The sequence below is a fragment of the Hymenobacter lutimineralis genome (assembly GCF_008271285.1).
Taxonomy (GTDB): domain Bacteria; phylum Bacteroidota; class Bacteroidia; order Cytophagales; family Hymenobacteraceae; genus Hymenobacter; species Hymenobacter lutimineralis.
This window is the reverse complement of the sequence record NZ_VTHL01000002.1, coordinates 343,979-400,132: the sequence shown is the minus strand read 5'-3', so window position 1 is coordinate 400,132 and position 56,154 is coordinate 343,979. Positions and strand designations below refer to the sequence as shown.

At 60.5% G+C, this 56,154-nt stretch carries 33 protein-coding genes, 1 rRNA gene and 1 riboswitch (1 of these 35 running past the window's edge); of the genes, 16 read left to right on the top strand and 18 right to left on the bottom strand.

What is annotated here, in order from left to right:
• Window positions 1-116: ribosomal RNA gene (locus FY528_RS03905) — 16S ribosomal RNA — on the bottom strand; the annotation flags it as partial.
• Between the two features lie 681 nt (window positions 117-797).
• Between FY528_RS03905 and FY528_RS03900 the strand changes: the two genes are divergently transcribed.
• Window positions 798-3,473, top strand: coding sequence for an alpha-L-rhamnosidase-related protein (locus FY528_RS03900; RefSeq protein ID WP_262383897.1), 2,676 nt, complete (start codon window positions 798-800; stop codon window positions 3,471-3,473).
• A 68-nt stretch (window positions 3,474-3,541) separates the two neighbouring features.
• On the opposite strand, the gene FY528_RS03895 is transcribed toward FY528_RS03900, so the two are convergent.
• The 3 genes from FY528_RS03895 to FY528_RS03885 form a co-directional block, all read right to left on the bottom strand.
• Window positions 3,542-4,510, bottom strand: coding sequence for an NAD(P)/FAD-dependent oxidoreductase (locus FY528_RS03895; RefSeq protein WP_149069678.1), 969 nt, complete (start codon window positions 4,508-4,510; stop codon window positions 3,542-3,544).
• Window positions 4,511-4,635: 125 nt separating this feature from the next.
• Window positions 4,636-12,552, bottom strand: a complete 7,917-nt coding sequence (locus FY528_RS03890) for a PA14 domain-containing protein (protein ID WP_149069677.1) — start codon at window positions 12,550-12,552, stop codon at window positions 4,636-4,638.
• A 778-nt stretch (window positions 12,553-13,330) separates the two neighbouring features.
• Window positions 13,331-16,069: a 4-alpha-glucanotransferase gene (locus FY528_RS03885; RefSeq protein WP_149069676.1), complete on the bottom strand. Its 2,739-nt coding sequence runs from the start codon at window positions 16,067-16,069 to the stop codon at window positions 13,331-13,333.
• Window positions 16,070-16,762: 693 nt separating this feature from the next.
• Between FY528_RS03885 and FY528_RS03880 the strand changes: the two genes are divergently transcribed.
• The 4 genes from FY528_RS03880 to tamL all read left to right on the top strand — a co-directional run bounded on the left by FY528_RS03880 (window position 16,763) and on the right by tamL (window position 26,034).
• Window positions 16,763-17,722, top strand: coding sequence for a helix-turn-helix transcriptional regulator (locus FY528_RS03880; RefSeq protein ID WP_149069675.1), 960 nt, complete (start codon window positions 16,763-16,765; stop codon window positions 17,720-17,722).
• Between the two features lie 100 nt (window positions 17,723-17,822).
• The gene (locus FY528_RS03875) at window positions 17,823-18,215 is read left to right on the top strand and encodes a RidA family protein (RefSeq protein WP_149069674.1); all 393 of its coding nucleotides are present in this window, start codon (window positions 17,823-17,825) and stop codon (window positions 18,213-18,215) included.
• A 262-nt stretch (window positions 18,216-18,477) separates the two neighbouring features.
• Entirely contained in the window at window positions 18,478-23,652 is a 5,175-nt protein-coding gene (locus FY528_RS03870) for a translocation/assembly module TamB domain-containing protein (RefSeq protein WP_149069673.1), read from the top strand.
• Between the two features lie 30 nt (window positions 23,653-23,682).
• Window positions 23,683-26,034 (top strand): translocation and assembly module lipoprotein TamL, encoded by a 2,352-nt coding sequence (gene tamL, locus FY528_RS03865; RefSeq protein WP_187631993.1) that lies wholly within the window; start codon window positions 23,683-23,685, stop codon window positions 26,032-26,034.
• A gap of 39 nt (window positions 26,035-26,073) precedes the next feature.
• Here the strand turns inward: tamL and FY528_RS03860 are convergent, their stop codons facing one another.
• Window positions 26,074-28,623, bottom strand: a complete 2,550-nt coding sequence (locus tag FY528_RS03860) for an FdhF/YdeP family oxidoreductase (protein WP_149069671.1) — start codon at window positions 28,621-28,623, stop codon at window positions 26,074-26,076.
• 32 nt (window positions 28,624-28,655) lie between these two features.
• The gene (locus FY528_RS03855) at window positions 28,656-28,982 is read right to left on the bottom strand and encodes a DUF7009 family protein (protein WP_149069670.1); all 327 of its coding nucleotides are present in this window, start codon (window positions 28,980-28,982) and stop codon (window positions 28,656-28,658) included.
• Between the two features lie 205 nt (window positions 28,983-29,187).
• Between FY528_RS03855 and FY528_RS03850 the strand changes: the two genes are divergently transcribed.
• Genes FY528_RS03850 through FY528_RS03835 form a run of 4 tightly spaced genes read left to right on the top strand, consistent with a single transcriptional unit; the run spans window position 29,188 to window position 36,297 of the window.
• Window positions 29,188-29,916 carry a hypothetical protein gene (locus tag FY528_RS03850; RefSeq protein ID WP_187631992.1) on the top strand — a complete coding sequence of 243 codons (729 nt, stop codon included), beginning with the start codon at window positions 29,188-29,190 and terminating at the stop codon, window positions 29,914-29,916.
• Window positions 29,917-29,924: 8 nt separating this feature from the next.
• Complete coding sequence (locus tag FY528_RS03845) at window positions 29,925-32,711, top strand: TonB-dependent receptor (protein ID WP_149069668.1); 2,787 nt, start codon at window positions 29,925-29,927, stop codon at window positions 32,709-32,711.
• Window positions 32,711-33,853 (top strand): DUF4249 domain-containing protein, encoded by a 1,143-nt coding sequence (locus FY528_RS03840; RefSeq protein ID WP_149069667.1) that lies wholly within the window; start codon window positions 32,711-32,713, stop codon window positions 33,851-33,853. Before FY528_RS03845 ends, FY528_RS03840 begins: the two co-directional genes overlap by 1 nt.
• Before the next feature lie 26 nt (window positions 33,854-33,879).
• Window positions 33,880-36,297, top strand: a complete 2,418-nt coding sequence (locus FY528_RS03835; protein ID WP_149069666.1) for a hypothetical protein — start codon at window positions 33,880-33,882, stop codon at window positions 36,295-36,297.
• A gap of 5 nt (window positions 36,298-36,302) precedes the next feature.
• Here the strand turns inward: FY528_RS03835 and fdhD are convergent, their stop codons facing one another.
• The gene (gene fdhD, locus FY528_RS03830) at window positions 36,303-37,169 is read right to left on the bottom strand and encodes a formate dehydrogenase accessory sulfurtransferase FdhD (RefSeq protein ID WP_149069665.1); all 867 of its coding nucleotides are present in this window, start codon (window positions 37,167-37,169) and stop codon (window positions 36,303-36,305) included.
• A gap of 209 nt (window positions 37,170-37,378) precedes the next feature.
• Between fdhD and moeB the strand changes: the two genes are divergently transcribed.
• The 3 genes from moeB (at window position 37,379) to FY528_RS03815 (ending at window position 40,300) form a co-directional block, all read left to right on the top strand.
• A complete protein-coding gene (gene moeB, locus FY528_RS03825) occupies window positions 37,379-38,470 on the top strand; it encodes a molybdopterin-synthase adenylyltransferase MoeB (protein ID WP_149069664.1) in 1,092 nt (363 codons plus the stop codon).
• 247 nt (window positions 38,471-38,717) lie between these two features.
• The gene (locus FY528_RS03820) at window positions 38,718-39,881 is read left to right on the top strand and encodes a putative sulfate/molybdate transporter (RefSeq protein WP_149069663.1); all 1,164 of its coding nucleotides are present in this window, start codon (window positions 38,718-38,720) and stop codon (window positions 39,879-39,881) included.
• Between the two features lie 35 nt (window positions 39,882-39,916).
• Window positions 39,917-40,300, top strand: coding sequence for a nuclear transport factor 2 family protein (locus FY528_RS03815; RefSeq protein WP_149069662.1), 384 nt, complete (start codon window positions 39,917-39,919; stop codon window positions 40,298-40,300).
• Between the two features lie 55 nt (window positions 40,301-40,355).
• Here FY528_RS03815 and FY528_RS03810 read toward each other — a convergent pair whose 3' ends face one another.
• Together FY528_RS03810 and moaA are read right to left on the bottom strand one after the other, a co-directional pair.
• Window positions 40,356-40,634 carry a DUF1294 domain-containing protein gene (locus FY528_RS03810; RefSeq protein ID WP_149069661.1) on the bottom strand — a complete coding sequence of 93 codons (279 nt, stop codon included), beginning with the start codon at window positions 40,632-40,634 and terminating at the stop codon, window positions 40,356-40,358.
• 172 nt (window positions 40,635-40,806) lie between these two features.
• Window positions 40,807-41,817, bottom strand: a complete 1,011-nt coding sequence (gene moaA / locus FY528_RS03805) for a GTP 3',8-cyclase MoaA (RefSeq protein ID WP_149069660.1) — start codon at window positions 41,815-41,817, stop codon at window positions 40,807-40,809.
• A 91-nt stretch (window positions 41,818-41,908) separates the two neighbouring features.
• Here moaA and moaD point away from each other — a divergent pair, with 91 nt between their 5' ends.
• Window positions 41,909-42,178 carry a molybdopterin converting factor subunit 1 gene (moaD, locus tag FY528_RS03800; RefSeq protein ID WP_232066457.1) on the top strand — a complete coding sequence of 90 codons (270 nt, stop codon included), beginning with the start codon at window positions 41,909-41,911 and terminating at the stop codon, window positions 42,176-42,178.
• Window positions 42,179-42,337: 159 nt separating this feature from the next.
• A complete protein-coding gene (locus FY528_RS03795; RefSeq protein ID WP_149069658.1) occupies window positions 42,338-42,757 on the top strand; it encodes a molybdenum cofactor biosynthesis protein MoaE in 420 nt (139 codons plus the stop codon).
• 14 nt (window positions 42,758-42,771) lie between these two features.
• Here the strand turns inward: FY528_RS03795 and FY528_RS03790 are convergent, their stop codons facing one another.
• The 3 genes from FY528_RS03790 to moaC all read right to left on the bottom strand — a co-directional run bounded on the left by FY528_RS03790 (window position 42,772) and on the right by moaC (window position 46,777).
• On the bottom strand, window positions 42,772-45,018 hold the full coding sequence (locus tag FY528_RS03790) for a S41 family peptidase (protein ID WP_187631991.1): 2,247 nt from the start codon (window positions 45,016-45,018) through the stop codon (window positions 42,772-42,774).
• 102 nt (window positions 45,019-45,120) lie between these two features.
• On the bottom strand, window positions 45,121-46,299 hold the full coding sequence (locus tag FY528_RS03785) for an NTP transferase domain-containing protein (protein ID WP_149069656.1): 1,179 nt from the start codon (window positions 46,297-46,299) through the stop codon (window positions 45,121-45,123).
• Window positions 46,289-46,777: a cyclic pyranopterin monophosphate synthase MoaC gene (gene moaC, locus FY528_RS03780; RefSeq protein WP_149069655.1), complete on the bottom strand. Its 489-nt coding sequence runs from the start codon at window positions 46,775-46,777 to the stop codon at window positions 46,289-46,291. The genes FY528_RS03785 and moaC overlap by 11 nt, the downstream gene beginning before the upstream one ends.
• Window positions 46,778-46,917: 140 nt before the next feature.
• Here moaC and FY528_RS03775 point away from each other — a divergent pair, with 140 nt between their 5' ends.
• Window positions 46,918-48,144 (top strand): molybdopterin molybdotransferase MoeA, encoded by a 1,227-nt coding sequence (locus tag FY528_RS03775; RefSeq protein ID WP_149069654.1) that lies wholly within the window; start codon window positions 46,918-46,920, stop codon window positions 48,142-48,144.
• Window positions 48,145-48,212: 68 nt separating this feature from the next.
• Here the strand turns inward: FY528_RS03775 and FY528_RS03770 are convergent, their stop codons facing one another.
• From FY528_RS03770 to FY528_RS21480, 6 genes are all read right to left on the bottom strand, one after another.
• Entirely contained in the window at window positions 48,213-48,743 is a 531-nt protein-coding gene (locus FY528_RS03770) for a hypothetical protein (protein ID WP_149069653.1), read from the bottom strand.
• A gap of 42 nt (window positions 48,744-48,785) precedes the next feature.
• Window positions 48,786-49,361 (bottom strand): energy transducer TonB, encoded by a 576-nt coding sequence (locus tag FY528_RS03765; protein ID WP_149069652.1) that lies wholly within the window; start codon window positions 49,359-49,361, stop codon window positions 48,786-48,788.
• Window positions 49,362-49,563: 202 nt separating this feature from the next.
• Window positions 49,564-50,043: a tetratricopeptide repeat protein gene (locus tag FY528_RS03760; RefSeq protein WP_222931784.1), complete on the bottom strand. Its 480-nt coding sequence runs from the start codon at window positions 50,041-50,043 to the stop codon at window positions 49,564-49,566.
• Window positions 50,044-50,150: 107 nt separating this feature from the next.
• Complete coding sequence (gene metF / locus FY528_RS03755) at window positions 50,151-51,107, bottom strand: methylenetetrahydrofolate reductase [NAD(P)H] (RefSeq protein WP_149069651.1); 957 nt, start codon at window positions 51,105-51,107, stop codon at window positions 50,151-50,153.
• A gap of 87 nt (window positions 51,108-51,194) precedes the next feature.
• Window positions 51,195-54,917 (bottom strand): methionine synthase, encoded by a 3,723-nt coding sequence (gene metH / locus FY528_RS03750; protein ID WP_149069650.1) that lies wholly within the window; start codon window positions 54,915-54,917, stop codon window positions 51,195-51,197.
• Between the two features lie 72 nt (window positions 54,918-54,989).
• A riboswitch (SAM riboswitch) is annotated at window positions 54,990-55,102 on the bottom strand.
• Window positions 55,103-55,199: 97 nt separating this feature from the next.
• Complete coding sequence (locus tag FY528_RS21480) at window positions 55,200-55,325, bottom strand: hypothetical protein (RefSeq protein WP_262383896.1); 126 nt, start codon at window positions 55,323-55,325, stop codon at window positions 55,200-55,202.
• Window positions 55,326-55,504: 179 nt separating this feature from the next.
• On the opposite strand from FY528_RS21480, the gene FY528_RS03745 reads away from it, so the two are divergent.
• Window positions 55,505-56,154: the 5' portion of a PA14 domain-containing protein gene (locus FY528_RS03745; protein WP_149069649.1), read on the top strand. Its footprint extends 466 nt past the window's final position; only the first 650 of its 1,116 coding nucleotides appear in the window; its start codon is at window positions 55,505-55,507; the stop codon falls past the right edge of the window.

Genomic DNA, 56,154 nt, shown 5'->3' with positions numbered 1-56,154 from the left:
TGGTTACGCGTTACGCACCCGTGCGCCACTAACGGTATTGCTACCGTCCGTTCGACTTGCATGTATTAGGCCTGCCGCTAGCGTTCATCCTGAGCCAGGATCAAACTCTCCATTGTATAAATTCCTACACTTACTCGAAAGTAAGCTGATGTCAAGTGCTGATCCGACTCGTGTATTTGACGTGTCTGTTCGTTTTGTTACGCTTGGTCTTGCTGCTCCCCCGGTTGCCCGAGAAAGCCTCACCCAAATTTGTCAATTCCAGTCATTCAAAGAACGTCCGTCCTTCCCTGTTGGAAGAACCTGGTGGGCTAGTTAGCCCGGGTACTGTGCCCCTTCCGGTCGAAGCGGGCTGCAAAGGTAACACCCTTTTCGCTTGCTGCAAGTACTTCGCAAAAAAAATATTTTTTCGAAGCGTCATCCAGTAAGCCAGTCAATAAGCCCCTTCCGGTTGAAGCGGGCTGCAAAGGTAACAACACTCACCCGCCTTTTGCAAGAGTAAGAAGAATATTTTTTCGCCTCTTCTCTGTTTTCGCGGTTGAAGTAGCCGTTTCTTGGTGCCACTGGTCATTAACCAAGGCATAGATAAATTGATTCCAGCACTTCTAAAGTTTTACTGATGATTGTGTTGCGAGCCATGACCGCGCAGCATGAGCAGAAGATAGAATGAGCATATCCAGTCCTCTGTTTTGAAAGTTAGTTTCTATAGTAGGTGTATTTGGAAGTTACTTGCGGCTATGAAGTCTTCCCCTCGTTTTGCTGGCGTTCTGGTTTCTATTGGGCTCTTAAGCTCCTGTCAGATGCAAAAACCTACTTCTTCGACGGTGCCTCAAGTGGTGATGCCTGCTGAGTCGATATGGCAATCGGAGGTTTACACGGTATACCGGGACTCTTTGAGGCAAGGGGTAGCGGTGGGAAAAGCGGTGTCGCGCACGGAACTAACATCAACCTACCAAAGCCCGGCGAACGAGTTTCAGAGTCCGGTGGTGAATTTTAAATTCAGCATCAACGGCAAAGACAATGAAATGCAGCCCGGGCAGGACCACGTGTTTGTGGCAGTGCCGCAAGAGCACGATGGCATGTTGCAGACACCGCCAATCTTATTTGGGCAGCAGTATGTGGATACGAAGCCCGTGCCGGCCAATACCTACTTAGCTCCGAATACGCCGCTGAAAATTCGGCTGGACATGCGGACAATGTTGGCAGCCTTTGAAAAACAGGGATACTATACGCTTTATAGTGGCCAGAAGCTATACAAGGCCGATTTCAAGCACGTGTTTGTGGCGGGAAATACGGCGCCGCTCAGCTGGGACTTTGACAATCTGGCCAATAAGCCCCAACTGGAACTAAAGGATGCAGATGGCGATGGTATCTACGAGGCCACTGTTGTGCTGAACGCGCATTCTGACGTGAAAACGACGGCGCGGAATTGGAAGCAATGCCTTGATGTAACTGGGCTGCCTCAGTATGCATCAGAGTATCCTTTGCTAGATGCCTTATATAACCTTGCCCTAGAAGAAGCTAAGCGGGCGGTGGAGCCGGATGGCACTTTTCGCACGGGTAAAGAGTGGGCCGGGGTTTGGACACGGGATATTAGCTACAGCATTATACTTGCTCAAGCGCTTCTACAGCCTGAAGTAGCCAAAACCAGCTTGCTGCGCAAGGTTTCGAAGGATGGCCGTATTATTCAGGATACCGGGACCGGGGGCGCTTATCCGTGCTCGACGGACCGCATGATCTGGGCCGTAGCCGCGTGGGAAATCTATAAAGTGACCGGGGAGGAAGACTGGCTGCGGCAAGTGTACCCCATTATTAAGCAGTCCATCGAAGACGATGAGCACAATGCCTACGACTCAGCAACGGGTCTTATACGTGGGGAGTCATCGTTTCTGGACTGGCGCGAGCAAACGTATCCGAAGTGGATGCAGCCGGTGGATATTTACCAGAGCGAGAACCTAGGCACAAATGCTGTGCACTACCAGGCTAACCAAGTGCTGGCGCAAATGGCCGAACGGCTGGGCGAGCCGACCGTAGCAACCAAGCACCGCGCGCTGGCGCAACGCATCGGACAAGGCATAAACCAGTACTTCTGGCAGGAACAACAAGGCTACTACGGGCAGTACCTGTACGGCCGCAAGTATAGGGTACTGTCTCCCAAGGCAGAGGCGCTGGGCGAGGCACTGAGCATTTTGTTTGGAGTAGCTGATGAGAGCCGAGCCAAAACAGTGGTTGCTCACACGCCGATTATGGAATACGGCATTCCGTGCATCTACCCCCAGATTGCCGGCATTCCACCCTACCACAACAACGCGGTGTGGCCCTTTGTACAGAGTTACTGGGGACTGGCGGCGGCGCAGGTAGGGAATGAAGCCGCGTTTATGGAAAGCCTGATGGCCGTTTCGCGACCCGCCGCTTTGTTTCTGACGAACAAGGAAAACTTTGTGGCCAGCAACGGGGACTTCGCCGGTACCCAAATCAACAGCAGCAACATGCTTTGGAGCCTTTCCGGAACGTTGGGCATGCTATATAAAGGCGTATTTGGTATGGAATTTCAGCCGGATCAGCTTGTTTTCCGGCCTTTTGTTCCACAGGCATTGCAGGGAAGCCGCAAACTTACCGGCTTCCGCTATCGGCAAGCCGTGTTGGATATCCAGCTGACGGGTTACGGTCGTACTATCCGCCGTATTACGCTGGATGGGCAACCTTTGGCGGGAGCAGCAGTGCCCGCAACGCTACAGGGAGCCCACACCATCCTGATCGAGTTGGCCAATGAAGCGCCCCCCGCTATGGACCAGCATAAGGTTGCGCACCATGTGGCACCTATGACGCCAACTGTGCGCCATGCCAGTGGCCAGCTCAGCTGGGCACTGGTAGAAGGCGCCGTAGCCTACCAGATACTGCGTAATGGCCAACTGGGCGGGCGTACTGTTACAACCAGCTTTGAAGTGCCGACATCAACCACATACACCGAATATCAGGTAGTAGCGGTTGATAAGGATGGGTTTGAGAGCTTTGCCAGTGAGCCGCTGGCAATAGGACCTGAAAAGTACCAGCAGACAATAGAGCTCGAAAAGGCAGGGACGCGGGCGAAGCGGGCTGCTAAAGGCTATACCGGAACGGGCTTTGTGGAAATCAGCAAGACGCAAAACCAAACGCTAACCGTGCGCGTGCCGGTGCCAGCAGCCGGTTTATACGCCATTGACTTTCGCTATGCTAATGGGAATGGGCCCATCAACACCAGCAATAAATGCGCTATTCGCACCCTGCGCCGGGGCGGCCAACAGCTGGGGACGGTGGTACTGCCCCAGCGTGGCGTAGATGAGTGGTCGGACTGGGGCTACACCAATCCAGTTATTGTAGCGCTGGAGAAAGGCACTGCGGTGCTGCAACTGACCCTAGAGCCCGCCAACGAGAATATGAACGGGGAAGTAAACCAAGCCATGTTGGACCACCTGCGCCTCACCCGCCTGCCGTAACCGCTGCTTTGCCATTGGCCAGGTGTACTACCAGGTGCTATGGGGCCTGTTTATGGTCCTCAGACCAGCTAACCCCGGCAGTCTTCGCGGGTGAGTGCCTCATTGAGGGCAATAGCGGCCAAGGAACCTTCTGCCGCCGCTATAATGGCCTGTTGCGGAGCCGGGGTAGTGTCGCCGGCGGCATAGATACCCTTCTGCGTGGTTTGCCCTTTCTTGTCCGTCCATACTGCACCACTTTTGAGGATACGGCAGCCAGATTCCTGAGCTAGGGTGCTGCGTTGGCGCTGCTCGGAATGAAGGAACACCGCGTCGCGGGTTAGCGGCTCCCCCGATTCAAAGACAATTTGTTTCAACTGCCCCTTAGCGGTTCCTTCCAGTCGCAGTACTTTTTCCTCTCGTACCGAAATGCCCAGGCGCCGCAGCCGCTGTCGGCCATGCTCGGTGATGCCCGCTGGCCCATCCGTGCAGAGGATTACATCCCGGCTCCAGCGGCTCACCAGTTGTACCAAGCCCCAACCCGTTTTGCCGCGCCCATACACTGCTAGACGTTGGCCCTGCACTTCCCAGCCGTGGCAGTAAGGGCAATGGAGCACGCCGGTTCCCCACAATTCCCGCATACCGGAAATAGGGGGCAAGTCGTCGGACACCCCCGTAGCCAGCAGCACCTTGCGGGTAGTACAGGTCAAGTCGGGGCCACCTCGCTCGGGCGCCATCGTGAGCGTAAACCCCTGCGTTGTCGGTTCGGGGGTAATAGCGGTTACCAATGCATCCCGAAAACTGACGGTCGGGTAGGCCGCCAATTCCTCGCGGCCCAGCCGTAGCAGTTCGCTAGGCTTGGTACCGTCGCGGGTGAAGAAGCTGTGCACGCCGGGTGAAGCGGCATTGCGCGGCGGGCCGCTGCTGCACACCAGTACCCTGCGGCAGCAGCGGCCCAGCGTGAGGGCAGCACTCAGGCCCGCACTACCACCGCCAACTATTACGGCGTCGAAGTCGGTAGGGGGGAGATGCAGGCGGCGGGGCGGGCGAACACGGGGCATACAAAGACAGCTAAAACGCGGTAGAATGCTTCTGCTACGGAAAGCAGTCCGGTTTTGGTAAGGAGGAGCATAAAAAAAGGGCCTTACCAATTGGTAAGGCCCTTTTCGGGAGAAGCAAAGCGTGCTTAGTTACGCTTCACGAGCTTGAGGTTGTGGGTCGTCTGCTGACCCCGAACCAGCACCGTGTACGTTCCCTCGGCGAGGTCGCGCACATCCAGGTTGGATGTCAGGCCACCTTGCACGGACACCGTACGGATGATGCGTCCGGCCATGTCCACCAGCGTGACCTGGTAAGCACCGCTCGGCAGGCTGCTCAAATCCAGCGTGGACTGCGTCGTCGCCGGGTTGGGGTAGAGCACTACGGCTCCAGCAACGGCCCGGCCCGAGAAGGCTACCGTGCGCGTGTCGGTGTAGCGGAACTTGCCATCGGTATCTACCTGCTTGAGGCGGTAGTACACCGTGCCCGAGTGCTGCTGACCAATGCGGGCATCGGTGTAGGCATAAGCATGTACGCTAGTAGTCGTGCCGTTGCCCTGCACCTGACCAATCTGCACGAAGCTGCGGCCATCGAAGCTACGCTCCACCTCGAAGTGGTCGTTGTTCTTCTCAATAGCCGTCTGCCAGTTCAACTGAGCGTCCTGGTTTACCGCTACCACATCAAAGCGCGTCAGTTCTACGGGCAGCGGACCATTGGAAATAAGGGTGTTGCCAGCGAATTCCGAGGTGCCCTGGTTCGCCAGGGTAGCTGTGGCCGTAACCTTCGCACCGTTGGTCAAAATGGCGTTGCGTAGGGCAGCCGATACCGTGCTCAGGTCCAACGCGAACATGAAACGGTTCTGATTTACCTCTTTGCCCTGCGTGTTGTCGTAGTCGCCGTAGCGCTTCTCGGGGTCCGAGGCGCTTCCTTCCACATAGCTGGCTATGAATGTGCCACCTTCGCCGAAGTTCTCGCCCGTGCCGGCATTAGCCAGGTACAGTTCCACTTTAGCGCCGGCCGTGACAAAGCCCGTTACCTGCAGCTTGCCGTTGCTGATGGTGGCCTGCGTGAAGACCGGGAAGTTGAGCAGGTTGTTGGCGCCTGTGTCTGTGTCCAAGTTGTCGTTGATGGTCACGCTGCTGCTGGTAGTGCCGTTCAATAGGTCAATCGACTGCTCCACGTTACCGAAGAAGGTGTTTTGCGAGAAGATGTTGGTGATACCCGCCGTCGCCAGAATCCCGTCGCCGGCGTTATTGGCGAAGATGTTCTGCTCGATAAGGTTGCCCGTGCCGGCGGCTACAATTGCCAACCCGGCCAGTTGCGTCCCCGCACCCACGCCATTGCCCGTCACGGTGTTGAGGCGGATCGTGTTGCTAGAAGGGTTCAGGACGGTCGCGCCGGTAAAGTTTACATCGAGATTAATACCGTAGCCGGCATTGGCCGTGACCGTATTGTTGGAAACAACCGTCAGATCGGCGCCAAATACGTCAATACCCTGTCCGTTGGTGTTAGTTACCCCATTGATGGTCCCGCCATTGTTGCGGACAACGTTATCCGTTACCTGTACTCCGGTTGCGCTGTTAACCAGGATGCCGGCTTTCAGGTTGCCGTAGATGTCCGAGTTGCGGATGCTGGCTTGATCCCCGTTACTGGTAATGTAGATACCCGTACCGTTGGTATTTCCGGCAGTACCCAAATTCGCTGTCGAAGCGCGGGCACCGGTGAAACCGAGGCCCTCAATGCTTACACCAGCAGCATTGATTCTTAGGATATCGTAATTGCCTGCTGTCACATTCAGGATGATCTCCGGCCCGGTGGTCACGCCCGCTACCGCGGCATTGGTATTGCCGGTGTAAGCGGTCTGAACAGCGCCGTTGAGGACGGTACCGACGGCGTTGGCGCCAGAGATGTTAGGCAGGGCAGAGGTCAGGTTAATGATGAAGGCCTGATTGCCGACAGTGGTAGTCGTCAGCGCCGAGGCAGGGATATGGAAAATGGCGGCTTCTTTTCCGGCCGTTTGTCCTACCTGCTGGAAGCTTGCCGTGTTCTGCAGGGCATTGCTGTTCGTGATGAACTGGCTAAGGGAGCCTTGGCCCGTATTGTTGGTGTTCACCACCGCGTCAAAGTTGAAGCCGAAGTCAACCGAGCTCAGTACCTGACCGTTGCTTACCGAAACGGCGGCTATCGACTGAGCCACGCCTACTTGGTTCAGGGTCTGCGTGCCGGTATTGGGGAGGCCATCAACCCCGGCAGGAGTAGTACCACCAACCTGCGTTCCGTCACCATTCACGAAGGTCTGGACCCCAATCAGGGTATTGACGTACCCAACGCGGCTGCTGCTCACAGAGCTGTTGACCACGCGTACTTTGTAAGCGGTGCCCAGCAAGCCCGAGAAGCTATAGGCTCCGCTGGCATTTGTAGTAGCTTTCTGGATAGTACCGCTTGCAGCATCAATTACCGGGTCGCCATTGGCATAATACAACTCAACCGTTGCACCCGAGCGAACCACTCCGCCGGAAGCCAGCAGGCTTCGGCCGTTACCACCACCATAGGTTACATCCTCAAACACAACTCCGGAGATGGTGCTTGGTGCTTCTATAGAGATGGTATAAGTAGCTGGGGTCAGGTCCTTGCGGCCAGTGTCATCCGTTACCGAATAGGTGAAGGAAGTGGTACCGCTGTAAGTGTTGACCGGATCAAAGGTGAGCAGGTTCAGCGAAGCCGCTGGAATAGCCTGACCGGCTACGACAGCCGTCCCGTTGTAGGCCAGCACACCAGCGGCGGCGGCGGGCAGGGTTTCGATGTTGAAGTAGGAGACCGTGGCATCACCATCGGCATCCGTGGCGCCCAGGTTGGGCGAGAGGGCCGCCGTAGCAGCGGAGTTCAGCAGGGTCGTGGTCCGGTCCAAGGCTACAGGCGTAGCATTGGGCGAAGCCGGGCCGGCGCACAGGGCGGCGGCGGGTACTACCTGCCGCGCAATGCCTGCGGTTGTGCTGCTCCATTCGAACTTGAGAATGTTATCCACCAAGTTGTCTGCATACAGGATCAGGATGTCGTGCTTACCAGCCGTGAGGGTAACCGTCGTTTGTACTAACGTTGAGCCGTGGCTGCCGCCGTTGTTGATGGTGGCGTTGGTGGCATTGGGCGTCTGCGCCAGCGCGGCGGCATCCAGGAACAGGTACGAGGCATCGTCCGACGTGAGGTAGAACGTGTAGCTACCCGTCACCGGAATGTTGATGCTGCCCCGGTACCGTGCACTGAAGGTTTCTGGATTCGTCGTGCTGGTAGCAGCGGGGTTAATGTCGCCAAAACCACTACCGCTGAAGTCTACGGTTTGATCAATCCGGCGTACGGGGGCCGTGCGCTGGAAGAAGGTAATGGCATTGGCATTGAAACCCGCTTGCAGGTAGAACGCGCCAGCATAGTACTCGGCCGTCAGGCCAGTGGAAGCCGTCGTGTTGTTGAAGTACGAAGGCTCTGCGCAGGCCGGAGCATCCACCGTTACCGAGATGGTAGCCACATTACTCACGTTGCCATCATTGTCTTTGATGGTGTAAGTGACGGAGGCAGTGCCGAAGAAGTTAGCATCGGGGTTGAAGGAGACGTTGCCCAGGTTATCCGCCGTGAATACGCCGCCGGTTACCGTGCGCGTCGTCTCGCGCGTGCCGGCCGAGCTCGGGTCCAGGTCCACGCTGGCCTGGTTGATGGTGGCGTTGCCGTCTACATCCGTGTCGTTAGCCGTCACCGAGAAGAAAGGCGTCGTCACGTCGTTGCCCGTCGTAGCCGCATCATTCACCGCTACCGGAGCAGAGGAGATAATGATGGTATAGGTAGCTGGGGTCAGGTCCTTGCGACCAGTGGCATCGGTTGCCGAGTAGGTGAAGGATGCCGTTCCGCTGTAGGTGTTGACCGGATCAAAGGTGAGCAGGTTCAGCGAAGCAGCGGGAATGGCCTGGCCAACTACAACAGCTGTACCGTTGTAAGCCAGCACACCAGCAGCGGCGGCGGGCAGGGTTTCGATGTTGAAGTAGGAAACCGTGGCATCCCCATCGGCATCCGTGGCACCCAGGTTAGGCGAGAGGGCCGCCGTAGCAGCCGAGTTCAGCAGGCTCGTGCTGCGGTCCAGCGCGACGGGCGTAGCGTTGGGCGTAGCCGGGCCGGCGCACAGGGCGGCGGCGGGGACAACTTGCCGGGCAATGCCGGCGGCCGTGCTGCTCCACTCGAAGTTCAAGTTGTTGCCGCCACCGTCTTCTGCATACAGGATCAGTATGTCGTGCTTACCAGCCGTGAGCGTAACCGTCGTTTGCACCAGCGCCGAAGCATGGCCGCCACCGTTGTTGATGGTCGCGTTGGTCGCATTCGGTGTCTGGGCCAGCGCCGCAGCATCCAGGAACAGGTAGGAGGCATCGTCCGACGTGAGGTAGAACGTGTAGCTACCCGTCACCGGAATGTTGATGCTGCCCCGGTAACGCGCACTGAAGGCGTTCGGGTTAGCAGTTGTACCTGTAGCCGGTGGCACAATGTTGCCGAAAGTGGCCGTCGTAAAGTCCACGGTCTGATCAATCCGGCGTACGGGAGCCGTGCGCTGGAAGAAGGTAATGGCATTGGCGTTGAAACCCGCTTGCGTGTAGAACGCGCCAGCATAGTACTCAGCTGTCAGGCCAGTGGAGGCCGTCGTGTTGTCGAAGTACGACGGCTCTGCGCAGGCAGGAGCGCCCACTGTCACCGAGATGGTAGCAGCATTGCTGGTTAGACCCAGAGCATCCTTAATAGTATAGGTAACGGAGGCAGTGCCGAAGAAGTTGGCATCGGGGTTGAAGGAGACGTTGCCCAGGTTATCGGCCGTGAACACACCGCCGGTTACCGTGCGCGTTGTCTCGCGCGTGCCGGCCGAGCTCGGGTCCAGGTCCACGCTGGCCTGGTTGATGGTGGCGTTGCCGTCTACATCCGTGTCGTTAGCCGTCACCGAGAAGAAAGGCGTGGTCACGTCGTTGCCCGTCGTAGCCGCATCGTTCACCGCTACCGGGGCGGCGTTGGTGAACGTGATGCTGACGGGGGCAGCAGTCAGCCCTCCTTTATTATCAACAGTGTTGATGGTTGCCGTGTAAGTACCGGCTACAACTGATGCAGCGTTATTGACCGTAATAGCACCTGTAGTGGCATTCAGCGTTAACCAGGTAGGCAACGTCCCTGTAGCCAATGTAGCTGAGGTCAGCGCGCCATTGGCATCCGACACCGTCGCTACTGTTTGGTTGGTAGTAACAGTATTATAGGCGAACGTGTTGGGCGTTGAGTAGACCGCTTCGATGTCAGCGTTGATGGTGATAGTCACGTTCTGGGTAGTCGTGCCCCCCGTGGCGTCGGTTGTCGTTACGCTGCGCGTGTAAGTACCGGCTACCAGCTGGCTCGCATTGCTGACGGTGAACTGGCCAGTGGTGGCATCCAGGGCGATACCCGCCGGCAGCGTACCCGTGGCCAGAACGGCTGAGGTAATAGCGCCGTTAGCGTCCGTCACCGTAGCCAGCGAGAAGCCGTTGGTGTAGCTGTCCACATTCTTGGCTGGGGCTACGGTGTAAACCGCTTCCGTGTCAGCATTGATGGTGATGACAGCGTTGATGGTTGAGGTACCACCGGTGGCATCTACCGTGTTGACGGAGTAGGTGTAAGTGCCGGCCGCGGGCGGGGTAGCCGAGTTTACCGTGAACTGCCCGGTGGTCGTGTTGAAGCCGATGCCGGCAGCCAGAGTCGTGCCCGTGGCCAGGGTGGCTGAGGTAATAGCGCCGTTAGCGTCCGTCACCGTAGCCAGCGAGGAGCCGTTGCCCAGCGCATCACGGTTGAACACGTTCGGCGTTGAGTAGACCGCTTCGATGTCAGCTACTACTGGAATAGTGTAGATAGCTGGCGATAGGTCACGGAGGCCTAAGTTATCCGTAGCAGTATACATGAAAGTTCTGCTGGTTGTAGAGGTTCCAGCAGGATCAAATCTTAGCGAGCCGGCTTGGGCCGGGGTTAGATTCAGCGGATTAGCTCCGGTTAATATATTGTTGTTGCCAATAGCCGTGTAGGTGCCGCTTGTACCATCTACATTGTTGTTGTAGTACAATATACCGTTGCTAGGCAAGGAGGTAAACTGATATGTGGCAATGCTGCCATCTGAGTCGTCTGCATCCAGGGGAAGTATAGCTACCTGACCCGGAGCATCCCGGTTTACTGATGGCGTTGTCGTTACGTTGTTAGCTACCGGGGCCGTGTTCGTAACCGTCAGCGCAGTCGTAACCTGATCCAAGCTGGTATTAACGCCCTGGTTGCTGGTCGTGCTGGTCGTGCTGGTTACTAAGTAGCTGCCCGAGAGCGACGGGGCAGTAAAGCTAAACGTAACGCTGGTGTTGGTATTGGCTGCCTGGGAGGCTACCGTAGTATACGTGAGCGTAACATCGCCGCTAGTGTTGGTGCCAATGGTAGCACCAGGAGCTTGGGCAGCGGTGGCCGTAGCTCCTGTGGGCAGGGTAATTACGCGGGTTACTTGCGTGGCCGCAGCCGTACCCGTGTTCGTAAAGGTAACGGTGTAGCTGCCGGTTTGTGCGCCTGCCAGTACCGCCGCCGAGCTAACGGTGAAGGCGGTAGTCACATCAGCTACTACCAAGCAAGATTCGCTGGGGGTAAACGTGGCAGTAGTACCAGCGCCACCAATGGTAGCTCCGTTGGGTGGGAATTCCGTCACCAGGCTCGAATTGGTAGTACCATTGGCTCCACCCGCTACACTGAGTGGGGAGATGGTTTTACCGCTGGTATAGCGGATATAACCGCCGCCGCCGCCGCCGCCTGGGCCCTCAGATTCATTAAGCTGTGCTCTAGCGAGTAATTGGGAGCCCCCCGTCCCGCCTTGGGCCGAAGCAGAAACCCCTGTAAGCGTACCCGTGACGGCTACCACAATGGTGCCGCCGCCGCCGCCGCCGCCAGCGCCGTCCTGACCACCATCAGTAGTGTTGGTGCCAGCTGCTCCATCAGCTACTACGCTAGTGCTCGAGGTACCTGTGTCTGAAATATTGCCCCCAACCAGAAGGTAAACAAGGCCCCCACCGGGAGCCCCGCTTTTGCCGTTACCATTGTTGGAGTCACCAGCACCGCCGCCGCCGCCAAGAAACAAACGGCCGCCACTTACATCCAGCGGGCGGCCACCGAGCCCCCCCTGGATACGCCGGTAGTTGCCACCCCAGAGCGTATTGCCGGGTGCAACCGTTGCAGCATTTTGGTCAGAGCTGGAATACGTATAGCCACCGCGGCCACCACCCGAAGAAGTGGCAAGCTCAGCATTTGTGTTGCTGGTTGTATTTACTCCCTCTAGTTCTGCATCCAGATGCCAAGCAGCGTTGAACCCGGCCACTGGGTTGCCAAAACCTGTCCAAGTACCCGTGCCTACGTTGGCCCCGCCGCCGCCGCCGCCATTATGCTGGTTGCCGCCGCCGCCGCCATTGGCTACGGCACCTCGTCCGTAGCGAAAGCCGCCCGGAATACCTGCTTGGTAACCAGCAATGCTTTCACCTTTTTCGGCTCCGGCAGTCGTGCCGTAGGCCGTAAAGGCATAATTTTGGTTAGTACCAAGGGTAGCGGTAGCTGAGTTTCCATCTACGCCCGTTGCAATAACGGCGCCGCCCCGAAAGCCCAGCCCCGATACGTTGATATTAGCCGTAGTCGTCAGCGTGATATTGCCTGTGGCTTCCAACGTTACGATGCCACCCGTAGTGCCATCCCAGGCCGGGGCCGTTATAGTGCTGCCAGTAGCAACAGTAAGCGTGGTATAGCGTGGTACACGTACTACCTGTACTTTACCAGCAGCTGTGTAGCTATTGGTAAGGGCGCAAGCCAGGTTAATAGTGTTGCCGACTACGCTCCGGACTTCCCGAAACTCGTAATTACCAGCGTTACCATAGGAGGTAACTTGGCCAAAGTCCTTGGAAGCAGCTGTCGTATTGATCGAGGCGCCCTGCATCTGAATAATCATGATCAGGTCGCCTGCGCCCAAATTTGCCGTAAAAGCGCCGCCAGTCATGGCAGCGTTGTTCACGACAACAGATGTAGCATTTGCGGCTGCGTCACTTGTCAGATAGGTGTACGTGTTCAGAATGTTGTTGCCAGCCGTGGCAACGGTACCAGCCCCGTTCTTTCCCTGCTGTGCATAAACAGCCGAGCTGTACAAGAAAGCGGCTGCGCAGAATATAGCACCCAGCATCCGCTGGAGGCTACTACTTCTGCTACGGGTGCCGCTGGAGCCACTGCCTTGCCTACTGGCGTGTGGCTGCAAGTGTAAGAATGCTTTCATGCAAAGGGTATGGAAAGGTTTAAGAAGAAATTTAGAAGAATAGCGCAACCTCGTTAGAGGAGGCGCGTAAGCAGCACAACAAAAGTATTATGTACTAGAGGGTAGATATTCGTTTTTTCGATCAACCTCCTCATGTACACGGTGGAAACTAAGGTTACCCCGATAACAGGTGTGTCAGCTTAAAGCGAGCTGACTAACTACAAAGACACTTGCTTTTGACGAACATTAACACATAGCTCTGACAGCGTGGAATTAAGTCCAGCTGGAAAAGTTACAGTAATTATGTTGTAAAGGTAATAAAGTAAAATGCTTTATTATAACTCCTTAACTGTTAAGTGTGATGCCGAGCTTAAAAGCACAAGCTCCACAAGCTCTACTCCCCTTATTGATAATAGTGTATGCCTTATATAGTCATATAACTGCACTTCTGCTAAAGACTGAACATATAAAAAGCCAATGAGTAACGCCTATGAAGCGGTACTCATTGGCTTTCTACTTTAAATTTAAAGTAAGTAGGAGGCTGCTAATACACTTGCTCACGCCCGCTCGCCACCATCATATGATGCAGGTGAGCGTTAAATACGGAGGCCTCCAAGAGCTGCTCCAGAGGCAGGTGTAGGCGGTACTTCCAGAAGTGCTGCGGGTTGGCCGGTACGTTAATCTGCTCCTCCTGCGGGTTTTCCCGGCGCAGGTCGGCATCAATGGCCAGCAGGTCCTGAATGGGGAAAACGGCCCACATGGCCGGCGAATACAAGTGCTGCACAAGCAGCTCCTGGGCTACCCATGGCTCACAGAAATGCGGCGCCTGCTCGCCCCAGTGACCGAGTACCTGCTCAAAGAACCGTTGCGTTTTGGCCCGGTCTTCTTCCCACCAGCCGCGCACCGTGCTCATGTCGTGGGAGCCGGGACTTACTACCGATAGGTAAGGAGCGGAATCGGGGTGGCCGAACTCGGTTTTCGGGTCGGCCGGCATACGCTGGATGTTGAGGCCCAGGATGCCCAGCGCCTTCATCACACCCGGCACCGATTCCGGTACCATACCCAGGTCTTCGCCGCAGATCAGCATATCGGTGGCGTAGCGCACAGCCGGTAGCTTTACCAGGCCCTGACGGCGCCAGAAGTCCTCATGGCGGCGGTAGAAGAAGTCAAGGTACACGTCCCACAGGCGGTGGCGGGTTTCCTCGTCCAGTTCCCGGAATGAATAGGTGTGCTGGAGCTTAATGCGCGGGTGCAGGTACTGGCCGTAAGTGCCGTGTTCTTCCAGGAACAGCACCTCGTTTACCAAGCGGTAGAGGCCGTCACGCACCCGACGCAGCGCCTCGGCCTGCTCAGGCCGGGTGCGCAGTTTCTCCTCGAAAACAGCTTCAATCTGGCGCTGGGTGCGCACGTGGTCCTGGAAGCGGAAGGCCTCGTAGCCCGATTCTTCCAGAAACTCCTGGCGCACTGCATCTGCTTCCCCGCCGAAGATGTCGCGCAGCATGTGCCAGCGGATGTACGGCTCACACAGACGCGGATAATCAAACCAGCCTAAGCGGGCCCTTACCTCGTCGCGGTGCAGGGGCAGGGCCGGGGCAAAGCGGCCCAGAAGCCCCTCCACGGAGTCGCCCTGAATTTCCCAGATGCGGAAAAAGCCCAGAATATGGTCGATGCGCAGGGCATCGAAGTAGCGGGAGAGGTGGGTGAGGCGCTGGCGCCACCAGGCATAGCCGTCTTCGGCCATGCGCTGCCAGTTGTAGGTCGGGAACCGCCAGTTCTGGCCCGTTACCGAGAAGTCGTCCGGCGGGGCGCCGGCCTGGCGGTCCATGTGGTAAAGCTCGGGCTGCGTCCAGGCATCCACGGAGTGGCGGTAGATACCGATGGGCAAGTCGCCTTTGAGCACTACACCGTGGTAGCGGGCATACTCCACGGCAGTCCGTAACTGCTGATCGAGGTGAAACTGCGTGAACAGGTGCAGGCCGTACTCGTCGAACTCGGGGCTGTCGAAGTTGATGATCTGCTCGTACGTGGGCGGCGTGCGGAACTCGGCGGGCCACTGTTCGAAGTCGGCCGTGCCGAATCGGTCGCGCCAGGCCGAGAAGGCCGCGTAGGGCACCAGCCAGCTTTGCTGCTCGGCCAGGAACTGCCGGAAATCGGGCGAAGCCAGAAACGCTGCCTTTTCCTGCTGGTAAAGCAGGCGCGCAAACTTCCACTTGGCCTGCATCACGGGCTCATAGTCCACGAAGTCGCGCTGGTTGAGCTCCTCGCGCAGCTGCTGCAACTCCTGCTGATGCGCGGCATCGGCCAGGGGCGCAATGGCGTCGAGCGAGAGGTACATGGGGTGCAGGGCAAACACCGAAATGGCTGCGTAGGGGTAGCTGTCGACCCAGGTGTGGGTGGCCGTGGTGTCGTTGATGGGCAGGATCTGCACCATCTTCAGACCCGTGAGCTTGGCCCAGTCTACTAGCAGCTGAATGTCGGTGAACTCGCCCACGCCCAGCCCGCTGCGGCTGCGCAGGGCAAACACCGGCAAAGCCACCCCGGCCCCGCGCCAAGGGCCCGTGGGGTAGCGGAAATGCTCGTCGTGGCGCACCCGCAAGGTGTGCTTGTGGGCCCCGGGTAGCAGCACGCGGTTGTCGCCCTCTTCGAGGTGGATGATTTTTCTGGCCGCGGCGTCCCAGATACCATACTTATAGTACACCGGGCGGGCCGCGTCTTCCAGGGCCACATCCACGCACCAGGTGGGGTAGTCGCGGTCGGACAGCACTACTGCTTTGCGCTCTTCCCAGTTGCCCAGGGCCGCATCGGAGCCCAATACGCAGAGCTGGTGGTTGGTATCTACGCGCGGTGCCGGCAGTTGAAAACGCACGACGGAGTGGGCTACCCGGGCCGTGGAGCGGGGCTGTTGGCCGGCACCGCCGGGGCGCCGCATGAGGGCGCGGGTGAAGGCAGCCGTGTGCAGTTCGTTTTCGGGCTGGGCCGGGGCCCGCCAGAAGTCTTCCAGGATTACCTGCTGAAACTGGCCTTCCGCTACTACTTCCTGCCGGTTAGCGCCCCATTCCCAGTGAGTACCCCCGTCGCGCTCATCCAGCAGCAGGTACTTGTACTCCAGGTTCAGCTCCGTATCGGGGAGCGTGAGGGTACTTGTCCATATACCCGTATCGGGCTGGTAGTGCAGGGGCAGTGCCTGCCCGGCCTGCCAGCTGCCCAGCTCGGGCAGGTTACCGCACACCACGAGGCGTTGGCCCCAGTCGGTGCGGAAGGGTATTGTGAATTGAAGCAACATAGGCAGGACAAATGAGGCAGTAATAAGGCCGAAAGATAATAGCCTACCGGGGCCGGTGCGCTACTTCGTGGGCAGAATTCGTCGCATCATACGGGAGCAGGGCGACTAACAGACCATACCCGGCCCTTTTTCCTTACATACTAGCAATGCGACGGTGCTGCACGCAGTCATCCACGAGGGAATGGTCGATTTCCTAGCCGGGCTAGTGAGCGAGATAAAAGCGGCAACTTTCGGCAGTTTGCGTACGGGGACGCCCATGACAAGCAACTGAGAGCGGAGTTCGGCAAAGAAAAGACTAGGAAGTACCAGCACCATTGAATTGCCAGCTCCCAGGAAGAAAACGATGAGCGGCCCTGCAACTTAGGCTATGATATCGGCCACAAAATCTTCGAAGCCTACTACCAGCGTACTTCCGGTAAGAAGGCTTTGGCCGATAAGCTCAATCGGAAGGACGGAGCCGCTTTCCTGGCAAAAAGTGGTTACGCCCAAAAAGCCCTGAGTCGCAACTAAATTTAGCGGGCAGTTCTTGCCCCAAAGCCTCCAGAACCCTTGCAGGCCCCAGCCAATGAGTGGTTTTGGAGGCTTCTTTGGTAATTGCAGGGTGCTTCCCCAGCTGGCATTTTGTAGCAGCTACGCCACCAGCGGAGCTCATGCGCTGCTTAAGCAGCTTGTGGGGGCTTTTTAGTTTAACCGATGTACCGATTCGACCGCGTTACGGCCATACTCATCCAGCTGCAAGCCAAACGCAAAGTAAGCGGGGCCGCATTGGCTGAGCAGTTTGGGGTGAGCTTGCGTACCATCTACCGGGACCTGCGCACCTTGGCAGAAGCCGGGGTACCGCTGCTCGGCGAGCCGGGCATTGGCTACTCCCTGGCCGAGGGCTACCGCCTGCCGCCCGTCATGTTTACCCGCGGGGAAGCCACTGCCCTGCTTACAGCCGAAAAGCTGGCCGGCCGCCTTACCGACGCGCCCACGGCCCAACTCAGCTCTGCCGCTATGGACAAAGTGCGCGCCGTGCTGCGCCGCCCCGACCGGGACCACCTCGACCGGCTTGCCCCGCACATTCAGGTGCTTGGCCCTCGCCAAGCCGGCCAGCCGCCGGCTTATCAGCAGCTGGTGGCGGCCATTGCCATGCACCACGTGGTAAGTCTGCGTTACCAAACGGCCGAAAACCAGACTCCAACCACCCGCGACATCGAGCCCATCAGCCTCTTCCTTACCCGGCATTGGCACGTAGTGGCCTATTGCCGGTTGCGCCAGACTATCCGCAACTTCCGCTTGGACCGCATCCTGGGCCTGGAGCTGAAGGCGGAAAGCTTTGTGGCGCGGCCCGACCTGCTGCAGCAGCACTGGGCCGCCGAAGCCAGCCGCCGCCCGCGCGAACGGGTGGTGCTGCGGTTCCAGCCAGCGGCTCTGTTGCCGGCGCTGGTGCAGCATCTGCACGACACCAAGCACCAGTACGGCTGGGCCCACGAGCAGCGCCTGCCTGATGGGCAACTCGAAATGACCTTGTTTATCGGCGAGCTGCCGTATCTGGCCACTTGGCTGCTGCCCTACGCCGGCGCCCTGACTATTGTGGAGCCCAGGGCCCTGTCCGCTCCACTCCGCGCGCTGGCTCAGCGGGCACACGACTTCTTTTGCCAGCCTGAATAAATTTTTACGGGTCGAAAACATGCTGACATAGGGCTGTCAGTTGGTGGCTGGACCTTTGTTTCGTTGAGTGAGGGACACTTGATATGACAAGGCCCAAGCAATGGAAAAGCACCTCGTAGACCCCTGGAAATGGGGACAGTACACCAACTCCGTACAAGCCGTTGAAATCAAGCAGCCGACTGGCACTCTTTACTGCTCCGGGCAGGTAGCCCTGGATGCCGAAGGCCAGCCCAGCACTGCCGACATGCGCAGCCAGCTGCAGCAAACTTTTCAGAACCTGGAGCAGCTGATTAGTGAGGCCGGGTACGAATGCGGCGGAATCGTGCGGCTGAATGTATACACGACCTCCGTAGCCGAGTTCTTCACCACGTGCACCGACATATACCAGGGGTGGTTAACCAAACACGGCATCAAACAAGCTACGACGCTGCTGGAAGTTAAAGGCCTGTTTGCCTCCTTAACCGTGGAGCTGGAAGCTACCGTAGTGAAATAAGCGCCTGGGCCACCAGGCACCCTTACGCCCGACCGCCACAGAAAGCCCGTTTGCTCCTTACCTAGGTGAGGAAGTGGACGGGCTTTTTGCCGGTGTACCCAATGCGCGGTGTACTACTTGTTATGGGCAACCGGAACTAAAAAGAGTGGGTGGGGGCGGGAAAGGGCATTCGGCCGGGGAGTTTAAGCCCGACCCTAACCTCAAAGGCCAAAATTCCGTTGGGAAGGCCGAAACCCTTCCAACTTCTCGCGTTATCAACTCTTTGTCTACTCCCGTTCGGCGCGCGCTCTACGTTGTGCTCGGGCTGCTGGCCTTTGTGCTGGTGCTCGTAGTTGGGGTAATTGTGGCCCTGCAATTGCCTTCGGTTCAGGACTTCGCCGCGCGCAAAGCCGCTGGCTACCTCCAGGATAAAATTGGCACGGAGGTGCGCATTGCCAAGTTCCGCACCGACTGGCGCCACGGTCTGGCCCTGGATGGCGTGTACCTCGAAGACCAGAAAGGCGACACCCTGCTTTCGGTGGGCAAGCTGGCCGTGGGCATCGACCTGTGGGCCCTTACCAAGTCGCAGATCAACGTCAGCTCTGTGGAGCTGGTGGATGGCACCGTGCATATCAGCCGCACCGAGCCCGACTCAACGTATAACTTCGACTACATCCTGGCGGCTTTTGCCACCGGCGACACCACCACGACTACGGCCGCCGACTCCACGGGCGGCTTTAAGTATGACATCGGCGACGCCCACTTGCAGAATGTGTACCTGACCTATAACGACCAGGTAGATGGCATGAGTGTGCGCACCCGCGTAGGAGACCTGGCCGTGGCCATGAATGAGGTGGACGTAGACCGCAGCATCTACCGCATAGAGTCGGTAGCGCTGAAAAACACGGCCCTGAATATTACCCAAACCAAGGTGCCGCCGGATACGCCCGCCGAGCCCCTCACCCTCACCTTCGGGCTGGAGAAGGCTACGCTCGACAACGTAGCCCTCAACTACCGCAACGACCCTTCGCGCCAGTACATCAAAACCCGCATCGGGCAGGGCGAAGTCACGGCCGACAACATCGACCTGATCCGGCAGCGTATCGACCTGAACTCCCTCACGCTGCGCAACTCCGAGGTTAGCTACGCCCAGAACGAGAACGTGCCGGTGGCGCAGCGCGTCATCAACCCGGCCGAAGCGGTGCAGAAGCTCGACTCGGCTGTGTCGCAGACTACGGGCGCTGCCACCTCCTGGCGCGTGGCCCTCAAGCAGTCGGATATCAGTGGGCTGCGGTTTGCCTTTGATAATGTGGATGAGAAGCGGCAGCGCACCCGGCTGGCCGCCATGGACTACAACCACCTGCTGTTTGACTCCCTGGCTTTGCGCACCCGCAACCTGGTGTACACCGAAAACCGCACCACCGGCCGCATCGACCTGCTGCGCGGACGGGAGCAAAGTGGCTTCCGGGTAGATAAGGCCCAGGCCGACGTGGTATACGACTCGGTACAAATCCGCCTCGACGACCTCGATCTGATTACCCCGCATACCCGCATCCGCCGCACCCTGGCCATTGGTTTCGACTCGCTGGGTATGCTTTCGGATATGAAGCAGCTGGGCAAGATGCGGATGGAGGCCGACCTGCGCAACACCCGCCTGGGCTTCCGCGACATCCTGTACCTGGCTCCCGACCTTATCACCGAAAAGCCCTTTACCAGCGGCGCCAACCAATCGGTGCTGCTGAGCGGGCGCGTGAATGGGCGGCTGAACAACTTTACGCTCAACGACCTGGAAATTGTGGGCTTGCGCAACACCGTCGTGCGCGGCTCGGGCCGCATTCAGGGTTTGCCGAATACGGATAGACGTCTGTACACCGACCTGAACATCCGGCAGCTGACCACCACCAAGCGCGACTTAAATGACATTCTGCCCGCCGGCCTCATCCCGGAAGACGTTATCAACCTGCCCGACCGCGCCACGCTGAGCGGCACCGTGCGCGGGCGGCCCACGGCCAACGACCTGGCCCTGAACCTGAAGGCTGCTACCTCGTTTGGCGGCGCTACCATTGCCGCCACCATGAAGCCGGGTCCGGCGGGGCAGGAGCCGTTCAACGCCAAGTTCAGCCTCAGCAACTTTCAGCTGGGCAAGCTGCTGCGCCAGCCTGATATCGGCCCGATTACCGGCAGCGGCACCTACGCCGGCCGGGGCTTCGACCCCAAAACCATGCAAGGGCAGCTCACGGCCAAGCTCACCAAAGCCCGCTACGGTAACTATACCTATAGTAACATCGACGCAAAAGTGGGCATCCGCGGGCAGCAGTACGACATCGACGCCCGCAGCACCGGCGACGCCAACGCAGCCTTTGCCATCAAGGGCACCGTGGATTTGCGCAACCCCAACGCGCCGCAGTACGCCTTCAGCGGTAACGTGCAGAGCCTGAACCTCACGGCCCTTGGCTTCTACTCCGGGGGTGACCTCCGGGTGCAGGGCAACCTCGACGCCAACTTGCGCGGCTCGGACCTGAACACGCTGAACGGTACCGTGAAAGGCACCGGCGTGGCCATCAACCTCAACAACCAGCTGATTCCGCTGGACACGCTCAACGCCCGCTTCCTGCAGCAAACCGGCCGCACCGAAGTGGATTTTGCTTCCAGCATCCTGCAGGCTACTATCCGGGGGAACACGCGCCTGGGTGACATGGTAACTGAGCTGCAGGGCCACATCGACCGGTATTTCGACTTGCCCGGCATCCAATACCGTCCCAGCACGGCGGCGCGCCAGTTCACCTTCGACGTGACGGTGCCGCAGTCGGGCACCAAGCTGCTGCCCAAGCTGCTGCCGGGCCTCACGCGCATCACACCCTTCCAGGCCAACGGCGCCTACGACAGCCGTGCCGCCAGCCTGACGGTGCGTTCCGATGTGGCCCGGATGCGCTACCAGGGCATCACCTTCGACTCCCTGAAGCTGCGCGTGGGCTCCGACCCGCAGAAGCTCGACTACTCCGTGGTGCTCGACCAAGTGCGGCAGGATACCACGCTGCGCATCCCGAATCCTTCGGTGGTGGGCAGCATTGCCAACAACCAAATTGGTACGCGGGTGCGCATTGCGGAGTCGGACTCGGTGGAGCGGCTTAACCTGCCGGGCGTTTTGCAGGTGCTCAACGGCGGAGCGGCCTACCAGTTCAGCTTTGGGCAGCAGGTGATGGTGGACGGCAAAGAGTGGACGGCCCTGCCCAACAACTTCGTGCGCTACACCACCAGCACTGGCAACATAGAAGCGCAGAACGTGCGGCTCAGCTACACGGGCCGGGCCGAGCGTTTCCTGTCCTTGCAAACCTTGTCGGGTGCCCGCAACCCGCTGCAGGTGCAGATTGGCAACTTCGACCTCTACGGCCTGGGTCGGGCCGCGGGCTTGCAGGACTCCCTGGTGGGCGGCACCCTCAATGGGGATGCCGTGGTGTACAACCTGGGCCGCACCGGCCAGACCTTCACCGCCGACCTGGATTTGACGGACTTTGCCTACAATAAGTATATCCTGGGCAACGTAGCCCTGCAGGCCGTAAACCAGACCGCCAACCGCTACGACGTGGTGGCCTCGCTCACGGGCGGACCCGACCAGAACGACGTGCTGGCGACCGGCTACTACCTGGGCTCGGGGGAAATTTCCCTGGATGTAGACCTCAACCAACTGCAGCTGAAAACCATTGAGCCGTTCTCGGCCGGGCAGCTGCGCGAGATGACGGGTGCCCTCAGCGGGCCGCTCACCATCCGGGGTACCACGGCCGCTCCCCAGCTGCGCGGTAACGTGCATTTCCGAAATGCCGGTTTCACCCTTTCTCAATTGGGGGCACCCTTCCGCTTGTCGGAGGAGGAACTGCTGCTGGATGAGCGGGGGCTGCACTTCGACAACTTCGCCATCATCGACTCCCTTGGCAATAAGGCCTTGGTGAATGGCTACATCGTGCCGGCCCGCAGCCTGGCCTCCGTGGGGCAATACCGGTTTGATTTGCGGGCCAAGACCAACAACTTCCTGGCCGTGCAAAGCACCCGCCGCGACAACCCGCTTTACTACGGTAAGCTGTTCGTGGACTCGGATACGCGCGTGACGGGCTTCCTCTACCGCCCCCAGGTGAGCACCCGCGCCACCGTGGCCGATGGCTCCGACCTGACGGTGGTGGTGCCCTCCGACGACCCCGTCGTAGTGGAGCGCGAAGGCATTGTCATCTTCGTGGATAAGGATGCGCCCAAGGTAGACTCGGCGCTGGTGCGCGAAGTAGCCGACATCGACTCTTCCCTGGTAGCCACGGGCTACGACGTGCAGGCCAACATCACCGTGACGGACCGTACGCCCTTCACCGTGGTGATTGACGAGGCCTCCGGCGACAACCTGCGGGTGCGGGCCGAAGGACAGCTGGACGCCAAGCTGGATGAGCGCGGCGCCCAGACCCTGGTGGGCCGCCTGAACGTGACGGAGGGCCAGTACAAAATGTCGCTCTACGACTTGGCCGAGCGCAAGTTTGTCATTGGCCAGGGTAGCTACCTGGTGTGGACCGGCGACCCGTACAACGCGCAGGTAAACGTGTCGGCTATTTACAAGGTGCAGGCCGTGGCCGCTGACCTGATTGCCAACCAGACCGAAGGGGACCCCACCCTGAGTAACCTCTCGCGCAACCGCCTGCCCTTTGAGGTGTACCTGAACGTAACCGACCAGCTGCTCAAGCCCACCATCGGCTTTGACATTCGCCTCCCGGAAACCACTACCGGCGCCGTGGCCGAGCCCGTGCGGGCCAAGCTGGAGCAGCTACGTCAGCCCAGCCAGACCAACGAGCTGAACAAGCAGGTGTTTGCCCTGATGGTGCTGGGCCGCTTCCTGGCCGACAACCCCCTGCAGAGCACGGCCGGCCCCGGCACCTTTGTGGGCAACCAGCTGCGCGGCTCAGCCAGCCAGGTGCTCACCGATCAGCTCAACAACCTTACCGGCCAGTACCTGGCCGGCGTGGGCCTGGAGCTGGGCGTGAATTCCTACAGCGCCGTGGATGCCTCGGGCAGCCAGTCCAACCGCACTGACCTGAACGTGGCCGTGCGCCGCCAGCTGTTCAACGAGCGGGTGACGGTGCGCCTGGGTACCGATGTGCCCCTGGGCGGCAACTCCGGCAACCAGCTTTCCCAGGGCAGCGCCGCCACCAGCCAGTTTGCCGGCAACGTGAGCATAGAGTACAACATCCTGGCCGACGGGCGCCTGCGGCTGCGTGCCTTCCGCGACAACGCGTACCAGGATATCGACGGGCCGTTTGCCCGCACGGGGGCGGCCCTCATCTTCCAGCGCGACTACAACAGCCTGCAGGATTTGTTCGCGAAGCCATCGGCGGAAGTGAAGCAAGCGGTGCGCACCGACCGGCGCGCCCGCCGCGACGAGCGGAAGGCCGAGGCCGATACGCTTAAGAACAACGCCCTGAACTAAGACCACAGATTGACACGGATTTTTGAACGGATGACGCAGATGCAGTTGAGGGGTGCTCGTATTACTTCAACCCACACCAGGCAAACCGGGCTCCGGCTGGGCTTGCTGCTAGCCGGGCTGTGGCTGGCCGGGTGCAGCGGCACGCGCTTCGTGCCCGAGGGCGACAAGCTCTACACGGGCAGCACCGTCAAGCTGAAATCAGCCTACAGCATTCCGCGGGAGGCTGAAATCGGCACGGAGCTGGAGTCGGTTATCCGGCCCAAGCCCAATGCCTCCATTCTGGGGCTGCGGCCCAAGCTGTACTTCTGGCACATGGGCCAGGGCAAGAAAAAGGGCCTGGGCAAGTTTCTGGCCGACCGCTACGGCGAGGCGCCCGTGCTGCTCAGTCAGGTAGACACCACCAAGGTGAAGGGGTTGATGATCAACCGCCTGTACAACAACGGATACTTTGCCGCGCCCCAGGTGGCCAGCCCGGTGAAGGCCAAAGGCGCCACGGCCACCATCGACTACACGGCCACTATTCAGCGGCCCTATACCGTCAAGGAAATCCACTTCCCGGAGCGCGACACGCTGGTGGACCGCGACATTCGCAAAACCCAGGCGGGCACCCTGCTAAAAGTGGGCGACCCGTACAACCTGAACACGCTGATAACCGAGCGCACGCGCATCGACGACCAGATGAAGCAGAACGGGTACTACTACTTCTCGCCCGACTACCTGCTGTACGAGGTGGATAGCACCCAGCACAACCAGGTGAACGTGTTCATTAAAGTGAAAGGCTCGGTGCCCGATAATGCCGTGCAGCCCTACGTGCTCAACCGCGTGACCCTGAACACCCGCTACGACCTGACGGATACGACCACGCGGGCCCAGGCCATTCAGTACCAGAAGTACCGGTATGTGCCCGATGAGAAGGTATTTAAGGCGCGGGCCATTACGCGGGCTACCTTCCTGTACCCCGACTCCCTGTACCGCCGCCGCCGCCACGACCAGACGCTGAGCCGCCTGATGAGCCTGGGCACTTTCAAGTTCGTGGACATTCAGTTTCGGCCGGCTCGCCAGAAGCCCGATTCCCTGGGCTACGGCTTCCTGAACGCCTACGTGCGCATGACCCAGCTCAAGAAGAAATCATTGCGGGCGGAGGTGCAGCTGGTGAAGAAAACCAGCGGCTTCACCGGGCCGGGCTTCACGGTGCAGTACCGCAACCGCTCCGCCCTGCGCGGGGCCGAGCAGCTGCTGCTGAACATAACCGGGGCTTTCGAGACGCGCACCGGCACGGGGGGGACTACCACCGCCGAGGGCGGCAACCAGCCCGTTTTTGGCCTCACGTCCTACGAGCTGGGCGCCAACGGCCAGCTGCTGGTGCCGCGCTTTATTGCCCCCTTCGACATCAAGCTCCGGGAATCCGACTTTCAGCCGCGCACCGTGTTTGGGGCGGGCTACAAGTACGTGGCCCGGCAGGATTTCTTTCAGGAGGACTTCTTCAACCTGAACTACGGCTACAGCTGGAAAACCAAAATCACCAACCAGCACGACTTCAAGCCCGTGGATCTGCAGTACATCCGGCTGGGCAACACCACCGAGGTGTTCGACTCGCTGCTGGACGCGCGGCCGTTTCTGGCAGCCTCGTTCCGGCAGCAGTTCATCCCGGCCAGCTCCTATATGTACACCTACAACACGCAGGTGTATGAGCAGCGCCGCAACCAGTTCTACTTCAGCGGGGGCGTAGAAACCGCCGGGTTTGTGGCCAGCCTGCTGGGCAAGCCCAATGCCGAGGGCGACAAGGAAGTATTCGGGCAGGAGTACTCGCAGTACGGCAAGTTCGACGTGGAAGTGCGCAACTACTACCGCATCACCCCCGACCCCAAGAGCGGCAATAAAATAGCTACCCGCCTGCTGGTGGGCCTGGGCATGCCCTACGGCAACTCGCGGGTGCTGCCTTACCTGAAGCAGTACGGCGCGGGTGGCCCCAACAGCGTGCGGGCGTTTCTGCCCCGCGCTCTGGGCCCCGGCACCTACCGGCCCGAGGGCGCCGAAAAGCTCACCCGCTTCTACGACCAGGTGGGCGACGTGCGCGTGGAGGCCAATGCCGAGTACCGCCAGGACCTGTTTCCCTACGTGAAGGGCGCCGTGTTCGTGGATGCCGGCAACGTGTGGCTCGTGAATCCTGACCCCACCCGCTCCACACCCGATGGCCGTAACGGTCAGTTCCAGTTCAGCTCCTTCTTCAAGGAGCTGGCCGTAGGTGCCGGCGTGGGCCTGCGCGTCGACATCGAGTTTATTGTGGTGCGGCTGGATGTGGCGTACCCACTGCGGACGCCCTATGGCACGGGCGGCAGCAAGTCCCTGGTACCCAACCTGGCCATCGGCTACCCCTTCTAGCAGAGTCCAAGGCAAAATGCCAACCCCGGCCGGCTTAGGTTACGCTTCCGCGGCCAGCCGGACTTCCAGCGGGGCACCCACGGTTTTGTGCGCTGGCGCCACCGTCACCACCACGTATTTGGAAGTGGGGGTGTTGCTCTTTTTAGCTACGCTGCCTACGGGTACCAGGGGGTTGGCCTCGGGGAAATAAGCAGCTACGTTGCCGCGCGGAGTGTCGTAAGGCACCGCTACGAACTTCTCCACCGTGCGCTGCTCGCCTTTGAAGTGGCTGGTAATGTCGATGAGGTCCTGGGCTTTCAGGCCCCGGTCGGCCATGTCCTGGCGGTTCATGAACAGCACGCGCCGCTCCCCGTGGATGCCCCGGTACCGGTCGTTGTAGTCGTAGATGGTGGTGTTGAACTGGTCGTGGCTGCGCACCGTCATCAGCACCAACTGGTCTGGCTCCAGGGCGTATTTTTCCAGCTCCGTTGTACTGAAGTTGGCCTTGCCGTTTGCAGTGGTGAACTTCCGCTCACGCGGGCCATTGGGCAGATAGAATCCGCCCGGCCGCCGCAGCTTTTCGTTGAAGTTTTCAAAGCCTGGAATTACCCGGCTGATATGGTCGCGGATGACGTCGTAGTTTTCGGTCATGGCTACCCAGTCGGCAATGTTGGTGCGGTTGCCCAGGGTGGCAATGGCTACGCCCGCCAGAATAGCCACCTCGCTCATCATTTGCCCTGGCAGTGGCACCAGCACGCCCTTGTTCTGGCTAACGACGCCCATAGAGTTTTCGCAGCTTGTCATCTGGTGCCCCGACTTCTGCATATCCACATCGGCGTGGGTAAAGCAGGGCAGCAGCAGGCTGGTTTCGCCGGTGGTGAGGTGGCCGCGGTTGAGCTTGGTACCCACAAACACCGTGAGCTTCTGCTTGCGCATGCCCTCGGCAATAACCTCCGTGTCGGGGCCCGCGGCCAGCAGGTTGCCGCCTAAGCTAAAGAATACCTTGGTTTTGCCCTTGTACATGGCCTTGATGGACTCTACCGTATCCAGGCCGTGCTCGTAGGGAGGGGTAAAGTTAAATTCCTTGCCCAGGGCGTCGAGGAAAACCCTGGTAGGCTGCTCCCAGATGCCCATGGTCCGGTCGCCCTGCACGTTGGAGTGCCCGCGCACCGGGCAGGTGCCCGCCCCGGGCTTGCCAATGGCGCCTTTCAGCAGGTGCAGGTTCACGATTTCCTGGATGGTTTGCACGCCCTGGCGCTGCTGGGTCACGCCCATGGCCCAGCAGGTCACAATCTTCTGCTTGCGGGCCAGCATATTCGCCGCTTCCAGCAGCTTGGCCCTGGAAATGCCGCTCAACTCCTCAATATCCTCCCAGCGGGTATGGCGGATGTTCTGCTCAAACGACTCGAAGCCCGTGGTAAACTCAGCAATAAATGCCCGGTCCACCACCTGGCCGGGGTTCAGGTCCTCGGCTTCGAACAGGTGCTTCATAATGCCCCGCAGCAAGGCCATGTCGCCATCCACCCGCACCTGCAAAAACAGGTCGGTAATCGGGGTGCCATCGCCCATCAGCGCGCCCAGGGCCCGGAGCGGGTTCATGAAGTCCTGGGGGTTGCGGAAGTGGTTGAGGCCAGCCTCGAACAGCGGGTTGATGGCAATAATCTGCGCCCCGTTGCGCTTGGCCTTTTGCAGAGCCGTGAGCATGCGCGGGTGGTTGGTGCCCGGGTTCTGGCCGATAATCAGGATGACCTCGGCCTCGTGAATATCATTGAGCGTGACGGAGCCCTTGCCTAGGCCCAGCGTGGGGCTGAGCGCGGCCCCGCTACTTTCGTGGCACATGTTGGAGCAGTCGGGCAGGTTGTTGGTGCCAAACTGCCGGGCAAAGAGCTGAAACAGGAAGGCCGGCTCGTTGGGCACCTTGCCGGAGGTGTAAAACACGGCTTCATCGGGCGAGTCCAGCGCGTTCAGCTCCCGGGCAATCAGCTGGAAGGCCTCGGGCCACTCAATGGGCGAGTAGTGGTTGTCGCCGGGGCGCTTCACCAGCGGATGCGTGAGGCGCCCGGCGTTATTCTGGTCCCGGTCGGTCATTCGGGAAAGCTCGGCCAGGCTGTGCCGGGCGAAGAACTCGGGGCCGGCAGCTCGCTCGTCGGCATCGGAGGCGGTGGCCTTAGCGCCGTTTTCGCAGAACTCGGCCACCGAGCGGTGCTCGTCGGGGTCGGGCCAGGCGCAGCTGGAGCAGTCGAACCCATCCTTCTGGTTCATGTTCAGCAGCCCGCGCGTGCCCCGGCTGAGGCCTCCCTCGCTCCAGCTGAACTCCATGGACTTGATAACCGCCGTAATACCGGCCGCCACCTTGGCCGGCTCCTCCAGCCGCAGCCCCGTCAGGGCCGCGGGCGGCTGTGCCAGTACAGGGTGGTGGTACTGGGCATTGGCTACATCGGGCGGGGGGATGCTGCTTTGGTCGCGTTCCATCTGCGGGTCGGGGCGGTAGTGGTCGTTGGTCGGGGCTGTTCCCTGGTCGGGCCGCTCCCCACTTTTGGGCGCCAATTGCGCCTGCTGCTCGTGCTGTTTGCCGGCTTTGCCGGGGTCGTTGATAGGCGACTCTTCCATGGGGCGGGAACTAGCTAGGGTGAGAGAGGATACTAGTGCTTGCAGCCCAGGTCTTTTTCAACCAGAATTTGGAGCACCTGGTTGTTGAATACGGGCATAGCGCCCTGGAGGCTGACTTGCCCGGTTGTCGTCCAGGCGTCGGCGGCCGCCGTCGGTACCAGCACGCGCACGGTGCCCGCCGCGCAGGCAACGGCCAATGCTTGTGCGTCAGGAGCACGCTCCAGGGTGTAGGTTAGCTGGTCGGAGGCCAGCAAACCCAGGCAAACCACGGTTTCCAGGCGGCCCTGTTGCTGAAAAACTAAAATTTCCCGGGCATCTAGGCGTACGCGCAGCGTATTTTCTTCCAGGCGAATTTTCATAGCAAGTACTAGCCGAATTGGGTAGAAAAGGTTTTCGGAAGGTAGTGAGGTTGCTATAGATTGTTATCTACCCGTGCAGGCCCAAACGGGTGAACGAGCAGGCGGGGTTGAATTGATGCAACGCTGGGCGTACTTGCGCTATCTTATACTTTCAGACCACCTGCTTCGGATGAAATTATACCAGCTTTATAGCTGCGCTGGGCTCTTGCTGCTGTTGCCGGCCGGCTGTGCCCTGGGCCAAACGGCCAGCGCGGCCCCCGGCGAAGTGCCCCCGGTTCTGCGCACCCTGCGCCAGCACTACGAGGCCGGCCTGGGCTTTGACTCGCAACTGTACAACGGGCAGGAATACGTCAACTATGTTCGGTCCTACATCAAGGGCCACGCCTTTTTTGACTCGGCCGACCCGCAGCCCGGCACCGTGGAGTACGGTGGGGGCACCTACTCCGTGCCCCTGCGCTACGATATTGTGCGTGAGGTGCTGGTGCTGAAAGCACCGCTGGGCGCCCTGACCCTGCAGCTCATAAACGAGCGGGTTACCCGCTTTAGCCTGGGTAGCCACTCGTTTATCCGCCTGGTAGCCGACTCCGGCCGCGCCGCGCCCATCCGCACGGGCTTCTACGAGGTGCTGGTAGATGGGAGCGTGCAGCTACTGGCCGCCCACCGCAAAAACCTGCAGCAGCGCTCCGTGGCCGGGGGTATGGAAGGCGAAATAACCCAGAAAGACGAGTTCTTCGTCCGCCAAGGCACAGAACTCCACAGCGTGGGGAAGGCCAAGTCGGTGCTGGCGCTCTTCCCCGAAAGCAAAGCGCGCCTGCGGGAATACATCAAAACCCGGAAGCTCCAGTTCAGCAGTACCCGCCGCCAGGAAGCACTGACTGCCTTGCTCCAGTACTACGCTACCCTGCCTGTGCCTTCTTCCCCCGCCAGACACTAGAAAGAACCATGGGCCAACGGCTTCAGGCTTCTGCTTGCTTCAAGCAGCCATTTTATCGAATCATTCTGCTGATTGCCTGCTGCCTGAGCAGCTGGGCTGCCTCTGCCCAGCGAGCAGAGCCGCTTATTAGCGGAAACTTCCAGAACCTGAGCGTGGAGGAGTTTGCGCGCCAGCTGGAAGCGCAGAGTACCTATCGGTTTTACTTCGACTCGGCCAGCGTAAAGGGCGTGCTGGTGAACGTGCGCGTGCGGGAACAACCCCTGACCAGCGTCCTGCAGCAGGCCTTTGCTCCCACGCCCGTTCGGGTTGCCGTGGACGAGGAGCACAACGTATTCCTGACAACGGGCACCCCGCTGCCCGTCACGCTGCCGGACAATTACTTTCAGGGCAGTGCCGTGGCCGTTACGGCAGAGGAGCCCACTGATTCGGCCATCCCGGCTACCCGGGCTACCAGTAGTGCGCGTCTCTACGAAATAGGACGGATGGGCGCCGCCAGGGGGGCTACGGCCACCGTAGCCGGCCACATCCGCGAAGCCAAGTCGGGGGAGCCGGTGCTGGGGGCGTCCGTGTACATTGAAGGGCCTTCGATTGGTACCAGCACCGACCAGTTTGGCTATTACGCCCTTACGCTGCCAGTGGGCCAGCACGTGCTCAACATTCGGGGTATCGGCATCAAGAACACTCAGCGCCGCATTATGCTGCACGCCGATGGCAAGCTGGAGGTAGAAGTGGAAGAGGATATTACCGCCCTGAAGGAGGTGCGGGTGGAAGCTGAAAAAGACAAAAACGTGGCCAGCCTGCAGATGGGCGTGGAAAAGCTCGACATCAAGACCATCCGGCAGGTGCCCACGGCCTTCGGCGAAACCGACATTTTGCGGGTGGTGCTTACGTTGCCCGGGGTAAAGTCCATAGGGGAGGGCAGCACCGGCATCAGCGTACGCGGGGGCGCCACCGACCAGAACCTGATTCTCTTCAACGACGCCACGGTGTACAGCCCCTCGCACTTGTTTGGCTTCTTCTCGGCCTTCAACCCCGACATTCTGAAGACGGTGGAGCTCTACAAAAGCGCCATTCCGGCCCGCTACGGTGGGCGTTTGTCGTCGGTGCTGGATATTGCCACCCGCGACGGCAACAAGAAAAAGCTGGCGGGCGCGGGCGGCATCGGGCTACTCACCAGTCGCCTCACGCTCGAAGGGCCCATTATCAAAGACAAAAGCTCCTTTATCATCGGGGGCCGCTCCTCGTACTCCGACTGGATTCTGCGTCGCCTGCCCGACCGCAGCCTACGGGAAAGCGCCGCCGCCTTTTATGACGTGAGTGCCCACATCAGCCACGAGCTAAACGAGAAAAACACGCTCTACGCTACCGGCTACCTGAGCCGGGACCGGTTCAAGCTGGCTTCCGATACGGCCTACGCCTACCAGAACCGCAACGCCAGCCTAAAGTGGCGCCACACCTTCAGCAACACGCTCTACGGGGTGCTCACGGCCACCGGGAGCCAGTATGGGTACGAGGTGACAAGCGAGAAAAACCCGGTGAGTGCCTCGGCGCTGGCGTTTGACCTGGCCCAGGTAGGCCTGCAGGCCGATTTCAGCTACTTCCGCAACGCCAAGCACACCATCGACTTCGGAGCCAGCACGCTGCGCTACCGCCTGATGCCGGGCCGCCTCACGCCCCGGGGCGCAGAGTCGTTGATAGAGCTCGACGAGCTGGACCGCGAGCAGGGCCAGGAAAGTGCCTTGTACGTATCGGACCGCTGGGACGTGACGCCCCGGCTGGCGGTTTCGGTGGGGCTGCGCTACTCCCTGTATCAGGCTCTGGGCGCCCGCGACGTGTACCAGTACGCGCCCGGCGTGGCCCGCTCGGTGTACACCATCACCGATACGGTGCGCTACGGGGCGGGCAAAACCATTGCCACCTACCACGGGCCCGAGTACCGCGTTTCCTTGATGTATGCGCTATCAGACCGCGCCTCGGTGAAAGCCAGCTACAACCGCACGCGCCAATACATTCACCAGTTGTCGAACACGGCTTCCATCTCGCCCACTGATACCTGGAAGCTGAGCGACGCCTACGTGCGGCCCCAGGTGGGCGACCAGTTCTCGGTGGGCTACTACCGCAACTTCCGCAACAACACCATCGAAACCTCGGTGGAAACCTATTACAAGTTCATGCACGACTTCGTGGACTACATCAGCGGGGCCTCGCTGCTGCTGAACCACCACCTGGAAACCGATATCATCAACGCCGAGGGCAAGGCCTACGGGGCAGAGTTTTCGGTGAAGAAATCGACGGGCAAGATCAACGGCTGGCTGAGCTACACCTATTCCCGCTCCCTGGTGCGGGCCAACGCCGGCACACCCGCCGAGCAGATCAACGGGGGCGAGTACTACCCCAGCAACTTCGACAAGCCCCACGACGTGACCCTGGCCGGCAACTACCGGTTCAGCCGCCGCTTCAGCACGTCCCTGAACTTCAACTACAGCACCGGCCGCCCCATCACCCTGCCGCTCACCACCTATTACCTGGAGGGCGCCACCCGCGTGTTCTACTCCGACCGCAACGCCTACCGCGTGCCCGACTACTACCGCGTAGACTTTGCCCTCAACATTGAGGGGGGGCACAAAGCCAAAAAGCTGGCCCACAGCTCCTGGACGCTGTCGGTGTACAACCTCACGGGCCGGCGCAACCCCTATTCTGTGTACTTCAAGGCCCAGAACGGCAAAATCAACGGCTACCAGCTGTCGATTTTCGGGCAGCCGATTCCGAGCGTCACGTATAATTTCAAGTTCTGATGATGGGCTTTAACTCCCGCGTGTGGAAACTCCTGGCCGGTGTCCTGCTTCTGGTGCTGGGCGGCTGCGTTGATAAGTTCGAGCCGGACGTGCTGAACTCGCCCCAAAGCTACCTAGTGGTAGACGGCTTCATCAACCTGAACGGGCCAACCACGATCCGCCTGTCGCGCACCAAGAACAAGGCCGACGCGCCCGTGCCCGTGGAAGCCGACGCCACCGTCACGATTCAGGATGAGGCCGGGGCCGCCTATCCGCTCCCCGAGCAGGAAGCCGGCACGTATCAGTCGGCCGCCATGAGCCTGAACCCTGCTTTGCGCTACCGCCTGCGCATCCGTACTGCCGCGGGCAAGGAGTATGCGTCGGACCTGGTGGCCGCCCGCCAGACCCCGCCCATCGATAAAGTAACCTGGGCGCTGACGAACCGGGGCTTGCAGGTCTACGTGAGTACCCACGACGACGCCAACGCCACGCGCTACTACCGCTGGCGCTACGACGAAACCTGGCTGTTTCACTCGGCTTACCCCTCGGGCGTGGAGTATGTAGATGGCGTGATGCAGAACCGGCAGGAGAACATTTACTACTGCTGGGGCAACGAAAGCTCCACTGCTATTCAGCTGGGAAGCACCAGCCGGCTCAGCCAGGATGTGGTGAAAGACTTCCCATTGCGCCTGCTGGAGTCCACCTCTGTTAAGCTGGGCATCAAATACAGCATTCTGGTAAAGCAATACGCCCTCACAGCCGAGGAATTTGCCTACTGGGAAAAGCTCAAAAAGAACACCGAAAGTCTCGGTGGCCTCTTCGACCCCCAGCCCACCCAGCTCACCGGCAACGTGCACAACCAGGCCGACGCGGCCGAGCCGGTTATTGGCTACGTGGGCGCGGCTACCTACACGGAAAAGCGGCTGTTTATCGACCGCACGGAGCTGGAGTCTATTGTCCGCTTCCAGACGGGCTACGAGTCGTGCGGCAAACCCGACACCGTAAAGCTGGCTGATGTAGCCTTTTACTTCAGCAACCCCAATCTGCTGCCGCTTGAAGGCTTGTATGCCGGCCGCACCCTCATCGGCTATACCAGCAGCCCCGGCGTGTGCGTAGACTGCCGTCTGCGCGGTACCAACGTGAAACCAGACTTCTGGCCTTAGCAGCGAAGCCTTAACCCAACGCGTGTATGCTCTATCTACCCCCGCCGCTGCTTCGCCGTTTTTCGTTGGCTCGTCTGGCTTATGTCGTAACCGGGCTGGCGGGCTGGCTGCTTGTAGGCAACCCGGCGCCGGCGCTGGCCCAGGCCGATTCCCTGCAAACCATTGCCCGCCGTCTGACCAGCTACCAGCAACGGCTGCCCGCCGAAAAGCTGTTTCTGCACCTCGACCGCCCCAGCTACGTGAGCGGCGAAACCCTGTGGTTTAAGGTATACGCCGTGGCTGGCAGCTCGCATCAGCCCCTGCCCGCCAGCAAAATAGCGTACGTAGAAGTGCTGAGCTCAGGAAATAAAGCGGTGCTGCAAGCCCAAGTGGCCTTGAAACAAGCCACCGGCCGCGGCTCGTTTGTGCTGCCGGCTACGCTGCCCTCCGGCCGCTACACGGTGCGGGCGTACACCAGCTGGATGCAGAACTTCAGCCCGGAGCTTTACTTCCATACGACCATCACGGTGGTGAATACCAGCACCCCGGCCGGTGGTATCACCCCAACGCCCGCCGCTGCCTACGACGTGCAGTTTTTTCCCGAAGGCGGCTACCTGGTGGCGGGCATCAAGAGCACCTTGGGAGTTAAAATCACGAACAGCGCCGGCCAGGGCATAGCGGCCGAAGGCACGTTGCTGGATAAAAACGGCGTCAGTGTAGGCCGTTTCAGCACCCTGCGGTTTGGCCTTGGTCGCGTTGAGTTTACGCCTGCCCAGGCCGGCACGGCCTACAAGGCGGTGGTGCAGCTGCCAAACCGGCAAACCGCCACCTACGCGCTGCCCGCCGTGCAGGAGCAGGGCTCCGTGCTGCACCTTACCGAGGGCAGCGCGGAGCAGCTGCGGGTAACGGTGCGTAGTCGGGGTGCGGCCCTGGAAAATGAGCAGGTATTTCTGCTGGCTCATGCCGGGCAGAAGGTAGCCTTAGCCACTGCCGGCCAGCTGGTAGACGGACAGGCAGTTTTCGTGGTAAATAAATCCCAGCTGGCTGCGGGCGTTGCCCACCTCACGCTCTTCAACAGCCGACGGCAGCCCGTTTGTGAGCGGCTGTATTTCAGCCGCCCTCCCACGGGGCTAACTCTCACGGTCCAGACAGATAAGGCCCAGTACGCCCGCCGGGAGAAAGTGACGTTGCAGCTCCAGGCCGCCTCAGGGCCTGCCGCCAGCCTATCCGTGGCCGTGTACCAGCTCGACTCCTTAACGACCACGGCGAATCCGGATATTGCGGGCTATTTGTGGCTTACTTCTGAGCTGAAGGGCCCGGTAGAGCAGCCTGGGTATTACCTCAAGACCGCAAACCAGGAAGTAGCAGCGGCCGCCGATAATCTGATGCTCACGCAAGGCTGGAGCCGGTTTCGGTGGGACGATGTGCTGGCCGAAAAAGCGCCGCCGGTTGCCTTCCTGCCCGAGCTTAATGGACATGTGGTGCGGGGCCGCGTGGTAAACCGTAGCACGGGGGCGCCGGGCGCGGGGGTGGCCAGCTACCTTTCGGCGCCCAGCCGCCATATCCGGCTGGCTACGGCCGTAAGCAAAGCCGATGGAAGCGTGCAGTTTGAAATGGGCGAACTGTATGGGCGTAGGCAAGTGATAGCGCAAACCAACTCCCTGCGCGACAGCATGTACCGGGTAGAGCTGCAGCCGCCCTTCTCCGCGCGCTTCGCGGCGGGTGGGGCGGGCCAGCTCACGCTTTCGGAGAGCCTGGCCGCGAGCCTGCAGCGCCGCTACGTGCAGGCGCAGGTGCAGCAGCGCTACGCCGCCCGCCCCAGTTCCTATACCTTGCCTGCGGTAGACAGCACCGCGTTTTATGGCCGCCCCAGCGAGCAATACCGCCTCGACGACTACACCCGGTTTAAGGTGATGGAGGAAGTAATGCGGGAATACGTGCCCGGCGTGATGGTGCGCATTCGCAAAGACGGCTTTCACTTCCGGGTGCTGGACGACAACTCGCAGTCGGTGACGGAAAACCCGCTGGTGCTGCTCGACGGCATGCCCGTGTTCAATATCAACCGCATCATGGCTTTCGACCCGCTGAAGGTGCAAAAGCTGGACGTGGTTACTACCCGTTATTTCATTGGAGGACTTGTATACGATGGCGTTGTGAGCTACACCACCTACAAAGGCGACCTGGCGGGCTTCCCGCTCGATGCCCACGCCCTGTTGCAGGAGTACGAAGGCCTGCAAGGGCAGCGCGAGTTCTATGCCCCCCGCTACGATACGCCCCAGGCCCGCAAAAGCCGCCTGCCCGACTTCCGCAACCTGCTGTACTGGAATCCGGATGCCTCGGCGGCCCCCCTTACCTTTTACACCTCCGACCAAGTGGGCCGGTATCTGGTGGTTGTACAGGGCTTGGCGGAAAATGGCCAGGCCGGCAGCGCCACGTTCACCTTCGAGGTAAAACCGGCGCTGTAGGGCCGTTAGCTTTGCAGGCGCCAGGCGTGGGAGTACACGTTGTAGCGCCCCTGCCGCACAAAGCCGCACACCGTCAGGCCAAAGTTCTGGGCAGCGGTAACGGCCAGGGAGCTGGGGGCGCCCACAGCCGCCAGGATGGTAATGCCCGCCACGGCGGCTTTCTGCACCAACTCGAAGCTCACGCGCCCACTTACCAGCAGGATGTGCTGGTGCAGCGGCACCTCCCCCCGCAAGAAAGCAGCCCCAATTACCTTGTCCAGGGCGTTGTGACGGCCCACATCTTCGCGCAGCAAGAGCAGCTCGCCCTGCAAGGAAAAAAGCGCCGCCGCGTGCAGGCCCCCGGTTTGGTCGAACAGCTCCTGAGCAGCCCGAAGGCGGCCGGGCAGCTCGTGGAGCACGGCCGGCGCTACATAGGGGCCAGTAGCAGGCAGCGTGGGGCCGCAGGCAGCATGTACCGCCTCAATGCTGGTTTTGCCGCATACGCCGCAGCTGCTGCTGGTGTAGAAGTGGCGCTCCAGCCGGGGCAAATCGAGACCAAGTGTAGAAGCCAGCTCGGCCCGCACGACGTTTTCCCGCTCTTCTTCCTTCTCCACATCGGGGCAGTAGACGAGGCCCAGCAGATCAGGCCGGGCCTGCACCAGCCCCTCCGTAAACAGGAAGCCGGCGGTCAGCTCGAAATCGTGGCCCGGCGTGCGCATGGTAATAGCCAGCGTACGGTGCTCCCGCTGGGCGGCAGGGCCGTAGCCAATCCGGATTTCCAGGGGCTCTTCCGCCGCCAGAATATCAGAGGCCGTAGTCATGCCCGTACCCTGCACCTTTTGCACCGTAACGTGGTCGTAGCTGGTGGGAGGGAGAAGAACCGGAGCGGGCATAAGCAAAGCAACGAAGAAAAAGAAACTACCGGCTTTCGGGCCGTACTACTGACTTTAACTATCGTCGCTCCCAAAAGGATAAAAGAATTTTGCTGAGCTGACTTTGCGCCCCAGTAGACCGGGGCTGGAGGCCCGAAGTAACTTTGAGTAGGTTGCACTAGTTAGCAAGGCTGGGCCTGCTTTCTGGCTTTGTTGTTTTCCTGTTCCCTATGCTTTCGACCGAAGAACGCCAGCGCTACCGCCGTCACCTCCAGCTGCCCGAGATTGGAGAAGCCGGTCAGCTCACGCTTAAAAAATCCCGCGTGCTGGTAGTAGGAGCCGGCGGCCTGGGCTGCCCGGTGCTGCAGTACCTGGCCGCGGCCGGTGTGGGCACACTGGGCATCGTAGACGCCGATACCGTCGACATAAGCAACCTGCAGCGGCAGATTCTCTACGGCCCCGCCGACCTGGGCCGGCCCAAGGCCGAAACCGCGGCGCAAGCCGTACACCGCCTCAACCCCCTGGTGAAAACGGAGGTGCACGGCTGCCGGGCTACGCTGGGCAATGTGCGCGAGCTGGTGGGCCGCTACGACGTAGTAGTGGATGGCTCCGACAACTTCCCTACGCGCTACCTGCTCAACGATGCTTGCGTGAGCCTGGGCAAACCCCTGATTTCGGGCGCTATCTATAAGTTCGAAGGGCAGGTCTCGGTGTTCAATTACCAGGGCGGGCCCACGTACCGCTGCCTGTTTCCGCAGAGCCCTGCCGCCGCCGAAGCCCCCAATTGCGAGGCCACCGGCGTGCTGGGCGTGCTGCCCGGCCTGATAGGCACGGCCCAGGCCACGGAAACCCTGAAGGTATTGCTCGGCATGGGGGAGGTGCTCAGCGGGCGGCTGTGGCTGTTTGATGCGCTAACGTTTCAGACGCGCATTCTCAAGTTTGCGCGGCGGCCCGAGCAAGCCGCCATCAACCTCGACACCGCCAACCCCGACGACTACGCCGACCTCTGCACGGCGGGCGTCAACCAGATTTCGGTGGCCGAGCTGCGGCGGCAGCTGGAATCGGCCCACCCGCCATTCCTGCTCGATGTGCGCGAGCCGGAAGAGTACCTGGCCGGTCATCTGCCCGGGGCCACGCTGCTGCCGCTGGGTAGCTTGCACAAAGGCGCTGGCTCCGTACCACGTCAGCACCCGGTGGTGGTGTACTGCCGCTCCGGCCGGCGCAGCGAGCAGGCCATTACGCGGCTGCAAACTGAGTTTGGCTTTGCCAACCTGCTCAACCTGAACGGAGGTATCCTGGCCTGGCAGGAAGAAAATGTGTAGTGAAGGTGCTGATGTGGAGAATGGGCTAGGGCGTGGTTGGGCCGCTGTTCCACGTTATATATACGAAGCGTATACTGTGCCAAGCTTAGAATAACAGCACTTCTTCTGCCTCGTTCCGCAATGTGGTTGCGGAAAACTCAACAGCGGGGTCTCCCTTTGCTTGCGGCAACTGGCTTGATCAGGATATTTCCCACATTTCTCACATTAGCATAGCGCCGCCCATTTCCACATTAGCCCCCAAAGTCCCATGCCCCTTACTGCTTCGCCGGCTTCCCGTCCCCGTATTCGCTTCGACCGCAACGAGCTGGCGGGGGCCTTCGGCGACCTGGGGACTGACTTGCCCCTGCTCATCGGCGTTATTGCCGCCTCGGGTATGGATAGTGCGGGCGTGCTGGTCATGTTTGGGGTGATGCAGCTGTTTTCGGGGCTCTGGTACGGAATGCCCATGCCGGTGCAGCCCCTGAAAGCCTTTGCTGCTTTGGTTATTGCGCAGAAGATTCCCGGCCGCATCATCTTTGGCGGGGGGCTGGCCATTGGGGTAAGCATGCTGTTGCTCTCGGTTACGGGCCTGATAGATGCGCTGGCCCGGCTGGTACCCAAGCCCGTTATCCGGGGCATTCAGTTTGGGCTGGCTTTGCAGCTGGCTACCCTGGCCCTCAAAGAATACGTGCCTGCTGATGGGCTGGGCGGCTATGCCCTGGCGGCGGCGGGCTTCCTCATTACGGTGGTGCTGCTCGGCAACCGCCGCTGGCCCGCGGCCCTAATGGTCCTGGTCCTGGGCGTGGCGTATGGTCTGCTGTTCAAGCTCGATTTTGCTACGGCCCACCAAGCCCTGGGCCTGCGCCTGCCCGCCTGGCACGTGCCCCAGTGGCCCGACATCCTGACCGGGGCCGTGCTGCTGGCTTTGCCCCAGATTCCGTTGTCGCTCGGCAACTCGGTGCTGGCTACCCGGCAGGTGGTGCAGGACTATTTCCCCGAGCGGCCCCTCACCGTCCGCCAGATTAGCTTTACCTATGCCCTCATGAACCTGGTAAACCCGCTGCTGGGCGGCTTTCCGGTGTGCCACGGCTCAGGCGGTATGGTGGGGCACTACACGTTTGGGGGGCGCACGGGTGGGTCGGTCATCATCTATGGCCTGCTGTTCGTGGGGCTGGGCTTGTTTTTCAGCCAGGGTTTCCAGCAGCTTGTGCACATCTTCCCGCTGCCCATTCTCGGGGTACTGTTGCTCTTTGAGGCCCTCACGCTGGCTACCCTGCTGCGCGACATCAGTTCCCACCGCGCCGATTTACTGCTGGCGTTGCTGGTGGGCTTGCTGTGCAGCGGCCTTCCCTATGGCTATTTAGTTGGACTGGTGGTAGGTACGGGGCTGCACTACGCCATGCGGCGCGGCTGGGTGGGTTTGGGAAAATAAGTAGTAAGTAGCTTCATCCTGTTGCACCGTATCTTATGTCTACCCCCGAGCAAAACAAGCAAACGGCCATTGCCTTCTACGAGCTGATGTTCAACGACTGCCAGCCTGCCGAGGCTATCCGGCGCTACGTAGGCAACGAGTATATCCAGCACAACCCCCACGTGGCCAATGGCAAGCAGGGCTTTATCGACTACTTCGAGCGGATGCAGCGGGAGTACCCCGGCAAACACGTGACCATTAAGCGGGCTATAGCTGAGGCCGACCACGTGGTGCTACACTGCCACCAGCACTGGCCCCACGACCACGACTACGCCGGCATCGACATCTTCCGCTTCGACGACGAAGGCCGGATTGTAGAGCACTGGGACGTGCTGCAGGTGATACCTACTGAGGATAAAAGCAGCAATGGCATGTTCTGAGGCCTGCTTCTTCCGCCAGTACCCGCCGGATGGCCGGAAACCGCCGCGTGAGCTGCTAAACCGACGCCTGCAAGTAAGGCCACGCGAAGTAAAGCACCGCTCCTTGGAGCAGCGTCAGCACCAGCGTGACACTCCAGAAAGCGGCTTTGCGGTTTTTGTGATGCAGCAGGAAAATGGCCGCCCACGCACCGGGAGCCGCGCCCGGCAGCGTGGCGAGGTGCAGTGTTTTTTCAGGAATGCGCCGCTGGCCGCGCTGAGCCTTCCGTTTATCGAGGGCGAAAAGCACAAAGCACGACAGGTTGAGAAATAGCAGGCAGCTCAGAAGTACGGTCATGGTGCGGGGGCGTTCTGCCGGCAATGTGGCAGACGAAAAATGCAGCAGCGGGGCCGCAAGTTATAACGCTGGGTCCAAGCAAGCAGCTGAAAGGACTAAGGTAAATAGCCCTTGTCTCGATAGGCCGCTCGGACAGGAGGCTGGAGCCAACACCTGAAGGCAGGGGCTCCGCCTACCCCCCAATCGTGCTCATCGACTCGAAGCTGAGCTGGTGCGTAGGCCGCTGCTGCTCGGCCTCGAAGCCATTGGCGGCGCGGTTGCGGAAAGCCTGTTGTAGGGCCTCGGCTACTTGCTCATCAGAGGCTCCACCCCGCAGCAGCGCCCTGATGTCCAGCACGCCTTGGTCGTAGAGGCAGGTTTTAAGCCCACCCTCCGCCGTGAGACGAATCCGGTTGCAGGTGCCGCAGAACGTGCGCGAGTACGCCGCAATAATGCCCAAGCGGCCCTGGTGGCCGGCTACGGTGTAGTGGGAGGCCGTATCGCCGGGGCGGGTAAGCACGGGCGTCAGCTCGCCCAGGTTCAGGGCCAGGTGCTCCCGGATGCGCACGTGGTTCCAGGGCAGGGTAGCGGCGTGACTATGGCCGTTGAAGGGCATTTCCTCGATGAAGCGCACATCTACGGGCAGGTCGCGGGTCAGCTCGGCCAGAGGCAGTAAGTCTTGGGTGTTCTGCCCGTCCATCACCACGGCGTTAATTTTGACCCGGATGCCGGCCGCCAGCAGGGCATAGAAGGTATCGAGTACCCGGGGAAGCTCGTCGCGGCGCGTGATGCTGGCAAACCGGGCGCGGTCCAGGGTATCCAGGCTCAGGTTCACGGCCCGCACGCCCATGCTGGCCAGGGCCGGCACGTAGGGCGCGGTCAGCACGCCGTTGGTCGTCAGCGTCAGCTCCTCTATGCCGGGCAGCTGGCTCAGACGCTCCATAAACGGCACCAGGTCGCGGCGCACGAATGGCTCCCCGCCCGTCAGGCGCACTTTGCGCACGCCGAGGTGGGCCATGATGCCTACCAGCCGCTCCATTTCCTCGTAGGTGAGCAGCTCCTGCTTAGGCAGGTACTGAATACCTTCCTCGGGCATGCAGTAAAAGCAGCGCAGGTTGCACCGGTCCGTCACGGCCAGGCGCAGGTACTCCAGCGGGCGGCCGTGGTTATCGAATAAAACGGAAGGAGCGGGGAAGCTTGCCATGCAGAAAGTGAAGAGGTGCTGCCCGAATGGTTTGTCGGCCGCCGCAAAGAAAACGTAACGCGGACGTGGTTGTTTGGGTTTGCTCTACGTAATGTTGCGCAATTCTGCTGATATGTCCATGAACCTGAAAGTTGCTTTGTTTGGCATTGCCCGCGAAATCGTAGGGCAGCCGACGCTGGAAATGGTGGCGCCCGAAGGGCAGTCGGCCCAGGGCCTGCTCCAAGACCTGCACGCCCGCTACCCGGCCCTGGCCCGCCTCAGCTCCCTGGCCGTGGCCGTCAACAACGAGTACGCCGCCGATGATACCCCGCTGCGGGAGCACGACGAAATTGCTCTGATTCCGCCGGTAAGTGGCGGGTAAGTTCGGTTGCCAGTTGTCGGTTTCCAAGTAATACAGCCCGTCCTGCTGAGCGCAGCCGAAGCATCTCTACCGCTTCGTCCTCACGATTTGCGGTAGAGATGCTTCGGCTGCGCTCAGCAGGACGTTCTTTTCTCCTCACTTCCTCACCTTCTCAGCTCCTTGATTCACATTGACCTAACCGACCAGCCCATCGACGTACCGGCTGCCCTGCGCAGCGTGGAGGCCGATGGAGCCGGAGCCATTAACACGTTTATCGGCACGGTGCGCAACCAAAGCACCGGGCGGCCCGTGGTGCGCCTCGAGTATGAGGCCTACGACAGCATGGCCCTGCATCAGCTCCGCAAAGTGGCCGAGCAAGCCGCCGAGCGGTGGCCGATGCTGCAAAAAGTAGCCGTCGTGCATCGCAAAGGCACGCTGTATATCGGCGACGTGGCCGTGGTAGTGGCCGTATCCACGCCGCACCGGGCAGAGAGCTTCGCCGCCTGCCAGTACATCATCGATACCCTAAAGCAGGTGGTAACCATCTGGAAAAAAGAATTCTACGAAGATGGGGACGTGTGGGTAGCCGCCCACCCGTAGCTACCGGTACGGGCTTATGGGATAGAAGCTTTCGTAATGAGCTCCACGGCGCGCTCCAGCACCTCGTCCCGCCCTTCCCGGATACCCTTTAGCGTAGGCTTCACTTCCAGATCAGGAACGATGCCTACCCGCTGGGTTTCGCGCCCATCGGGGTAATACACGCCCAGGCCAGAAATACGGGTATTGACGTTTCCCGGCAGCACAATAGCCGATACATTCCCATCGGCCCCGGCCGTGGTACTGCCCACCACCGTAACACCTGGCACCGCCTGCAGGGCCATAGCCGTGTATTCCGACTGACTTTGGGAAAGCTCATTGACCAGCACCACCACTTTGCCGGCGTAGGCTGGCCCACGGCCGGGAACCACCTGGAGCGGAGCCGCCAGCTTGAAGACACCAGGGTACGTGAATTGCGGCTCGCTGAAGCGAACAAAGTCAGCGGGCTGCGCCAGCAGATACTTAGTCAGCGCAAACACCACAAAATCCGAAGGGTAGTTGCGGATGTCGATGATGAGGCCTTTAGTCGCCTGTGCATCCTGCATAATGGCGGGCAACTCTTTGTTTCGAATCGTACCCAGAGTAAGGTGCCCGATGTTGCCCGGGAGTTTGTGCCAGGCCGGAGCTTTGGGGTCGGGGGTGCCGTTGTTGAGCGCGAGGTTCAATTGGCCGGCGGGGTAGCGGGTAATGGTGAAGGGCAACTCCCGCCCAGCGCGCTGCACCACCAGCTGCAACTGCGGCGTACGGCCCCGCAGCAGTTCGCGGGCAATGTTGCGCAGGCGGGTTACTTCGTTGGACGCGGGCGTGAGCGGCCGCCGCTGGGCTATCAGCTCGGCTACCGGGCGCCCGTCTACCGACACCACCACGTCGCCTTTCAGCAACCCGGTTGCTGGCCCCAGGCTTGGGTCGTAGTACTCGGTCACCACGGCTTGTCCTTCCACAAACCGGATCTGTACCGGCGCAAAGTAACTTCCCCAGTACGCCGACAACACCGGGTCGTTGGGGAGAATGTAGGCGTGGGTATCGTTGATGCGGGTAACAAGGCTCAGTACAGCCAGGCGGTACTGCTCGGCCGTGCGGGCGGCTACAAACCGGGGCAGGAATTCGGGTAGGACCCGCTGCCAGTCTTCCTCAATAGCGTAGCGGTAAGGAAAGAAGTAGGCAATCATATTCCAGTAGCGGTACAAGGCCAGGAGGCGCAGCCCATCATCCGGCAGGTTGCCGGGCACTTGCGCGTATGCATTTTCGTGCTGAAACAAGGGGTTTCCGGCGTAGGGTGCGGCCGCCACATAGTAGTGCGGCCCCTGGTTACGGTGGGCGCGCAGGTAAGTCAGCTGCTGGCTTAGAGCCGGGGTCACCTGCCGCTTGTCGGTTAGCCAGGCCAGGTCTGGTTGCAGCCGGGTGCTATCGGCGGCCGGCTCCTGGCACGCAGCACAAGCCGGTATAGGGCCCAGGCTGGTAAGCCAGGCGCTCAGGAGCTGGCTGCGCGCCTTAAGAGAGGCGCTGGCCAATACCTGAGGCAATAGGCGCAGCAAGCAAGCATCCAGATTATGCTCGCCAGCGGCCACGGCCGGGTGGTAGTATTTGGCAAAGCCCCAAACCCGGCCTAGCACCGCCAAGTTCTCTACTTGTTGTTTACTGAGCTTGCCCAGAGAGATGCCCGAAGCGCGACTGAAGCTGGTATCCTGCTCGGCCTTATAATGCTTGACTGGTCGTAAAGCGGCCTGCGCGAGGGGCTTGTCATCCACCGTCACCTCCAATTGGTCTACCCACATCGTGCCCGTGGCCGGCAGCGTACCACCTAGCAGAATTTCCTGTACTTCGGGAGCCAAAGGCAGGGAAATAGTATACCGCTTCCAGTCGGTGGTGCCCTGCACGTTCTGCAGGTGCATGTTGTCGAAGGCCACCGCTTTTCCCTGGCCGTCGTTCAGGCGCAGCCAGATACCCGCCGTGCCGTTCAGCACATTCCTGGTTTTCAGGTAACCGTGCAGCTGCACCGTTTTGCCCTGAAAGTAAACCGGCAGCTGCACGGTGGCCACCCCGTACGTACCTTCCTGCCGAGGCGTAGCTACCGACTGAATCCGGAGCGAATACCGACCCTGGTATTTCACCACAGAATCGACCGTGACCTGGTAGCCATTGTCGGCCGGGGCCCGCCAGCCACTGGGCTGGTGCGTTTTATTATTTAGCTGCTCGAAATCGAGCCCTGGGGCGGGCACTGCTTGCTGGGCTTGGGCAGTTAGGCTTGTAACCAGTAAGGGCACAAGCCAGAAATAGCATAGTTTCATATAGCTACCAGAGTCGGGATTCTGCCCGGAAGTAGCAGCCACAAGGAAACCTCGGCAGATTTATTTCCCCCAAAGGCCTTATTCCAGCTCCCGGCGTACCTGCGCCGCCTCCTCGGGCGTGTTCACGTTGCGCAGCTCCAGTGGAGCGGGCGGGGACAACAGCGCAATATCAGAGTTGATAAGGGTTTTGCGCGGGCAGCTATAGCCTAGGCCCAGAAAGCGTAGCAAGGTGGCATAGCTGCGCGGCTCCCAGATGGTGATAAGCGGCTCGGGCCACTCATTTTCGGGGCTCTGGAAGGCCGTAGCCAGCTTTCCGGCGTGCCGGTGCGCCACCAGGTGCTCCAGCGTCGCCGCCGAGAGCAGCGGCAGGTCGCAGGCTACCACTAGCCAGGCGGCATTGGGGTCCTGGCGAAAGGCCGAAAGCAAGCCGCTCAGTGGGCCGAGGTCGGCAAAGGTGTCGGGCAGAGGGCGCAGCCCGGCGTACTCCAGCTCCACTACCTGGTCGGGGCGGCAGGACACGTGCACATCTTGGCAGAAAGGGGCCAGCAGCTCGGCGGCGTAGGCGCGTTGCTCCTGACCGTGGTAGGCGAGCTTGCTTTTGTCCTGGCCCATGCGCTGACTGCGGCCCCCGGCCAGCACCAGGCCGCGCAGGGGCGGAGCCGCCGCGCGCCACTCCTGCAAAATCAGCTCGGCAATAGCAGCCGTATCCTGCAAGAAAAATATGGGTACGTCGGCTGCCCCGAGGTGGGCCCGGAGGTAGGCGGGTACCTCCGTTACGCCTTCCGGCAGCAGGAGTGCCCGCACGTCGGTTAGGCGGTCCAGCTTTTTTTCCAGGGGCTTGGCCGGGTCGAGGATAACCAGTTGCTGGCGGGCCCGGAAATGGTTGCCGTTCACGAGCACCATACCCTGGTGCTGCAGCCATTCCTGCTGGCTGAACTTATCCAAGCCGCGCTTTACGTCTAAGCGGGTGAAGGTGATTTTGTCGGTTAGCTCGGCCGCCGCTCCGGCTTGCAGAATGGCATCCTGGCCGCCACTGCCGCCCTGGGCTGCGTCGTCGCCGGCGGCGTGGTCGGCATCTACGTAGGCAACCCGCAATGTGGGTTCCAGCAAGGGCAGCAGCCGGGCGGCCAGCTCTTTTATCCTGCCGCAGGGCGCCCCCAGAATAGCCAGCTCGTGGCGGCCAAACTCGCCTGAGTGAGGCCGGGCCAGCTGGGCGTGCTTGCTGCGCGGAGGAAGAGCGTCGGAGTTATTCGGCATGATGAAAGTCCTGTTTGCCGCCGGTTTTGCTGATCAGCCGGGTTTCCTGAATAACAATGTCGTGCGACAACGCCTTACACATGTCATAAATGGTGAGGGCCGCCACCGAAGCCCCAGTCAGGGCTTCCATTTCCACCCCGGTTTTGCCCGTGACGGTGGCCGTGCACTCAATCCGTACGGCATCGGGGCCATCTACTTCTATGGTCACCTGGCAGTTGTCGAGGCCCAGCGGGTGGCAGAGTGGAATCAGCTCGGCGGTGCGCTTGGCGCCCATTACACCAGCCAGAATGGCCGTCTGAAATACCGGCCCTTTGCGGGTGGGCAGGTCGCCTTCGCGCACCAGAGCCACAATATCGGCGCCCAGCACTACGCGGCTGCGGGCCCGGGCCACGCGGCGAGAGGGTTGTTTGTCCCCTACATCAACCATAGCCGGCTGGCCGGCTGCGTTGAGGTGGGTAAGTTTAGGAGCTTCGGGCATAAGCAGGAAACGGTCGTAAGCTTTAGCTTGCGGGCTTGGTAAGCAAAATGGAGGCGGGTGCGGGGAGGAGTGTTCCTTCAACCAGCCCGGATACGAATGGTTAACGGAGCCGGCTAAGGTAGGCGTTACATCTTTTCTCTATGATTTCAGTTGAAGAAGCCACGCGTTTGGTTCAGTCCACCATTCACCTGCTGCCAACGGAGCGGGTTGAGCTAGCCCAGGCAGCGGGCCGCATCCTGCGCGAAGACCTGTACGCCGACCGCGACTTTCCGCCCTTCAACCGGGTAGCCATGGACGGCATAGCCCTGCGGTTTGCGGCGTTGGCGGCCGGGCAGCGGGAGTTTCGCATTGCCGACGTTCAGTTTGCTGGTCAGCCACCGGCTGAAGTGGCTGACCCTGGCGCGGCCCTGGAAATCATGACCGGTGCCATGCTGCCCGCAAGCCTCGACACCGTGATTCGCTACGAGGATGTAACCTTCCGCACCAATGAAGCCGGGCAGCGCTGGGCTACGGTGCAAGTGGCCGCCCCCAAACCCGGGCACAACATCCACGCGCAGGCCGCCGACCGTGCGCAGGGTGACCTGCTGCTGCCCATCGGCACACCGCTAGAACCCGCTGAGCTGGCCGTAGCCGCCACCGTGGGGGCCGCTACCGTGCTGGTATCGCGCCCGCCCCGGGTAGCCGTGGTAAGCACCGGCAACGAGCTGGTGCCCATTGGTGCCCAGCCCGCCCCGCACCAGATTCGTCGTTCCAATGCCCTCATGCTGCAAGCGGCGGCCGCAGCGGCCGGAGCGGTGGTAGCAGCCTTTCACTTCGATGACGACCCCACCGCCCTGCGCCTGGGCCTGCCCGCCCTGCTCACCGGGTACGACGCCGTAGTGCTGAGTGGGGGCGTATCCATGGGGAAGGCCGATTTTCTGCCGCAGGTGTTAGAAGAAGTGGGGGTGCAGCGGCTTTTCCATGAGGTGCGCCAGCGGCCCGGCAAGCCGTTCTGGTTTGGGCAACTAGCGGGAGGCGCGGTAGTCTTCGCGCTGCCGGGCAACCCCGTTTCTACTTTCGTAAATTTCTTCCGCTACGTGAAGCCTTGGCTGCGGGCCATCCAGCAGCCAGCTACTACGCACCCGCCGCAGGCGCCGCCAGTAGCCGTACTGGCCGAAGATGTGGAATTCAGGCCCGCTATTACCCACTTCCTGCTGGTGGAGCTGCGCCCCAACGCCCAGGGCAGCCTTCAGGCCTTCCCCGTACGGGCCGGGGGCTCCGGCGACCTGAGCAGCCTGCTGGCAGCCAATGCTTTTCTGGAGCTGGCGGCCGAAACCTCGTTTTTTCCGGCCGGCAGCCCACTGCCCGTCTGGCGGTTTCGGGAATAAACGAGGCGCGGCCGCCGACGCCGGGCGTGGTGCCCGGGCCGGCGGCCGCGCCTTAGAGGTGAGGTATACTACTTGGAAACGGCGTCGCCCAGGTCCTTCACGTCGCGGCTGGCTTCCATTGTTACAAACTCGGCCTGCAGGGCGCGGATGCGCAGCTCACTGCGGGCGGGCAAATCCAGCCGGATGGCCTTGAGCCGCTCGTTCATGCGCTTGTAGATGGCGCTGGCGTAGTCCCAGTCGCGCTGGGACCAGCTGCGGCGCAGGGTGCGCGTCTGGCGGAGCAGCTGCGTATACGCCGGCTCAACGGTGGTGACGGTGAGCTGGTCGATATCGGCGTAGGTGCCCAGCAGCTGCCGGGTGAAGGCCTGCGTAGCGGTATTGTCCAGGGGCTGGCGGCTACGGACCCGCGAAATTGAGTCAAAACGAGCGGCCCGCCGGCCCGCCACGCGCAGTTTGGCGGCGGCGGTGCTGGCCAGGGTGTCGAGCTTGCGGGCTTCGTTCTTCACGGCTTCCTGTCGCTCACGGGGGGTAGAGTCGCAGGAGGAGAGAAGCAGGGCCGCGCAAAAAAGCGGAGCTGCGTAGGATAAGAGCCTTTTCATGCCCCTAACATACGCAGCTCCGCGCTATTTGATCGGGTAAGTCTACTGGGTTTGCAGGCGGAAGGTAAAGGGCATTTCGTACACGACGGGTACGGCCTTAGAGCCGCGCCGGGCCGGAATCCACTGCTGGGGAATGTTTTTGGCCACGCGCAGGGCTTCCTCGTTGCAGCCCCCGCCAATGCCCAGCAGTACCTGGTGGTCGGAGGTGCGGCCCAGCGTATCAATCACGAACGTAATAATCACTTTGCCCTGAATTTTCTTGCTTTGGGCTTCGGCAGGATAGTTCAGCTTGTTCACAAACGAGCCGAGCATGGCGTCACCGCCCAGAAACAGGGGGGGCTGATCTACGCGCCCGCTAGTCCAATTTTCGCCTTCCTTGATGCGGTAGATCCGGTCTTCGATGGGGCGGTAAAAAAGCAGCTGATTTTTGGAGTGGTCGTATTTCTGGGCCAGTACCTGCGTTCCGTCCCTGGTGTAGGCATAGTACTCCCACACGCCTACTTTATTTCCTTTTTCCAGCGTGCCGCTTTCGTATTCGGTCTTGCGGGTGCGCTGGGCCGTTGCCGCTGATGCACTAAGTAAAAGCAGTAAAAATGTGCATAGTAGAGTTTGTTTCATGGTAATTGTGCAAGCTAGGTGGGAAAGTTTTTTGGGGATCAGTGCAATTAATTAGCGGCTGTATTCCCACCCATTTACAGGCAACAAGTATTGTCCCCGTAGCCGTGCGCCGGCTATTGAAACACCATGCGGTAGAGGGTGGGACTCATACCTTCCGGGAAATTTACAAAACTTCTGCTTTACTACGAAACCTCCGGGGTTGCTAATTTTCAAGCTCATCTGCTTTGTCGCGCAAATCATAGATCTGCGCCTGCAGTCCCGGCCAGTACGGGCAGAGCTTTCCTACGCGCTCCAGGGCGGCAATAGCCCCGGCCCAGTGTTCCAGCATAAGCAATATCTGTGCCCTTCCCATGAGGGCTCCGAAGTGCCGGGGCTCTAGGTCCAGGGTAGTGGCAATATCGTTCAGGGCGGCCCGGTATTCGCCGCGTAGATAGTAAGCCGTGGCCCGCTTGTTCCAGCCTTCAGCATAGGAGGGGGCCAGGGTAGTCAGCGCCGTAAACTCCCGGATGGCCTCACTGTAGTCATCAGCCGCCAGGGCCCGCATTCCGGCCTCCAGGTGCTTGTCCAGCACGGGGTGCCCGGTGTGCAGCCAAAGCTGCCAGATGCCCTCCTGCAAAGCCTCTATTTCCGTGGGGGTGGTAGCCAGACGGAGGTGGTCAAATAATTCGTCGAGGGCGTCCAAAGTAGTGCGAGGATAAGGTAAGGATGCTGGCGACTGGGCGGGGTAGCGTTCTGGTTGCGCCCCGGGCACGAGTGCATGAGCAAACGCCCGCAGTCACCAGCTTCCTGCTAAAATAGTGCCGCTGCTACCCGCCGGATGCTTTCCGACTTGCCCATGCTGTAGTAGTGCAGCACCGGCACGCCGTGGGCCATCAGCTCCCGGCTTTGGTTGATGCACCACTCAATCCCGATTTCGCGGGCCGCGGCGTTGTCGGGGGCCAGGTGCACGGCATCGGTCAGGTCTTCCGGGATATTGAGATAAAAGGCCCGGGGGAGCATCGTAAGTTGGCTTTTGGTGGTGAGGGGCTTGAGCCCGGGAATGATGGGTACGGTAATACCGGCGTCGCGGCAGCGCTTCTCGAAGTTAAAGAATTGCTCGTTGTCGAAAAACATCTGCGTCACAATGTACTCGGCGCCGCGGTCTACCTTGTGCTTGAGGTAGCGCAAATCCGCCCCGTAGTTCGGCGCCTCGAAGTGCTTCTCGGGGTAGCCCGCCGTGCCAATGCAGAAGTTGGTGGCCCACACATCGTCCTGTTCCTCATCCAGGTACGCACCCTTGTTCAGGTCAGCTACCTGGCCGATCAGGTCGCAAGCGTAGGCGTGGCCGTCGGGCTCTGGCTTGAAGTGACCCTCTGATTTAATGGGGTCCCCCCGCAAAGCCAGCACGTTGTCGATACCCAGGAAGTGCAGATCGATAAGCGCGTTTTCCGTTTCCTCCTTCGAAAAGCCCCCGCAGATGAGGTGCGGCACGGTGTCCACGTCAAACCGGTTTTTGATGGCCGCGCAGATGCCTACCGTGCCGGGCCGCTTACGCACCGTTTTCTTCTCCAGCAGGCCGTTGGGGTGCTGGCGGTACACGTATTCCTCACGGTGGTAGGTCACGTCGATAAACGGCGGCTTAAACTCCATCAAAGGCTCGATGTTGGAGAATAGGTTCTGGATGTTCTCGCCCTTTTTGGGGGGCAGCACCTCAAAGGAAAACAGCGTTTTGCCGTCGGCGCGGGTCAGGTGTTCGGTTACTTTCATTTTTCAGCTATTAGCTCTCAGCTGCTGGCTGTTAGCTATTTGCAAGGATAAGTGGGCAATAATTGGAGGAAAGCCAACAGCCAGTAGCTACAAGCCAACAGCTACCGAAGCGGGGTCGTAGTTCAGGTTGGGCATCAGCCAGCGCTCTAGCTCCGGCAGCGGCATGTGTTTGCGCTGGGCTATGTCCTCTACCTGGTCCTTGCCGATGCGGCCGAGGCCAAAATAGCGCGAGTCGGGGTGGGCATAGTAGAGGCCACTCACTGAGGAGGCCGGGTACATAGCCAGATTCTCGGTGAGGCGGATGCCCGTCTGGTTTTCGGCGTCGAGCAGGTTGAAGAGCGTGATTTTCTCGGTGTGGTCGGGGCAGCCGGGGTAGCCGGGCGCGGGCCGCACGCCGCGGTACTTCTCCTGAATCAGGTCTTCGTTGGAGAGGTTTTCGGCCGGGTCGTAGCCCCAGAACTCTTCCCGCACGCGCTGGTGCAGGCGCTCAGCAAAGGCTTCGGCCAGGCGGTCGGCCAGGGCCTTCATCAGGATGCTGGAGTAGTCGTCGTGTTCGGCCTCGAACCGCTCCAGGTGCTTCTCAATGCCGATACCAGCCGTGACGGCAAAGCCGCCAATATAGTCCTGGCGGCCGGTTTCGAGCGGGGCCACAAAGTCGGAGAAGGCGAGGTTGGGTACCCCGGCCGCCTTTTCGCTTTGCTGGCGCAGGGTGAAAAACTCCGTGGCTACTTCCTGGCGGGTGTCATCCGTGAATACCTGCACCGTGTCGTAGCCCACTGTGTTGGCGGGCCAGAAGCCCACCACGGCGCGGGCCGTGAGCAGCTTCTCATCGATGATCTGGCGCAGCATTTTCTGGGCGTCGTTGAAAAGCTGGGTGGCGGCCTCGCCCACATTCGGGTCTTCCAGAATGCGCGGGTAACGGCCTTTCAACTCCCAGGTCTGGAAGAAGGGCGTCCAGTCGATATACTCCGCTAGCTCCGCCAAATCATAATCCTCCAGCGCCTTGGTGCCCAGGAAGGTCGGCTTCACGATGGGCGTGGTTTCCCAGTTGGCCTTGAAACCGTTTTCGCGGGCCGCTTCGATGGTGAGGTAGTTTTTTTCGCGCTGGCGGCCGGCGTAGTCCTCGCGGAGCTGGCGGTATTCCTCGCGCACGGTGCGGGCATACTCGGCATCAGCTGTGCCGAGTAGTGCCGCCGCAACACCTACCGAGCGGGAAGCATCGTTGACGTGCACGATAGGGCCGCTGTAGTTGGGCGCAATCTTCACGGCGGCGTGCAGGCGGGAGGTAGTAGCGCCCCCAATAAGCAGCGGGGTTTTGAGGCCGCGCTTTTCCATTTCCTGGGCCACGTACACCATCTCGTCCAGGCTCGGTGTAATCAGGCCGCTTAGGCCAATGACGTCTACCTGCTGCTTCTGGGCTTCATCCAGAATCCGCTCCAGCGGCACCATCACGCCCAGATCCACAATGTCGAAGTTGTTGCAGGCCAGCACCACGCCCACGATGTTCTTGCCGATGTCGTGCACGTCGCCTTTCACGGTAGCCAGCAGGATCTTACCGGCCGTTTGCCGGTCGCCGCTTTGCTTGTCGGCCAGTAGGTAGGGCTCCAAGTAAGCCACGGCTTTCTTCATCACCCGCGCCGACTTCACTACCTGGGGCAGGAACATTTTGCCGGCCCCGAACAGGTCGCCGACTACGTTCATGCCGGCCATCAGCGGGCCTTCAATTACTTCCAGCGGGCGGCCTACCTGCTGGCGCACTTCCTCGGTGTCCTGGTCGATAAACTCGGTAATGCCTTTGACCAATGCGTGCTGCAGCCGCTCCTTCACTGGCAGGCTGCGCCAGGCGTCGGCCACCACTTCTACCTTGTCTTTCTGCTTTACCGTGTCGGCAAAGTCCACGAGGCGCTCCGTGGCATCGGGGCGGCGGTTGAGCAGCACGTCTTCCACCAGCTCCAGCAAGTCTTTGGGCACTTCGTCGTACACGGCCAGCTGGCTGGGGTTCACGATGCCCATGTCGAGGCCGGCCCGGATAGCGTGGTAGAGGAAGGCCGAGTGCATGGCCTCGCGCACCACGTCGTTACCGCGAAACGAGAAGCTGATGTTGCTCACGCCCCCGCTGGTGAGGGCCCCGGGCAGGTTCTGCTTGATCCAGCGGACGGCCTCGATGAAGTCCAGCGCGTAGTTGCGGTGTTCCTCCATGCCGGTGCCTACCGTCAGAATGTTGGGGTCGAAGATGATGTCCTCGGCCGGGAAACCGACTTCGTTTACCAGAATGTCGTAGCTGCGCTGGCAGATTTCGATACGCTTCTCGTAGTTGTCGGCCTGGCCGTTCTCGTCGAAGGCCATGACCACTACGGCCGCCCCATACTGACGCACCGTGCGGGCCCGCTGCCGGAATACGTCCTCGCCTTCTTTCAGAGAAATGGAGTTGACGATGCTCTTGCCCTGCACGCACTTGAGGCCGGCTTCCAGCACGCTCCACTTCGAGGAGTCAATCATGACGGGTACCCGCGAAATGTCGGGCTCCGAGGCAATCAAATTCAGGAACGTGGTCATGGCCTGCTCCGAGTCGAGCATGCCTTCGTCCATGTTCACATCAATCACCTGGGCGCCGCCTTCCACCTGGTCGCGGGCTACCTGCAGGGCTGCCTCGTAGTTGCCGGTGCGGATAAGGCGGGCGAAGGCGCGGGAGCCAGTTACGTTGCACCGCTCGCCCACGTTCACAAATAAACTGTCGGGGTACACACCAAACGGCTCCAGCCCGCTCAGGCGAGTGGCTTTGGGCAGCTCGGGCAGCTGGCGCGGCTCGTATTTTTCGGCCAGCCGGGCCAGCTCGGCAATGTGCTGGGGCGTAGTGCCGCAACAGCCCCCTACCACTGTCACCAGCCCGTCGGAAAGGTAGCCTTCCACCACGCCCGCAAATTCCTGGGCCGACTCATCGTAGCCACCGAAAGCATTGGGCAGACCAGCGTTGGGGTAGGCCGAAATGTGTACGTCGGCAATGCGGCTCAGCTCCTTGATATACACCTTGAGCTGGTCGGCGCCGAGGGCACAGTTCAGCCCCACGCTCAGCAGGGGCAGGTGGCGGATGGAGTTCCAGAAGGCTTCTACAGTCTGCCCACTCAGGGTGCGGCCCGAGGCGTCGGTAATGGTACCCGAAATCATGACGGGCACCACTTTGCCGCCTTCGTCGAAGAACTTCTGCACCGCGTACAGGGCAGCTTTGGCATTCAGCGTGTCGAAGATGGTTTCGATGAGTAAGGCATCGGAGCCGCCGTCTACGAGGCCGCGCACTTGCTCCAGGTAGGCGGTGGCCAATTCGTCGAAGGTTACCGCTCGAAAGCCGGGGCGGTTCACGTCGGGGGAGAGGGAGGCCGTACGGTTGGTGGGCCCAATAGCGCCGGCCACGAAGCGCGGCTTTTCTGGCGTCAGGGCCGTAAACGCATCGGCCAATTCCCGCGCCAGCCGCGCCGACTCGTAGTTCAGCTCATATACAATGTGCTCCAGGCCGTAGTCGGCCTGGGCAATGGTGGTGCCGGAGAAGGTGTTGGTTTCCACCATGTCGGCCCCGGCAGCGAAGTACTCGTCGTGAATGCCGCGGATAATATCGGGGCGGGTAAGGCTGAGCAGGTCGTTGTTGCCGCGTAGCGGATGCGGATGGTCAGCAAAGCGCGTACCCCGGAAGTCTTCCTCCGTGAGCGTGTGGCGCTGAATCATGGTGCCCATGGCCCCGTCCAGAATCAGCACGCGCTGGCGCAGGATATCGTGGAGGGGAGACGTAGTGGCGGGGGAAGGGAGAACGGTCGGCATATCGGCTCTTCAAGAAAATCAGCAGCAAAAAAGTGCCTATCCAGAAAGAGCCGGGCGCGGATGCCGGTTCTGTACTTATCTTCTTCCAGCCCGCAGCGCGGCCTGAAACGGGAGTTAGCACCTTGTGTGAAGTCAGGTTGCTAAGACGTCGTCGGGCCCAGTCCCTCGGTCTTTCTGGATAAGTAACAGAGGCGAAGATACGGCGGAACCCGCTAAAAACAACAACCCCGGCTTTTCGATTGGGCCGGGGTTGGTGCTGCTAGTAAAAGGTTTGCGGGAGTCTTACGTTTTCTTGATGCAGTTCGGGACGGTTTTTCCATCCTTCTGCTTGGTGCCGGCTTGCTCGTAGCCTTTCCAGCACGGATCTTCTTTTTTGGCCGTAGCAGCGGAGGTTTTCTTCGTGGGCATAATAGCAGGGCGCGTGGCTATAGGATTCGCACGCACAATTTTCGTTTACGACCAGGCAACGGAGTAGGTTTATATTCCGGTCTATACGGCCCGAGGCCGTTGAGACGTTAACGAATGGCTGGGCTGGCCAACCACCAGTAATGCCTGATTCAGCTTATCTTTTATTCCCCTGCTTTTAGATGAAATACACCTTTACCTGGCTGATTGTACTGTTGAGCGCGGTCCACACGCTGGCGCAAACATCGGCTCTGCCCGTGGGTGACGGCCTCAAGGGGGCTTACTACAACGGGATGAATTTTGAGGAGCTGGTATTTACCCGTATCGATAAGCGTATCGACTTCAGCTGGGAAAAGCGCCCCCCGGGTCCGGACATGCCCAGCGACGAGTTTTCGGTGCGCTGGACAGGCTGGCTGCTAGTGCCGGAAACGGCGGAATATGAGTTTTCGACAGTGATGGACGACGGTTTCCGGTTCTGGCTGGGCGGCAAGCGGCTGGTAAATGCCTGGCGCGACCAAGACCACCTTACTCGCACCGTGCGCATCAAGCTCAAGGCCGGTCAATACTATCCTATCCGCATCGAGTATTTCCAAAACCACTTGGATACCCGGGCGCTGCTGGATTGGCGGCGCGTAGATTCCCCGGACGGATTTGAGCCGGTAAGCAGTGAAGTACTGTTCACGAGTCTGCCCCGCACGGCCCGCCCCATTCCCGTAGCCAAGCCCAAGCCTGCTCCGCCGGCTGTGGCCGCTCCCACCCCAAAGCCCACCCTCAAGCCGGTAGTAACCGCAGCACCCGTCCCGAAGGCGCAGACTGCCGTACGGGTGGAGCG

What these genes read in the sequence shown, in the direction of transcription:
- FY528_RS03880 (WP_149069675.1), top strand. Translation starts at nt 16,763, where the DNA reads ATGTACCGATTCGACCGCGTTACGGCCATACTCATCCAGCTGCAAGCC.
- FY528_RS21480 (WP_262383896.1), bottom strand. Translation starts at nt 55,325, where the DNA reads ATGCCCACGAAGAAAACCTCCGCTGCTACGGCCAAAAAAGAAGATCCG.
- moaA (WP_149069660.1), bottom strand. Translation starts at nt 41,817, where the DNA reads ATGGCAAGCTTCCCCGCTCCTTCCGTTTTATTCGATAACCACGGCCGC.
- moaC (WP_149069655.1), bottom strand. Translation starts at nt 46,777, where the DNA reads ATGCCCGAAGCTCCTAAACTTACCCACCTCAACGCAGCCGGCCAGCCG.
- moeB (WP_149069664.1), top strand. Translation starts at nt 37,379, where the DNA reads ATGCTTTCGACCGAAGAACGCCAGCGCTACCGCCGTCACCTCCAGCTG.
- FY528_RS03895 (WP_149069678.1), bottom strand. Translation starts at nt 4,510, where the DNA reads ATGCCCCGTGTTCGCCCGCCCCGCCGCCTGCATCTCCCCCCTACCGAC.
- FY528_RS03875 (WP_149069674.1), top strand. Translation starts at nt 17,823, where the DNA reads ATGGAAAAGCACCTCGTAGACCCCTGGAAATGGGGACAGTACACCAAC.
- FY528_RS03765 (WP_149069652.1), bottom strand. Translation starts at nt 49,361, where the DNA reads ATGAAACAAACTCTACTATGCACATTTTTACTGCTTTTACTTAGTGCA.
- FY528_RS03900 (WP_262383897.1), top strand. Translation starts at nt 798, where the DNA reads ATGCAAAAACCTACTTCTTCGACGGTGCCTCAAGTGGTGATGCCTGCT.
- metF (WP_149069651.1), bottom strand. Translation starts at nt 51,107, where the DNA reads ATGAAAGTAACCGAACACCTGACCCGCGCCGACGGCAAAACGCTGTTT.
- FY528_RS03775 (WP_149069654.1), top strand. Translation starts at nt 46,918, where the DNA reads ATGATTTCAGTTGAAGAAGCCACGCGTTTGGTTCAGTCCACCATTCAC.
- FY528_RS03820 (WP_149069663.1), top strand. Translation starts at nt 38,718, where the DNA reads ATGCCCCTTACTGCTTCGCCGGCTTCCCGTCCCCGTATTCGCTTCGAC.
- FY528_RS03815 (WP_149069662.1), top strand. Translation starts at nt 39,917, where the DNA reads ATGTCTACCCCCGAGCAAAACAAGCAAACGGCCATTGCCTTCTACGAG.
- FY528_RS03840 (WP_149069667.1), top strand. Translation starts at nt 32,711, where the DNA reads ATGATGGGCTTTAACTCCCGCGTGTGGAAACTCCTGGCCGGTGTCCTG.
- FY528_RS03785 (WP_149069656.1), bottom strand. Translation starts at nt 46,299, where the DNA reads ATGCCGAATAACTCCGACGCTCTTCCTCCGCGCAGCAAGCACGCCCAG.
- FY528_RS03855 (WP_149069670.1), bottom strand. Translation starts at nt 28,982, where the DNA reads ATGAAAATTCGCCTGGAAGAAAATACGCTGCGCGTACGCCTAGATGCC.
- FY528_RS03835 (WP_149069666.1), top strand. Translation starts at nt 33,880, where the DNA reads ATGCTCTATCTACCCCCGCCGCTGCTTCGCCGTTTTTCGTTGGCTCGT.
- moaD (WP_232066457.1), top strand. Translation starts at nt 41,909, where the DNA reads ATGTTGCGCAATTCTGCTGATATGTCCATGAACCTGAAAGTTGCTTTG.
- FY528_RS03845 (WP_149069668.1), top strand. Translation starts at nt 29,925, where the DNA reads ATGGGCCAACGGCTTCAGGCTTCTGCTTGCTTCAAGCAGCCATTTTAT.
- FY528_RS03860 (WP_149069671.1), bottom strand. Translation starts at nt 28,623, where the DNA reads ATGGAAGAGTCGCCTATCAACGACCCCGGCAAAGCCGGCAAACAGCAC.
- FY528_RS03810 (WP_149069661.1), bottom strand. Translation starts at nt 40,634, where the DNA reads ATGACCGTACTTCTGAGCTGCCTGCTATTTCTCAACCTGTCGTGCTTT.
- tamL (WP_187631993.1), top strand. Translation starts at nt 23,683, where the DNA reads ATGACGCAGATGCAGTTGAGGGGTGCTCGTATTACTTCAACCCACACC.
- metH (WP_149069650.1), bottom strand. Translation starts at nt 54,917, where the DNA reads ATGCCGACCGTTCTCCCTTCCCCCGCCACTACGTCTCCCCTCCACGAT.
- fdhD (WP_149069665.1), bottom strand. Translation starts at nt 37,169, where the DNA reads ATGCCCGCTCCGGTTCTTCTCCCTCCCACCAGCTACGACCACGTTACG.
- FY528_RS03770 (WP_149069653.1), bottom strand. Translation starts at nt 48,743, where the DNA reads ATGAAAAGGCTCTTATCCTACGCAGCTCCGCTTTTTTGCGCGGCCCTG.
- FY528_RS03885 (WP_149069676.1), bottom strand. Translation starts at nt 16,069, where the DNA reads ATGTTGCTTCAATTCACAATACCCTTCCGCACCGACTGGGGCCAACGC.